This window comes from Olivibacter domesticus (assembly GCF_900109575.1).
Classification (GTDB): domain Bacteria; phylum Bacteroidota; class Bacteroidia; order Sphingobacteriales; family Sphingobacteriaceae; genus Olivibacter; species Olivibacter domesticus.
Genome location: NZ_FOAF01000001.1, coordinates 835,333 through 893,003 on the forward strand (window position 1 = coordinate 835,333; position 57,671 = coordinate 893,003).

Genomic DNA, 57,671 nt, shown 5'->3' on the forward strand with positions numbered 1-57,671 from the left:
TGTCAGTGATGCAATCTATAAAGTTGCAGAAAAGATCTTCTTACAGCCAGAAAACCGATATCTCCCCTTCAGTGAGGCAAATGACCTGTTCGATCAGGAATTTCCGAAGCTGCCTCACTTACTTGCAGATCTGATTGAAGAAAGTGTTTTTATCCAAAATATGTTCCGAGATTATAAAAGTCAAGAGGAGTATGATGGTTTATTCTTTGCATATGAAAGAATAGGTGATTATTATATGGCCAACGAACTTTTAAAGCCGTTTAAGAATATCGAAGATGTAATTCAGGCCTGTCAGGAAAAGCAAGTAATAGGACGTTTGGCGATGGAGTCCTACTGGCGAAACAATGGCATCCTCGAAGCACTGGCGGTACTTCTTCCTGAACAACACAATTTGGAGATCTTTGAGGCTTTTAACTGGTTATTTTCTAATAAGAAACGACGTGAAACGCATTTGGATGCGAATACACTCAATTCTATTCTGCTGGCTAGTTTTAAATGGCGTCGTCCAGAGTCGATTGAAAAAGAGAAAGTTGTAAAATGGCTTACAGGACCATTTTTTTTCTTTGAATATCACCAGGTTTTCAATACGTTCCTTGGAATCTCGACCTATCCAGGCAACCCTTTCAATGGTGACTATTTGCACGGCTTATTGTGGAACTATCCATTAGGTGAAAGGGATGCTCTTTGGCTTCAACATCTGTATTATTATACAGGACTTGACGATAATGGTGATCCGATGCCTATTGAACGCCTAATTGATTGGGCATGGCAAGAAAAAATATCATATGAAGTTGATCAAGAAACAGCAAGGCTGGCAGGTCAAACCTTAGCCTGGGTGCTTGCTTCTTCAGATAGGAATCTCCGTGACCGAACAACAAAGGCTATGGTTTGTCTACTTCAAGAACAACCACAAGCATTGATTTCCATATTAAAGGCGTTCGACAAAATTGATGATCTTTATATTGCAGAACGCCTGATGGCTGTAGCGATGGGTTGTGCGCTAAGAACTACTAAAAAGTCTTCATTATCCATAATTGCTAATTATGTGTATGACGAAATTTTTAACAAGCAAAATCCACCTGAACATATACTTTTGAGGGACTATGCCAGAAATATTGTTGAATATGCAGCCTACAGGAAAAGTGGCGATTCCTTTGATTTAAGAAAGGTACGTCCCCCATATAACAGCAAAATGCCCAATAAATTCCCAACCGAAACACAAATCAAAAAATTCCACAAGGCCGATCCTGTTAAAGGCACCGAGAAGGGTTATCAACGGGAATTCAACCAGATTCATTTTTCAGTCCTTAGCTGGGATTTTGGTCGATATATTGTTGATGCAGCTGTTGGTCATTTTGCACCTACAAGTTTTGTTATCGAAAATGAGATAAAAGCCTTTATCAAGAAGCTTTCGCCCTCATTGCGTAAAACTATTAAAGATTGGGAACGATTGACTGAACTAGAGAAAAGTCTTAAGGAGACGCCAACCAACCACCTGACAACAACCGGCAAAAAAATAAAAGCAGCTATAAAAATCTATTTAAAGACTAACAATTCAGCCTTAAAAGAAGGACTAAATGAGGAGCAATTTAAATATTTTAAGGAAACGGTAATACCGAACGTCAAGGCAAAAAATACTGGAACAACTGCAAATCTTCGTTCTTACCCTTCAGGTCCAATTAAAAGATGGATAGTGAGGCGTGCTCACGAGCTTGGTTACAAAGCTGATTTACATGGCTCCTATGATCGTCAAATCGATTCAAGAAGGCAATCAAGGTCATTCAAATTGGAACGAATTGGAAAAAAATACCAGTGGATTGCCTTCCATGAAATAATGGCCAAATTAACTGATAATTTTAAATTTGGCGATGGCTATGGTCAGGATAAAGAGTATAATTTTTATCAAGGACCTTGGGAAATGTATTTACGGGATATTGATCCGGTATTCATAACCAAAAATCCTGAGGAATCGGAAAATGAGGAAATCATATCATCACCACAACTGCCTAATGAATGGTGGCTTGATGTAAATTATCGCAATTGGGAAGAGGATGACCTTACCTGGTGCAGGAATGCAAATGATCTTCCAGATCCAGGCAAAATCATCCAATGTATGGATCATGCTGGAAATGAATGGCTATACCTTAGGCTTAATGTCAACTGGAAACCTCTTAAGTCTGTTGGCCAGGATAAATACAAATCCAGAAAGAAAGAAATCTGGTATCTGATACAGGGGTATCTAGTCACGCAGAAGGATAAAAAAAGAATCAGTAGTTGGCTATCGAAGAAATCCTTCAAAGGCCGCAATATACCCGAAAGCAGGTCACAGGTAAGTCTGTTTAACAGGGAACTTTATTGGTCCCCTATTTCTATTGCCTATAAGAAAGAATCCAGACTATGGATTGCCTGGGACGATAACGCTCCGGCAAAAAATAAGGTGATGGTTGCCACCGATCAAGCGCTTGGTGAAATAAGTGAGGATTCTTCCGGTGCCCATTTCTATTACGATATACCCTGTTCAACACTTTTCGAAGGGATGCACCTACAGTATGGTCAGAGGGATGGTGAGCTTATTGACAAAAACGGGAAGACCATAGTAAGCAACATAAATCCGCAAGGAACATTGATACGAAAAAATGAGCTCCTGGACTTCCTAGATAAAAATGACCTGGATATTGTCTGGATAATCCTGGGTGAAAAGCAGGTTTTTAATGCTTCTTTCTCCCGCCATGGAAACTATTTTGGAACAATAAGTGGTACCTACACTTACGAAAATGGTGGAGTTGAAGGAACATTTAAATTACTCGAAGATGAATAGTATGGAAATATTCTTTTATCAAGCGGGATGTGGCGATGCAGCAAGGATTCGGTACTTGGGGAATGATGGCAAATACCATAATATAATGATCGACTCGGGATATTCTCGTACTTATTCGGAAATTTTAACGGAGCAACTAAACGAAATAGAGCGAAAAAAGGAATGTATTGATGTTTGGATTATTTCCCATATACATGACGATCATATCGAAGGTGCGGTTGCATACATCAACAGTGTAAAGCGTGGTGAACGCAAAGACATCGTCGATACATGGTTTTACAACGCTCCTAGACAGCCAAAGCACAAAAACAGCAAAGGCAGAGACAACCTGATAAGCACACCAGCCAGCATTGATAATGGGGATAAATTAGCTGAATACCTCAATAGCATCGGAAAATTGAATACAACGGATATGACCACGGAATCGCCAAACATTAACCTGTATGGACTCTCATTAATAGTCCTCTCCCCAGATTCTCACAAATTGAGACGACTAAGAGAAAAATATCCACCTGGCTCCGGCAATAGACTGCAACGAATCGAAGATGAAATGACCAGTTTGGTTTCAGCAGCTAGGGGACATGATTATCATAAACCTCTGGAAGCCTTTGCACTAGACCAATGGATTGAAGACGATTCTGTCGAAAACGGAAGTAGCATCGCCTTTCTTATAAATTATAATGACAAAAACGTACTTTGGCTTGCTGATGCCCATCCCAGTTTGATCGTAGAAAGCTTAATAAAACTTGGATATAACAGAAAAAACAAACTGACCTGCGAATGGGTAAAGGTAACCCATCATGGCAGCAAGGGAAATAATAGCAATAAGTTATATGACATAGTAAACTGTTCCAATTATTTAATTAGTGCCAACGGAACTAACCGTCATTGCCTTCCTACCAAAGAGTGCTTGGCAAGGATTTTAAGAAATGAAAACAGACCCATGGAGACTGAATACAAATTGTACTTTACTTATGATGACACCATTCTGCGAAGAATTTTCGACGTTGACTCAACCATTGTATTTAAAAAATATAATTTCCACACTCTTTACCTAAATGGGCAGAAGTATCTAAAGACAACATTATAAAAATTTAACGTTATTAGGGGCTGTATAATATCTGGAATTTTTTTGCTGTTTAATAGGAGGCTGTCTTCTCTATAAAGAGGGCATTCATCGATGAACCACCCGTTTACCGTGCTGCCGCGCCACTCTATCGAACCAAAATACTGTCCATTTATTTCCATACGGAAATACAGCCGATCGGGCGAACCGTGTGATGGTTTACTGATCTTAACCGACTACCCATCGATTATGAATTCCAATTTGATCAATATAGGCATATGGACACAACATATCACGTACATAAAAGTTTATGAAAAATATACAACAGGCCTGCAGGCAAGCAATCTGCATCAGTGCTTTTAGCTTTATCTATGAATTATATACTAAAGGGAGGCCTTCCCCCCTTTAGTATAATAAGGTCTTTTATGAGGTCCGGCCAACAAATTTTTTTATAACCGGTTTTAGCTGATATGAGGGGACTGCCGATCCCTGACTTTTTTTCTCGCGGATTGCTTGTAGCTTTCGTTGAATCCCATCCTCAGTAAGGGATGTATCATAACAGCCATCCACCTGGAATAAATATCCAAAAGGCAAGGCTATATCGTAATTTTGTTGCCCTTTTGCGGCAGGAAATATTTCATGCCATGCGGCAGATTTGAGTACACCGATAGTTTTTGAAAAGGCATGCTGTAAAGTTGCCGGGCAACCGGAATCAAAAATAAGCGCATCGGATACCCGGGCATCTCTGACCTGTATAGTAACGATAGTAAATACTGATTTACAGGAAGAGTCTACATCGCGGGGGATAAATAGTTTTTTGGATATTTCTTTCAGTAATTTTTGTTCCTCGCTGCCTGTTTGTTGCTGTCCCAAAATTGAACAGCTGTAAAATACCATGCTAATAAAAAAAAGTAATACGCTCTTTTGCATATAATAATATTTAATTACAATGTGTTCCGGCACCGCCAGTCCTGTATTGACTGTTGGTATTTACTATTTGATTCGCTTTAGTAGGTGAGCTCCCCACCATTGACTGCCAGGATAGGGATTCGCGCAGTCCACCCCAGGCCAGAGCTTCAGCAGGGTCTGCAGTTATACCTGGGAAAGTTTCCATTAAGCCGTGCTGCATTTTACTGACGTAAAAGGCTGCCATCTCCATGTGTTGAAGGTAGTTCTGGTCCTTCAAAGGATTCCCCCTTACGTCCATATACGCGTGGACTACCTCATGCATAATGGTGGCCGCTATATATTCTTGGGCTGCGCCGGCCAGCACGTCGCTATTCAGTGCAATCTGAATGGTGTAGGAACCATCGGGGTTGCGCTGTGCTCTGGTATCGCCATCCAAATAATTCGGAAGGGGCTCATCATAAAACCGGACCAGGAACAGTTCACTGGTGCCGAACATGCCTGTGAGCACCTGGCTTATAAAATTGTTTAGCTGCCCGTTGTTAATCCTGCTTAGTACAGCAGAAAAACACGGATTAGAAAACTCATCGGTTACCTCTGAATCCGTTTGATCTCCGTTTTCATAATCTCCTTCCTGTGGAGAATCTATCGGTCCGCCGCCTCCGCCGCTGCCATTACCTCCCCCACCAACGGGATAAGAAGGCGGATTATAGGGTTCTTCCACTGGCACGTCAGGTCCGGGGTCCGGCTCTGTCGGCTCGGGATACACATCTACTGGTGGCAGGTTGTATCCGTCATCGTTATTGCCTGTCCACCCATCGGGAAGGCCTCCGTTATCGCCACCTCCGTCATCATTGCTCTCCTCGTTATCTATCCCGCCGGCCATCCTGGCGCCACTCGCCACTTTGGGAACCAGTCGGTATTTAACAGCTCCCTTCTCATAGCGCCACCCTTTCAGCAGCTCATTGCTAAGAGGTTCAAAATAATAAATATCCCCCGTAAAGTCACTGTTCTGGATATAATGGCGGATTCCGTGCGTCCCGCTTTCGGCCGTTATTTTGCCTGTCAGGTAAGTAGAATCGACCCGTACCTCAAGGATAGTGCTATGTACCTGCCCATCGGGCTGCAACTGGAATAGGATATCGCGGTAGCCAAACCGGATGGGATAGTTCTCTATCGCTACTTTTAAAATCCCGTTTTCGCCCTGGTTTGATAAAGAATAGCTTCTACCCCAGGAGGGCACGCCAATATAAGAACGGGCTCTTCTTTGGTTGCCCGCTGATTCCATTCGGTTTTCGAACCACTTTTTTGCCTGGTCGGCCGAAATTACCTGCTGTTGCCCGCCGGTCACCTCTTCGGGTTTTCTGATCTGGTCAGTTTTCCGGCAATAGGGGAATAGGCAAATACCTATCAGCAGTAGGAAAACAACTCGTTTGTTCATTGGTGAAAATTTGGATTAAGATAATTTGTAAACTTATGATTGGGTGTTGTACTTCAGAGCTGTTTTTGCACTAGGTGGTCATGTTTTGAGAACATTTTAGGGATAGATAATATTAAGATATAAATATAAACAGGCTTTTGGTAACAGGGGACATTAAAGGAAAATACCGGTATTTCCGGGGTGAAAACTGCGTAAACATGCGGTCGGGGTGTCTGCGGCGATGTAGGCCCAGCTGATTTTGTTCCTGTCTTATTGCCTATTATTACAGCTTTTCTGTTGCCGATAATTTAAACATATTTCTATCGGAAAAGGCTTTAACTATAACACTAAAGGAATTCCAAATATTAGCATCGTGGGGTACGGGCTCGACATTTTGATCCAGGGCGTTGTGGACTCGTGGGTTAATTTTTATATTTGGAAAAACTTAGACCCAATTTTCATGAAAACCACCGAAACCCTGGAAAAGCAGGTAGTTGAATTTCTTACATTACTCGCCATTCAGAAACGCGAGGAGATCAAAAATATCCAATCAATTATTGATCGGATTAGCCGAAAAGAAACCCAAGTTGGCAATAATGTTGATTCTACATTGTCGATCCTGAATATTATGCCTAAAGAACCTGAACGCAAATCAAAGAAAACGAAGCCAGTTTTGGGACCGATCAATAAATTCAATGAGCGGGATAAACTGGATAAAAAAATCGCCTATGCACTGACCAAGTTAGGAGCCGGTTTCAGACAGGATATTTTAGATGAAATACAACGGATGCAGCCCGATAGAGATCCCCATAAAGTAGAACACGCACTTGCTGTTAGACTTTCTTTTTTGTTAAAACATAATTTGATAGGCTATCGCAAAATCGGTAGGAGATATGAATATTGTCTAATCTGATTGAGCAATTCCGGGGTAAAACCAGTACTTGTGGGTGTTTTGGGGCATGTTTTTGGATAATGAGGGGACAACGAGTAGTATTCTGTGTTAGGTACTGTTGGTCTTGGGATACCCTTTGGTTTACTCAAAAACTAATTTGGTTTCCATATTGCTAATTTGGTATGCTTTGCTATTTGATCAAAGTCTGCGTCCAAATGAACCAACGTGAGTTTAAGCTCTATGGCATAATGAGCTATAAGACAGTCATTACTTTTACGGATAGTAGCGCCTTTTTTTCTCAACGTGCGAAATAATTGAGCAGCAGCGATGGCCGCAGGAACATGGGGTAATTGCAGAACAGTAAAATATGATAGGGATTCTTTTATCTTTTGATATTTTGAATCATCACGGATACCCTGTAGAATCTCTTGCAAGATTGTAGGCGTAAGAAATACTGGCTGATCCTCTTCTACGTTTTTTTTCAGCAGCTCCGCTGTCGCATTATTTTTCCTATTCAGGAAATCGATCCATACTGAGGTATCAAATAGTAACTGTTGGCTCATATTTTACGCATCTGCTTCAGGTCGCCGTTCCAGGTATCTTCCTCTCGAAGTGTCAGTATCTGTTTTCTTTTTAATGCAGCAATAAAACTTTTGAGAGCCTCATTCACAACATCCTTCTTGGTTTTTAGCTTGCTGATCTTCAGTGCCTCTGATACCAAGCGATCATCTAATTCAATATTGGTACGCATGTCAGTTATTATATGTGTAAAAATAATGAATTTTATACACATGGCAAAATGGTTCAGTAATAGATATAAGGTCCCACGTAAAAATTACGTATCAACAGGTGTTAACTGATTTATAAACAGGTTTTAATCCAGACAAAGCCTGAGACACAAATAGGGAACAAATAAGGAACAAAGGAAATCCCTATCAAACAATTTTCCTTTTAAATCGCTCATTATTTTTTACTATTTTCTCAACAATGTTTAAAACCATCATAAGGGGTTCAAAGAATTTCTCGCCCTCTGTACATAAGGTCTCAGTGAAAACTGAGACTTTTTTCGTTATATCGGGGATTAGAACAGAGGGGTCAGCCGGGTTCGAACAATTTCTCGGCAGGTTGAGTGCGGGCCAAGCGGGACGCCGACAATCCCTTCCGGGGTACATAAGGTCTCAGTGAAAACTGAGACTTTTTTTATTTATAGGGATGCGAACAGAAGGGCCGGCCGGGTTCCTCGTGTGAACGTTGCAAACTACCCGTTTAATGTCGCTTCTACCCCCCAAGTGTTTCGCTATAACGCGGTAACTTTGTGAAAGAGTTTCTAATTAAAAAACATAAATATGAACCCAAAAAAGGTATGGTCAAATTTAACAGTAAGTGATTTAGACCGAACAACGAAATTTTATACAGATCTGGGATTTAAATTTAACGGGAAGTCTAACGATCTGACAAGCTTTTTTATAAGTGAGGATAATTTTATAATGCACTTCTTTTTAAAAGATAAGCTGAAAGCAAATGTGGAGATTGAAATTTCCGATGCACATATTGCAAACGAAGTCGTGTTTACCCTTTCCGCTGAGAGTAAAGAGGAGGTGGACGAATGGGAGAAAGAAGTCCAAAGCGCAGGCGGAAAAATCGTTTCAAAACCTAAAGCGTTTGGACAGGGATATTATGGTTTAGTCTTTGCTGACCCCGACGGGCATAAATTTAACGTGTTTTATATGTGAATACCCGTCAGAGGATGACAGGCAATAATTGTAGCCGACGTAGAATTTCAGGTTCGAGCGCACGAATAAATACTGCCCAATTCAATCGTGCAACGGTGATAGGTAGAACAGATATAGAAACTGATAGCAACTATTATCGGTAAAAAAGCCGATACTATTCATTATCGGCTTTTTTACCGATAATATCCTTATGAAACTCCACTAAATGCCAATAATCAGGGCAATTAACATAGTTTCCTTTATAATGTTCGATTGCTGTATAGCATGCTTCTAAAAAACGCTTTGAATTTATAATCTTGGCCCAAGGCTTCCATTCAATTTCAAAAGGTGGTGGGTTACTGTCGAAATATTCTTTTAATTCTTCTGGAGTCATTTTATAATTAAAATTGAGCGCTAAGTTAGCATGTTTTTATGAAATGCTGTAGTGAAAAATGCTACAATGAGACTAAAAGCCGTTCATTATATAATAGCAGGTTAGATGTTAATTGGAGGTACAAAGATTATGAAGGGAGACAATTAAGCTATAAGCAAACGATTAAATTCTGTAAGATTCTCTATTCCTGCGTTTTTTTGATCATATGGGATGTCTATATGAAAATGTACCAAGAAATCCTTATTTTCGCCGGTATATGGAAACTGTTGTTAGCGGAATCCGGAGTACCGGAAAATTACACCTTGGAAATTATTATGGAGCAATTAAGAATTTCATAAAGATGCAGAATGAATATAACTGCTATTTCTTTATTGCTGATTTACATTCATTAACTACTCACCCTACCCCAGAGAACCTACACGACAATGTAAAGCAAGTTGTTGTAGAATATTTAGCTGCAGGCATAGATCCTGAGAAGGCTACCATTTATGTACAATCTGATGTGCCAGAAGTTATTGAGCTCTATCTATACTTAAATATGAATGCCTACCTAGGCGAATTGGAACGTGCAACTTCTTTTAAAGATAAAGTGAGAGCGAATCCTGACAATGTAAATGCAGGTTTATTAACCTATCCTGTTTTAATGGCTGCAGATATTCTGTTGCATAAAGCAACCAAAGTGCCTGTAGGAAAAGATCAGGAACAGCATCTGGAAATGACACGTACTTTTGGCAATCGCTTTAACCGTATGTACAAGCACGACTATTTTCCAGAGGCATATGCTTTTAGCTACAGCGACAACCTTATTAAAATACCTGGTTTAGATGGTAAAGGGAAAATGGGGAAATCAGAAGGAGATGCTAATTGCATTTATTTGTCTGACGAGCCTGTAGCGATCAGGAAAAAAGTGATGAGAGCTGTAACAGATAGTGGGCCGACGCAAGAGAATCAGCCAAAACCTACTGAAATACAAAACTTGTTTGATTTAATGAAAGTTGTCTCTTCCTCCGATACTATTCAACATTTTGATGATTTATATAATAGCTGCCAGATACGATATGGGGATCTAAAAAAACAGCTAGCAGAAGACATGGTAATTGCAACCGAGCCGGTACGGTCCCGCATTGAGGAAATTGCAGCTGATAAGGAATATATCAAGAAAATTGTTAATCTTGGAGCTGAAAAAGCGAGGGAGAGCGCACGAAAGACTCTACGAGACGTTCGTGAAATAATTGGATTTAAAAAGTTTTAATTTGAATATTAAGATACAAATTTAAGATAGTTTAGAAATCGATCTTATGCTTGTGTCTTGCTACTTGATACTTAAAGAATATGCATATAGCAATTGTAGGTAATATTGGTGCTGGAAAAACAACACTTACTAGTTTGTTAGCAAAACACTTAGGATGGGAGCCTCAATACGAGGCAGTAGAAGACAACCCGTATTTGGAAGATTTTTATAGCGATATGAAACGCTGGTCGTTCAATTTGCAAATATTTTTTCTAAATAGTCGTTTTCGCCATATAATAGAACTACAAAAGCGAAATGCAGACATCATTCAGGATCGTACTATTTACGAAGACGCGTACATTTTTGCTGAGAATTTGCACGATATGGGTTTAATGACAAGCCGTGATTTCGAGAATTATAGTAATATCTTTGAAAGTATCTTATCGTTTATTAAACCGCCTGATTTATTGATTTATCTGAAAGCTTCTGTTCCTACTTTGGTAGATAATATTCAATTACGTGGTAGAGATTATGAAGCAGGCATTCGATTAGATTACTTATCGAAACTCAATGATAAATATCAAAAGTGGATAAGTAATTACAAAGACGGCAAGCTACTGATTTTAGATAAAGATAAATTAGATTTTGCCAATAAGCCAGAGGATTTAGGCTTTGTAATAGAAGAAATCGAAAAGAACTTAAATGGATTGTTTTAGGTAGTTGTGAGTTGCCAGTTGTGAGCTACGAGTATGTACTCACACACATAACCCATAACTCATAACTTTATATAAATGAACATCATTGGAATTATACCAGCTCGTTACGCTTCTACCCGTTTTCCGGGAAAGCCACTTATAGATATTAGTGGTAAGAGCATGATCAGACGTGTTTACGAGCAGGCGCAGCAAGCATCCTCCTTAAATTATGTGATCGTCGCCACGGATGATGAGCGCATTTTCGAACACGTTATAGGATTTGGTGGAGAAGCCATGATGACGTCGAGTACGCACCAAAGTGGTACTGATCGCTGTGCTGAGGTAGTTTCCAATAGAGCGGGCTTTGATATTGCTATTAATATTCAAGGTGATGAACCTTATATAGATCCCAAGCAGATAGATTTGTTGACGAGTTGTTTTAAAGACGCTAATACTCAAATTGCCACTTTAGTAAAGGCCATCAAATCAAAGGAAGAGCTGTTTAACAATAATAGTCCGAAAGTAATCCTCAATACGAATAAAGAAGCTATTTACTTTAGCAGAGCCACGTTGCCTTTTCAAAGGGGAACTGCTCCTGAAGATTGGTTATTGCACCACACGTATTATAAGCATATTGGTATTTATGGCTATAGATCGGCGGTGTTAAAAGAATTAACTAATTTACCGATCTCATCGCTGGAGAGAGCCGAATCGTTGGAACAGCTTAGATGGCTAGAGAATGGCTATCGCATTAAAACTGCAGAAACATATGTTGAAACCGTAGCAATTGATGAGCCTTCTGATCTTAGTAAAGTAACAGGTTTTAATAAATAGCTATATGACTTAATTATCTGGGGAACCATTTTATTTCTGGCGAACCCGTGTCTTTAGCAATTGCTCTCGCTAACACAAATAGATAGTCGCTTAAACGGTTAATATAAATAACTATATTTTCAGGAACAGCTGAAGTTGCTCCAAGTTGCACAATTAGCCGCTCCGCTCTTCTGCATATGCAACGAGCAATATGAATATGGGACACAATTGCATTACCTCCAGGTAATATAAAGTTCTTAAGAGGCTCTAGGCTTTCTTCCATTCGATCGATTGCCTTTTCAAGGAAAAGGATATCATCGTTCGTTAGGTCATATAAGTTCATTTTCGATCTTTCCGGGTCGGCTGCCAGTAAAGCTCCTATTGCGAAAAGCAGTTGTTGAATCTCTAGGAGTTCATCTGCTCCTTGTTTAGTTAGGTTGTAGCTTCGAAGAAGGCCTATATATGCATTTAGTTCATCGGTAGTTCCATAACATTCCACCCTTAAATCGTGTTTGGATACTCTTGTGCCGCCAATTAAAGATGTTTGTCCGAAATCTCCTGTTTTAGTATATATTTTCATAATCAAGTATCAAGACTATATTAGTTGCGAGTTGTCAGTTATGAGTTGTGAGTATCAAGATATTCATCACTCATAACTTATAATTCATAATCTTCTCCTCGTTTTGATTTGCCTAAATCACTGATCACTACATATAATCACTCAACAAACCAACTACTTAACAACTCCGACTTACGCTATATGCTTTCAAAATCACTTCCTTTTTCTTTAAGTGCTGCTAATCTAGGAGACACATTTTTAATTTCTGGGTTTGGGTAATCATCTTCTATCAGACCATCGCGCATACGAACAATTCGATGAGCGTGCTGTGCAATATCCTCTTCATGGGTAACTAATATGATTGTATTGCCTTTTGAGTGAATTTCTTCCAATAAACCCATAATTTCCACTGAAGTTTTTGTGTCTAAGTTTCCGGTAGGTTCATCTGCCAAAATTATAGATGGATCATTTATTAGCGCCCTGGCTATCGCTACGCGTTGACGTTGGCCACCTGATAACTCGTTCGGTTTGTGATCCATTCGATTGCCCAAATTGACACTTTCGAGCGCCTTTTGGGCCTTTTCGAAACGTTGGTCTTTATTTAATCCAGCATAAATAAGTGGGAGAGCAACATTATCCAAAGAAGTGGATCTTGGCAAGAGGTTGAATGTCTGAAAGACAAAACCTATTTCTTTGTTTCGGACCTCTGCTAACTCATCGTCTGTCATGTCGCTAACTCGAATGCCATTTAACACATATTCACCCCTTGTAGGCGTGTCCAAACAGCCAAGAATATTCATGAGCGTAGATTTTCCTGATCCAGATGGCCCCATAAGAGCAACAAATTCGCCTTTATTAATCTGTAAAGTTACTGATTTTAGCGCGTGTATAGTTTCTGATCCAATAACATATTTTCTACCTATTTCTTTGATATCTATCAGGGATGAAGACATAAATTGATTTTTTATATATGAAGTAGGACTACTGTATTGAATAATTGTTACACTTTTATTGATGAATTTAAGCGATTGGTGAAGAGATTATAGACCTGCTCACGTAACGAGTCAACATCACTTGTATGAAGATTATTGGTTTCAATAGGTTTTAAAATCTCTATTACACATTTGCCAGGTCTGCTGCCGTTACGACCGTCGTCCCAAAGTAGCCTCCATAGATCATGAATTACTACCGGCATAATAGGGATTTTGTTTTCAATAGCAAGTCTGAATGGGCCATTTTTAAATTCCTGTAATTTCGGGGGATAAAGATCTTCTATCCCTCCTTCAGGAAAAATCACTATATTTTTGTGTTCTTTCAAGCGTTGTTGCGCTAGTTTAAAAGCTTTATAGGAAGATATTCTACTATTTCTGTTAACAGAAATGTCTACTGATTTAAAAAATCTTCGTGTGATGGGATTATTAAGAAGTTCCTCCTTCCCCATAAAACAATAGTCATTCTTGCATAGGATTGCAATAACAGAGATATCCAAAATAGATGTGTGATTAGCGCAAATGATATAAGTTCTACTCCAGTCGACCTGTTCTTCAAATTTAAATTTAAAGGAAAAGCCACCAAAAAAAGCACTTGAAACGGACAGTATGCGCCTAATTTTAAGGATAAGGGAAAAATTTCGTTGTGGATTATGTGAAACTATCCATAAGAGAGGGTACAACAAAATAAAAAAGAAAGCTACCCAACATACATAAATACATAAATGTATCTTTCTTGCTATTCTACTTAATTTCATTACAATGGATTCACTCGAGCCTAGGAGGCTTTTGACTCTTCGTCGTTTCCTGTTGATGCTGGTTTTTTATTAAAGAACTGCTTATTTTTTTTATCAAAGCCTTTTTTCCTTTTCTTCTTTTTCTTATGTATAGGTATAACTTGGGGGCCTTCACCTAAAAACTCAGGCAGTGAACATTCATCCACTTTACGGTCCATTAGTTTTTCTATCGCCAAAAATTTTCGGAAATCCCGATTATTAACAAAGGTAATAGCTGTGCCTGTTTTTTCTGCCCTTGCAGTTCGTCCAATACGGTGTATATAATCTTCCGGGTCTGAAGGAACATCGTAATTTACTACTAGATCAATACCTTCGATATCGATTCCTCTTGATAAGACGTCTGTTCCTACTAAAATGTTCAATTTTCTATTTTTGAAATCGAGTAGAATGGCTTCCCGTTCATCTTGTTGCAGATCGGAATGAAAGGCCTTTACTTTTAAGCTGCTTTGATATAGTTCTTTATCTAAAGATTTCACATTCTCTTTTGTGGCGGAAAAAATTATAATACTTTGATATTCATTTTCGGCCAATATATGTTTTACAAGAGCAGTTTTTTGTTCATCAAAAGTACGATAGTATTGTTGTCTGATTTTTTCGGCAGGTTGAGAGATAGCTATGTTTACATGTTTTGGATCCTTTAACAAAATTTTTGCGAAAGAGCGTATTTTTGGCGGCATAGTGGCCGAAAACAGTAAGGTTTGACGTTGCTCTGGTAACTCTCTAGTGATACGTTGAATATCATCTTTAAAACCCATATCAAGCATTCTATCAGCTTCATCCAATACAAAAAAATGTATTTTATTAAGTTTTACTATGCCTGATGCAATATGAGCAATGAGCCGACCAGGTGTTGCAATAACGATATCTACTCCTTCTCTAAGAGATCGTCGCTGCTGTTCGTATTCCACCCCATCTCCCCCGCCATATACCGCAATGGACGAAATACCTGTAAAATATGCCAAGCCCTCTATCTGTTGATCTATTTGCACAGCAAGCTCCCGCGTGGGTGCTAAAATCAAAGCACTTATGGAAGGCTTCTCTTCTAACCTACAAATAGCATCCATTAAGGGCAAAAGATAAGAAGCAGTTTTACCTGTGCCAGTCTGCGCACATGCTATTAGATCATTTTTTTGTGAAATTAACGGGATAGTTTGTTCTTGGATAGGTGTAGGGTTTTTAAATCCCATACTGTTTAAACCTTCGAAAAGTCGCTCGTCAAAATTGAAATCGCTAAAATTCAAGATAATAATTATTTTTTTGATGGTAAATTTAGGCAAAAATGTTCTTATATCCAATTCTTTAATATGCAACTGAGAATAGTTGAAAAAACCACTTTGCAGAATTAAGCATATAGGTTGATAAATTTGAGTACAATATTTGGAAAAATAATTTGCTTCCTTGCTGAAAATTTAAGCGACAAAGTCGTTGAATCAATATTATGAGCAGATGATCTAATTGTTACTGATACCTTGATACTTATATTATATCTGCTACTAATTCATATTTAAATTCATTATATAACGAAAAAGACCAAAAAAAATTCTACTTTTGTACCCCGTACAAGAACATGCTGTTATAGTTAAAACGTACTATACTGTATATAATTTCCATTTTAAATATCATGACCAAATACATCTTTGTTACGGGCGGTGTTACTTCTTCACTAGGTAAAGGTATCATATCGGCTTCATTAGCAAAATTACTTCAAGCTAGAGGGTACAGAGTTACCATCCAAAAATTTGATCCATACATAAATATCGATCCGGGAACATTAAACCCCTATGAGCACGGCGAGTGTTATGTAACCGAAGATGGTGCCGAGACAGACTTGGATCTTGGTCATTATGAGCGTTTTCTAAATACGCCTACTTCTCAAGCGAATAATGTTACTACTGGCCGTATTTATCAGCAAGTTATTGAACGGGAAAGAGCGGGCGATTATTTAGGGAAAACGGTACAAGTGGTGCCACATATCACTGATGAAATCAAACGAAGAATGCGTTTACTTGGTGAAACTGGTGATTATGATATCGTCATCACGGAACTAGGTGGTACCGTTGGAGATATTGAGTCTTTGCCCTTTATTGAGGCTGTTCGTCAGCTTCGTTGGGAACTTGGAAACAACGATTCTTTGGTAATTCACTTAACATTAGTTCCCTATTTAGCTGCGGCAGGTGAATTAAAAACTAAACCAACACAACACTCTGTAAAAATGCTATTGGAGTATGGCATACAACCAGATATATTAGTTTGTCGGACAGAACATCGTATTGGACACGACATTCGTAAGAAGATTGCGCTATTCTGTAATGTAAATATAAATGCGGTAATTGAATCGGCAGACGCTCCTTCAATTTACGATGTACCGTTGTTAATGTTAAAGGAACAGCTGGACAAAACTGTTTTGGCAAAACTTAAGCTATCAAATAAAAACGAACCAGATCTAGAAAATTGGAAAGCATTTTTAGGACGCGTAAAAAATCCAACTTCTGAAGTTAAAATAGGCTTAGTAGGTAAATACGTAGAGCTACCAGATGCATATAAATCAATTAACGAATCTTTTATTCATGCCGGTGCACAAAATGAATGTAAGGTTTCTGTTAGAAGCATTGCTGCAGAAAGCATAGATGACAATAATGTAGAAGAAAAACTAAAAGGGCTTGACGGTGTTTTAGTTGCTCCTGGATTTGGTGAGCGTGGTTTGAACGGTAAAATAGCTGCTATAAAATACGTAAGAGAAAATAACATTCCTTTTTTTGGGATCTGTTTGGGAATGCAGGTAGCAGTTGTTGAATTTGCTAGAAATGTGCTTGGTTTAAAGGGAGCCAATAGTTATGAGATGGATAAGAAAACAAAACATCCCGTAATTAATCTGATGGAAAATCAGAAAAACATTAAGAATATGGGTGGCACTATGCGTTTAGGAGCTTATTCTTGCGAGTTGAAGAAAGGAACAAAAGCTGCTGCTATATACGGTAAGGCAAAGATTAGTGAACGGCATAGGCATCGTTATGAATTTAATAATGAATATTTAAAGCAATATGAAGCAGCCGGAATGATTGCATCTGGTATCAACCCAGATAATCATTTAGTAGAAATTATTGAACTCAAGGACCATCCTTTTTTTGTTGCCGGACAATTTCACCCAGAATTAAAATCAACAGTGGCAAATCCTCACCCACTTTTTGTTAACTTTGTTGCCGCTTCATTAATAAAAGCGGGAAAAAAGAAAGAAGTAAAATAGCATAATAAGGAGCCCATATATAATTTAAATATATAATTTAGACTGAAACAGTAGTATTAAGATGGATAGAAATACCTTTACTGGCCTGTTCTTGATCATGATAATCTTGGCAGGATCGGTATTTTTTATGAAACCCTCAGAAGAGGAAATCAAAAAAGAACAGCAATTACAAGATTCCCTTGCTCAGCGTAAAACGCCTGATCAAAAAAAACTGACCGATAGTTTATTTGCTGCCCAACAAGGCTTAGAAGCTTCTTCAATTGATTCAACACAAATGACAGGACCATTTGGTGGGGCAAAAGTTGGTGCAGAGGAGCTTATTGTGCTTGAAAATGAATTTATAAAAGCATCTATCAGTACCAAAGGTGGTAGAATTAAGTCGGTAGAAGTAAAAGGAGAAAAAGATTATAAGGGAAATCCCCTATTTCTCTTTAATGGAGATAAAAATAAGTTTGGTCTGCAGTTTTCAACAGCAGGCGTTAATATAAATACAAATGATTTATATTTTCTTCCACAAAGCAAGGAAAATATAACTGTAAGTAAAACTGACTCTGCTTCTCTTACCCTGCGCTTAAATTATGCTGAAAATAAGTATATAGATTATATTTATAGCTTGAAGGGAGATAGCTATCAGGTAGGATTTACTGTAATTACCAAAGGTATGCAGGATGTTGTAGCCCCTGCTGAAAGTAAATTAGTATTAAATTGGCAAGCAGATCTGCCTCAGAAAGAAAAGGATATGAAGGACGAACGCAATCGTTCTACTGCATATTTTAGATTGTCTGATGGTGGCGATGTCGATGAGTTGAGTACTACCAAAGATGATAATAAAGAACTCGGCAAAACGGATTGGATATCCTTTAAGCAGCATTATTTTTCGAATGTATTGATTGCAAAAAACAGTTTCAATGGCGGATCTCTTAAGGTAACGACTTTAAATAGTGATGAAATTGTGAAGTCTTTTGCTGCCAATATGGAATTGGCTTTCAATAGACAGGATGTAAACTCCTACCCTATGGCCTTCTATTTTGGACCGAATAAATACAGTATTCTAAAGGATCAAGGTCTCGATCTGGAAAAGCAGATCAATATGGGATGGGGGCCGATGAAATGGATTAACAGGTTTATTACACTTCCTGTATTCAATTTATTAGAAGGGTTTAACTGGAATTATGGCCTGATCATTTTAGTACTCACTATTTTGCTTAAGCTCGTACTTTCTCCGCTTACGTATAAATCGTATGTTTCGATGGCCAAAATGCGTGTGCTAAAGCCTGAAATGGATGAAATTAAGGCGAAGGTAGGCGAAGACAACCAAACACTTTTGCAACAGGAATATTTAAAATTATATAAACAAGCGGGTGTAAACCCAATGGGCGGATGTATTCCGATGGTTCTTCAGATGCCTTTTATGATTGCCTTTTTCTTCTTCTTTCCTAATTTATTTGAATTAAGAGGAGAAAGCTTTCTATGGATGAAGGATCTTTCTACTTATGATTCGATCATAAATTTCCCCATGATACCTGTTATTAACATTAACCATATTAGTTTAATGTGTATCTTAATGACCTGTGCAACATTAATTTCTACGTGGTATAACAATATGGTTTCTGGCGCTACAGGCCAAATGAAGTACATTGGATATTTTATGCCATTGATTTTCTTTTTTGTTCTGAACAGCTATCCTGCGGGTTTGAATTATTATTATTTCTTATCTACCTGTTTTACTTTTGTAATACAATTTTTTATCAGACAGTCTATCAATGATGAAAAGATACACGGTATGATACAGGCAAATAAGAAAAAGCCAGAAACTAGCAAAAAGAAATCTTCATTCCAGAAAAGAATGGAAGATTATATGCGCCAGCAACAAAAAACAAACAAGAAATAGAGGAATATCGTCAAGGGAATTTAGTCTTGAAAAAAGGGCGCATTGAATGTGCCCTTTCTTTATTTGGATGAATACATATATTATATACAGTCCGCTGACATATCCTAAATAGGTGATACCTTGGTGTCAGTAGCTTATTTTTTAAACAATTTTTGTATAAAAGTAAGCTTAATTCCTATAAACCATTCTCCTCCTCTCTTCTCAAGTGGGTAAACGCTAATGTAGTTTCCTTGTCCGATCGCTCCTCTCCCATTTTTTAAGTCAAAAGCATGTCTATGATAAGGGCATATTAACTTTCCACTTGCACACCATCCTTCACTTAGGTCGGCGCCAGCATGCGGGCATTTGCTACTGGTGGCAAAATAATTGTTTTCATGGTTTATGAGGCAAATATTTTTACCAGCTAGTTTGATCTTGTTAATCGCATTTTCCGCCGGTATTAAATGATCTTCAATTCTATACCAATTAATCATCGTTTGTACATATTTATTTTATAAATTTAAGAAAACATTTATCATAAAATTTGTCGATGTATTTACGATAGATCATTTGTAAACGACTAACCCAAGTATCAAAAATGAAAGTAAATGAAAAATTACTCAACAGAATAAGAGAAGCATTAGTAGATGTAGATCATCTGCAAGAAAAAACGATGTTTGGTGGTATTTGTTTTATGGTAAATGATAAAATGTGTGTTTGTATAAGAGATGACCGAATGATGTGTAGAGTCGGTCCGGAAAACTATGAAGCGTGTCTAGAGAAAAATGGTTGTGAGCCAATGATTCATGGGAAAAAACAAATGAAAGGTTATGTATTTGTATATGAAGAGGGATACAAGGACCGCCGTGATTTTGAGACATGGATTCGGCTTGCCTTAAATTATAATCAACAACTTATATAGAATCTATTGGAAGAGGTAAGATATAAGAAGATTGTATATGAAGACTACTTTACCTAATTTTGCACTATGCAAAGTGCTGCTGCTAGCTATTCAAAATTGATCAAAGACGAAGCCAAGCGTCTTGGATTCTCATTTTGTGGTATTGCGGAGGCGACCTTTTTAGAAGACGAAGCACCTAGATTGGAGACCTGGTTAAAAGGACAAATGCATGGTGAAATGCATTACATGGAAAATCATTTTGACAAACGTTTAGATCCACGGCTTTTAGTAGACGGCGCTAAATCAGTTATTTCTTTAGGATTTAATTATTATAATTCTGATTTACAATCTGATAAAGAGTCTCCAAAAATTTCGAAGTATGCTTACGGAATGGATTACCATACGGTTATTAAAGACAGATTAAAGTTGTTATTGGCGTATATACAAACGGAGATTGGAGAGGTAGGCGGGCGGGCTTTTGTTGATTCTGCTCCGGTACTAGAGCGAGCTTGGGCAAAAAAATCTGGTTTGGGGTGGGTAGGGAAAAACGGCAACTTAATTAATAAAAAGCATGGGTCTTTCTTCTTTTTATGTGAACTGATTATTGATCTACCTTTAGCATATGATATCCCACCAACAAAAGATTACTGTGGGACATGTACTAAATGTATAGACGCTTGCCCCACAGAAGCCATCGTAGCCCCTCAAATTGTAAATGGCAGTAAATGTATTTCATACCTTACAATCGAATTAAAAAATGAAATACCACAGGAGTTTGCCGGAAAAATGGATAACTGGATGTTTGGCTGTGATGTATGTCAAGACGTCTGTCCATGGAACCGTTTCTCTGAACCCCACAAAGAAGAAGCTTTTCACCCTCATCCAGACTTACTAGATATGAAACAGCGAGACTGGGAAGAGATAACGGAAGAAACTTTTCAGCGCGTATTTAAAAAGTCAGCTGTCAAAAGAGCCAAGTTTGCGGGGCTCACCCGTAATATCAAATTTCTTAAGAATAGTTGAGTAGTTAACTTGTTGAATTGTTAAATAGTTTGCAGCTGAATCTTGCTACTAATAACTTGTAGCGAATAACTTAATACCCACAACTCGCAACTTACAATTAATCAAGAAGTGCTTTACAAATTTTTTTCACCAAAGCGGGGCCTTCATAAATGAAACCCGTATATAATTGCACTAAAGAAGCTCCTGCGGCAAGTTTTTCTTGTGCATCAGTGGCACTGTGTATCCCTCCTACACCAATAATTGGGAAGGCCTTATTTGATTTTTCTGCTAAATAACGAATTACTTCTGTAGAGCGTTTAGTTAACGGTTTCCCACTTAGGCCTCCAGATTCATTTACCAGCGCCTCATCTGAATGAAGACTATCCCTTGAAATAGTGGTGTTTGTAGCTATAATACCTGCGATCCCAGTCGCGGCAACTATTTCAATAATGTCGTCTAACTGGCTATCAGTTAAGTCGGGCGCTATTTTTAAAAGAATTGGACGAGAAATACCATTTTTTAAATTTCGTTGTTGAAGCGTATTCAAAATATGCTTTAAGGGTTCCTTTTCTTGCAAATCACGCAAGCCAGGAGTATTCGGAGAGCTAACATTGACAACAAAATAATCCACTACATCAAACAAAGCATCAAAACAGATAATATAATCGTTTACAGCATCTTCGTTTGGTGTCATCTTATTTTTTCCAATATTACCTCCAATGATAATATTCTCTCTCTTTTTTAAATATTTGAGGCGCATAGCTGCGACATCAACGCCTTGATTGTTAAATCCCATTCTGTTAATAAGCGCCTTATCTGCTGTTAAGCGGAACATTCTGGGTTTATCATTACCAGGTTGAGGCCTGGGCGTAACGGTACCTATTTCTATGAATCCAAACCCAAGGTCGGCTAGTTCATCTACATATTCTGCATTTTTATCAAATCCAGCAGCCAGACCTACAGGATTTTTAAATGTCAAGCCAAAAACATTTCTTTCCAGACGTTTATTCTCCAAGGTGAATGCCGCTTTTACAAGTCTGCTTCCTCCCCATATTTTATTCACTGCTTTTAGTCCGCCAGTAACATTATGATGAGCAACTTCAGGGCTCATTAAGAAAAAGAGTGGTTTAACCAGTTTATACATGATGCTGCAAAGATGAAGAAAATTAGCTAATGAAACAATTAGCCGATTAGTCAATATATAAATTTTCGTACATTTGCGCCCACAATGATTGCTATTAATAATTTAACGTTTGAGATAGGTGCACGCGCCTTGTACGATGAAGCCAATTGGCATATAAAACCAGGCGATAAGGTAGGGTTAATTGGTGCTAATGGCACTGGAAAAACTACTTTACTACGGATGATAGTAGGTGAATATACTCCCACTTCTGGAACCATCTCAATGGCGAAGGATATAAAAATCGGTTACCTTAACCAGGATCTTTTATCTTACGAATCAGAAAAGAGTATTCTGCACGTTGCAATGGAGGCTTTTGAACGCCAGAACCAGCTTCATACGGAAATTGAGAATCTCCTAAAAAAGATGGAGACAGACTATAGTGAAGAATTAATCAACAAGTTAAGTGATAAACAAAGTGAGTTTGAAGCGCTTGACGGTTATAGTATTGAATATAGGGCTCATGAAATTCTAGCCGGATTGGGGTTTGATGATGAGCAACAAACACGTAAATTATCAGAATTCTCCGGAGGATGGCGTATGCGTGTTATGCTTGCCCGTATTTTGCTTCAAGCGCCGGATATTTTGTTGCTAGATGAGCCAACCAACCACTTGGATTTACCTTCTATCAAATGGCTAGAGACCTACCTTCAAGCCTTTGAAGGCGCTATCGTGATTGTTTCGCATGATAGATATTTTTTAGATAGAGTCATTAATAAAACTGTAGAGTCAAGGAAAGGTAAATTGACACTCTATGCGGGTAACTATTCATTTTATCTTGAAGAAAAAGCACTTCGTAACGAAATACAAGCCGGTCAGTTTAAAAACCAGCAGGCTAAAATAAAACAAGAAGAGCGTTTAATTGAACGTTTTCGCGCGAAGGCAAGTAAAGCTAAAATGGCTCAGTCGCGCATAAAAGCGTTGGAACGAATGGATCGCGTTGATGATGTTGATGATGATAATCCTACGGTTAATTTTAGTTTTAAATTCAGTAAACAGTCTGGCAGGCATGTGGTACGGATGGAACATATTACCAAGTCGTATCCAGGTGTACCTATCTTGAGCAATGCAAATGGTGTAATAGAGAAAGGTGACAAAATTGCATTAATCGGTGCCAATGGTAAAGGTAAATCAACCTTACTACGCATTATTGCGAATGCCGATAAGGATTTTACTGGAAAAACTGAAACAGGGCATAATGTGAGCACCACTTTTTTTGCGCAGCATCAGCTAGAAGCGTTACATTTGGAAAATGAAATCCTGCAAGAACTACAAGCCTTCGCTCCAAAACATACCGAAACGGAGCTAAGATCGATCTTGGGTTGCTTTCTTTTTACCGGTGATGATGCTTTTAAGAAAATACGTGTTTTATCGGGTGGTGAGAAATCACGCGTTGCATTGGCGAAAGCCTTAACTGCAGATGCTAATTTTCTTATACTCGATGAGCCTACAAACCACTTGGATATTCAGTCGGTAAACATTTTGATTCAAGCCCTTCAACAATTCGAAGGAACACTCATTACAGTTTCTCACGACCGTTATTTTTTAGATAGTGTTGCCAATAAAATATGGTACATAGAAAATCAGGAAATTAAAGAGTACCCTGGTACTTACCAAGAATATGAGGAATGGCAGTCAAAAAGACCTGTAGTCAAAGAGAAACAAACAGTTCAAGTTCAGCCGAAAAAGGAAGAAAGCAAAAAGGTAGTACCGGCAGTCAATGAAGTAGCTGATAGAAATAAGCAGTTGCAGAAATTGAATAAAGAACTCGAAAGCCTCGAACAAAAGGTAACGAAGCTTGAAGAAGAACTGGCTGCAATCGAAAAGGTACTTGCTGATCAAGTTATTTATAATAATCCAAGCAAACTTAAGGAAACGAACGACCAATATAATCGGAAAAAAGGTGAGTTAGCTGAGCACCAAACAAAATGGGAAATCCTTGCTGAGGAGATATTAGTATTAGGCAACTAAAGCCTAATACTCGGTCTAATAGGTGCAAATTTTATTAACTGTAAAGAAAAATAAATATAGGTATTTTATATATAGTCGAATGAAACGAGTATATTGACCCTATAATTTAATGCTTTACCAATAGAATTTGTAGATGAAAGCCTTTATAAATTTTACCATTGTAATCTGTTGTTTAAATTTACATGTCTTTGCCCAGAAAAAAGAGAAGAAGGAAAAACGTAGGATAAACATTGAACGGTCTCCCGAACAAGAACTGTCTTATTCTGATCGTGATTACTTGCCTTGTATAAAGAGCGTTCAATTCCATCCCAACGGGGAAGAACAAGCTATTCCGATTCTTTCATTAAATAGTGGTGACCAACTCTTCCTCTCTTTTGATGATTTAAGAGCCGATAACCGTACTTTTTATTATACCATTGAACACTGTACTTTTGATTGGAAAAGCAGCAATTTATCTACTTTAGAGTATATTGAAGGAGTAACCGAAGATCGTATCTTCGACTATAAGAGTTCGGTGAATACTTTACAAAGCTACACCCATTATCAGTTATCCTTTCCAAATGAGGGAAGTATGCTTCCTAAGCTCTCTGGGAATTATTTACTGAAGGTGTACGAAGATGCAGATAAATCGAGGTTAATCTTAACAAGGAAATTTTATGTTTATCGTCAAGAAGTCGGACTTGATATAAACATACTTCCATCCTTTGATGTTTCAAAGAGAAAACAAAATCAAAAACTCAATGTTGAGGTAAATTTAGAACAATTAAACATCAACAATCCGTATCAAGATATCAAGGTAGTGGTAAAACAAAACCGCAGAGATGATATGCAAGAGGTTTTATCAAAACCTATGTTTGTTAAGGAAAATCAGCTCATTTACAATAATAATAAGACCCTTGATTTTGATGGAGGAAATGAGTTTCATAATTTAGACATAAGGAGCTTTAGGCTTCTTTCGGGACAGATTCAAAATTCTATCAAAGATAGTTTAAGGACACTAATATTAATTCCTGATCAAGATTTATCAGCGGAGACCTATAGCTTCTCCTTTGATGAAGATGGAAAGTATTTTATCAGAAATAATGATTTTGATGATAGTGAAATAGAAGGCGACTACGCCCGTATAGAATTCACATTGAAGACAGCCCCACCTTCCAAAGGTGAAAGATTATTTATCGTAGGTTTGTTTAATAATTTCGAAACAAATAGTGAAAATGAAATGATCTATGATTTGGAGAAGAAAGCTTGGAAAGGTTTTCTTAAATTAAAACAAGGATTATACCATTATACTTATAAATCTATAGATGAAAATGGAAAGGTGCTGGTGAATAAATATAATGGACATCATTTTGAAACGGGAAATACCTATGATGTATTTACATACTATAGAAAACCAGCCACAAGGTGGGATGAATTAGTAGGATATGGAACAGTGAAGACCGCCAACAATGAGCGTCGGTAATCATCAATATTTCCTTATCTTTGCCGCATGAACAAAAAGTTTGCGAAGGAATCATTTACCATTATGAATGAGTTGGTGCTTCCAAATGACACGAATACACTTAATAATTTAATGGGAGGCAGGTTACTTCACTGGATGGATATAGCTGCTGCAATATCTGCTCAGAAACACTGTAATCGAATTGTGGTAACTGCTTCGGTAGATAATGTTTCCTTCAAGCATCCTGTAAAACTTGGTGATGTTATCAGTATTGAAGCACAGGTAACAAGAGCTTTCAACACTTCCGTTGAAGTAAAATTAGTAGTTTATGCCCAAAATATCCCTTCTGGAAGCCGTGTTAAATCAAACGAAGCTTTTTATACGTTCGTAGCAATCGATCAGAACGCGAGAACGATCGTTGTACCTGAATTGGTTCCGGAGACTGAACAAGAGAAAGAATTATATGTTGATGCATTAAGACGCAGACAACTGCGCCTTGTTTTAGCAGGCAAAATGAAACCCGAAGAGGCAACAGAATTATATAATTTCTTTAATCAAATAGGCGCTTAATTAGTTGTGGGTTGTGAGTTGTCAGTTGCGAGTTATTAGTAGCAAAACGTAAGTAGCAAGATTCAACTGTTTAACTATTCAACAATTTAACTAATAGCTAGGGCAAATCGCTAACTACCTAGTTCCACTATCCTATCAAATTCTTCGCGCGTTAAAGGCATTACAGATAAACGACCTTGCTTAACGAGGGCTACGTTCTGTAATTGCTTATCTGCCTTGATTACTTCGAGTGTAACGGGCTTAGCCAAAGTTTCCAATGGCGCTAGATCAACAACAACCCATCTTTCGTCGTTCGTAGTTGGATCTTGATAAGATTCCTTAACAACTTTTGCTATCCCCACTACTTCTTTACCTTCGTTACTGTGATAAAAAAGTACCAAATCACCTTTTTTCATCGCTTGTAAATTGTTTCGAGCTTGATAATTTCTAACACCATCCCAGAAAGTCTCTTTTTCTTTCAAGAATTTTTCCCAACTATATTTAAATGGCTCCGATTTTACAAGGAAGTAGTTCATAGCTTATACGAATATTAATTGGGCGAAGTTAATAAATTTTGCAATACCATTGCTCTCGAATAATTTCTTATACACATATGTAATAATGATAGATAACTTAAATAGCGTCTGTAGATCAGAAGTTACTATTACCGAAAACTAATAAAAAAGGGCGGGAAATTTCCCGCCCTTTTTTATTAGTTAAATTTATTTTTGTTCTTAGTGGCCTTCGTGACCATCTACGCCATGTGCATGGCCGTGAGATAATTCATCAGCAGTTGCTTCCCGAACATTAAGTATTTCGATATCAAAATGTAAATTTTGACCAGCCATCGGATGATTTAAATCTACAACGACCGCTTCTGGGCTTACCTCTACTACCCGTGCTCTGAATTGATTTCCTTGGTTATCTTGTAACGGAAGAACTTCGCCTATTGGAGGAATGCCCGACTCTTTGAACATATCTGCAGGGAGCTGGGTGACTGCATTTTCATCTTTTTCGCCATAGGCATCAGCAGCTACCAGTTCAAAATCTATTGTATCACCCTGCTTTAACCCATTTATGTTTTCCTCAAACTTTGGCAGCATCATACCTACTCCATATAAAAAAACTAGCGGGTTAGCTTGGTCTGCTTCTTCAACAAACTCTCTTTCTCCATTGCTAATGGTGTGCAATTTGTACGTTAGCGCTACTACGCTATTTGGTGTAATTGTCATCTATCTAAATTTATGGAACCTTATTTTTGGTTTCCTGTTCAAAAATTAATTTTTTAAAATGCTCTAAATTATCAACTGGCAAACTACAGGTATTGTTTTTACAAACATAAATTAAATCATTCCCTGTTATTCTACCGCTTAATAATGGTAAATTCTCCATTTTTCCTCCCAATAGTACCTTGTTAGGAAGATAATACTGATCGATTGTTTTTCTCAACAAACTACTATTTTCACCAGTTATAGCTATCTCATAAAAACCGTATACTTCCTCAAGCAAACGGATACTCCAATTGGAATAGGCAGAGCCATAGCTTTTAATCTGTGGAAAAACATTGGCCAGTATTTGGGCCGAAACGTGTATGTAACTAGGTTTATCAAAAAGTAAGCCTAATTTATGTAATTGATGTATCATGACAGAGTTTGAAGCAGGAATTACGTTATCCATAATTTCAAATTTCCGTGTAATAAAAGATGCTACTTCTTTTGAAGTATAGTAAAATGCTGCCGCTTTATCGTCGTAAAAATTATTTAACACATAATCAGCTAAATTTATTGCCTTATCTAGCCATTTTTTTTCAAAAGTTACTTCGTAGAGGCTTATAAAAGCTTCTATTGTAAATGCATAGTCGTCCAGAAAAGCTTCAATGGGTTCTAAATGGCTGTTTGGTTGATGAAGTAACACTCCATTTGGAGAAAAAAGGTTTTCTTCAATAAAGATTGCATTTTTTTGTGCTATAGTAAGATAAGTTTGATCTCCGAAAACACGATAAGCATCTACAAATGCTTTTAACATCATGGCATTCCAAGCCGTTAAAATTTTATTATCTAATCCTGGTCGAACTCTTCTTGAGCGATAGCTCAATAATTTACCTTTTATTTCTTCTAGATATTTTTCCCATTCTTTGGCATCAAATCCCGCTTTTTCTGCCAATTTGTCTGCATCGATTGCTGTTTTTAAAATATTAGTACCCTCCTCTTCCCAGTTTCCACTGGAAGTCAGTGAAAAATAGTTGATAAATAACGCTGCATCCTCCTGAAGCACTTCTTTTATTTCCTCAATTTGAAAAGTATAAAATTTTCCTTCCACCCCTTCGCTATCGGCATCTAAAGCGCAGTAAAAAGCGCCGTCTACCGATGTCATTTCTCGAGAAACCCATTCCAATGTTCCCAGAACGACTCGTTTATATACAGGATCCGCTTTGTGGTTATATGCTTCGGCATACAAACTTACCAATTGGGCATTATCATAAAGCATCTTTTCAAAATGTGGCACATGCCAATACGCGTCAACAGCGTATCGAGCGAAACCTCCGCCAATATGGTCATAAATTCCTCCCGAAGCCATACTTTTTAGCGTAAAGTGGGTATGATCTAAAATAGCTTGGTCTTTTGCAAGGTGGCCATAACGCAAAAAGAACAACCAGTTATTAGGTAAGGGAAACTTTGGTGATCGTTGATAGCCGCCTAATTTTTTATCGAACGTATTTTGCCAGGGCTTTACTATGTCTAATAAATCTTGTTTGGTATAGACGTCCGGTATGCGACTAATTGGAAATTTTTCACTTTCTTTTATCCCATGTGTTAATTTTTCAGCATAAGTTAACGCTACATTAGGTTCGTTTTTCCACAGCGCCTGAATTTGATTTAACACATTGACCCAATCATTAGGTCTAAAATAAGTGCCACCATAAATTGGTCTGCCATCCGGTAAGCAAATACAGTTTAACGGCCATCCCCCACTATTTGTCATGAGCTGAACCGCTGTCATATATATCTGGTCTATATCGGGCCTTTCCTCCCTATCAACTTTAATAGAAATGAAATGATGGTTCATGACCTGCGCAACCTCCTCGTTTTCAAAACTTTCTCGTTCCATTACATGACACCAATGGCAGGCAGAATAACCAATACTTACGATGATCAGTTTATTTTCTTCTTTTGCTTTCGCCAACGCTTCGCCGCTCCAAGGGTACCACAGAACGGGATTATTTTGATGCTGTTTTAAATAGGGTGATGTTTCGTGCTGTAAATGATTAGCCATAACTTTGTAAAGGTACAGTTTTAATATTAAAGCCGTAAAAGAGTTGTGAGTTGTGAGCTTTGAGTTGCGAGAGCTATTCCACTATTTTTTATTTAATATTTAATTTATATTTTCATCCATGCTTATTACTCACATTGAAATTTTTAGATTTAGCATAAAGATGGAACCATTTGCCATTGCTACTGGCATCATGGACTATGCTCAAAACACGCTTGTTAGGGTACATACAGATGCTGGGCTTGCAGGATATGGCGAATGTTCTGCTTTTCCAATGATTGTTGGAGAAACTCAAAACACCTGTTTAATCTTAGCACAGGATTTTGCTAAACTTTGGAAAGGTAAAAATGCCTTAGATCTAGCGGCAAGAATGAGTGAACTAGATGCTTTTATCGCTGGAAATACAACAATAAAAAGTGCTTTTGACATGGCCCTCTACGACTTAGCTGCTAAAAATGAAAACAAGCCTCTTTATGAGTATCTTCAGGGTGAAATAAGGGCCATTGAAACAGACATCACAGTAGGTATTGATACTGCAGATACAATGGCCAATAAAGCATTAGCATTTAAAAAAAATGGAGCATCAATACTAAAAGTAAAGTTAGGAAAAGCCCCCCAAGAAGATATTGGGCGAATAAAAAAAATTCGTGACGTGATTGGTTTAGATATACCCATTAGAATTGACGCTAACCAAGGTTGGGATTACGATGGTGCTGTAACCGTTTTACAAGCGTTGGCTGACATGAATATTCAATTCTGTGAACAACCTATGCGCACGTATAACGACTATCTTTTGCCATCCTTAAGAGAAAAAATTTCCATAAACATTATGGCCGATGAAAGTTGCTATAGCCACTTCGACGCCCAGCGTTTGATTAGCGGTAATGCTTGCGATTCCATTAATATAAAACTAGCTAAGTCTGGTGGTATAAGGGAGGCGCTGAAAATACATGAAGTGGCTTTTCGTAATAATATTCCCTGCATGATTGGAGGAATGTTAGAAAGCAGGCTAGCCCTGTCGGCTAACGTTCATTTTGCTTATGCTTGTAAAGGGATTAAATATTTTGATATGGATACCTGTATGATTGGACATGTGGAAGATCCTATTCAGGGCGGAGTAATTTTTAATGGGTATCATATAAGTTTAACAGATGCTGTTGGGATAGGTGCAGAAGTAGAAGAAACTTTTTTAAAGAATTGTGAATGCTGGGTTGTTTAAATCTTCCTCTCAATAACATTTTATTTATGTTATTGAGAGGAAGAAGTGTAGATGAGCTGTTCGGTGACTAATTCTAGTCAAACACAATGGTTTGTTCACCCGACATTTTATTAATGTGGCACTCACAGCGGCCTCCAGAGACAACCATCTCCGTTGTTTTGAGCTTATTTGTGGTTGGATGTGTAGCGCTTATTAGCAAGGTATCGCCTTCGATATTGAGGGCACTTTTGTCGCCATCGTTAGCAACCAAATAATATGGGTTCTCTGGCTGAGGGCTTTCTGAGGCGGCACTTGGCAATTCTTTATTACTTCCTTTGATTTTTACGGAAAAATTCTTGACAAGTAAGGTATCACCGGTATTATCTTTAAAAATTACCCCCACCGTCCGGAATTCCATTGTACAGGCTTTTGGTGGGCAGTCTGCCTCTGTTGTTTCATTCTTTTTCTTTGTTGCACAAGCCGCTGCCAACAAAGATGCTGATAGGCATAACATAAGTAGTTTAGTCATATTCGTTTATTTAAATTATTATCATTAGCACTTTATGTACTAGCGATTTGTTTTTAAAATTTCCTTACAATTAATATAATAACATTAAATATATGAAACCATCATGATTTATTCAAACATACAGTGAAATGAACTAAGCGTAGCGCTCTCGTGAACGCCGTTGAAAAACATACAAAAAATGAAAAATTAATCTGATAGCTTCATCACTAGTATTATGCAGGGGATTCATCTCGTGAAATCCAACTTAGCATTGACATTTTTACAAAAAAATGCTCCCCAATCATGGTTCAATTAGTAAATTGCGCAAAATCATTTAATAGCATGACATATTCTGAAAAACTAGCTGCCATACGGAGTTTGATGGAAGAGCAGCAGATTGACGCTTATATTATTCCCTCTGCAGATCCGCATATTAGTGAATACTTGCCTGATAGATATAAATGTATAGCTTATGCTTCTGGTTTTACCGGATCTGCGGGGACGCTGGTAATCACTCAAGATTTTGCCGGACTGTGGACAGATTCCCGTTATTTTGTTCAAGCAAATGAACAATTAGCTAACAGCGGCTTTGAATTGGTTAAGTTAAAAAATCAAGGGGTCGCAGAGTATATTGATTGGTTGCAAGAAAAATTAGTGCGAGGGAATAAAGTTGCTTTTGACGGGAAGTTAGCTTCTGTCAGTATCGCTAAACAATTGATAGATGAACTTCAACCTTCAAAAATTTTAATAGATGGGACAATAGATTTGATTGAAAGCATTTGGCAAGACCGGCCCATATTGCCAACAGAAAGTGCTTATTTATTAGAGGAAAGTATTGTTGGCGAAAATACAACTAGTAAACTAACGCGCTTAAGGAAATATCTTGAAAAGATTAAGGTCAATTATCACTTAATATCTTCCTTGGATGATATCGCATGGCTTTTTAATATAAGAGGTAGTGATGTGAAATGTAATCCCGTTGTATTAAGTTTTGCTTTACTAACACCTGAAAGTACTATTTTATTTATAGATCAAAATAAACTTAGTGAACAATATAAAACATTGCTGCGCGAGCAAGGTGTAGAATTGCTGGATTACCATGGCTTGGAAAAGACATTGGACAATCTGCCTGCAAATGAAAGTACGATTTTACTTGATCCGAAGCGGACATGTTATGCCATTTATAGCCAAATTCCCCAATACGTTAAAATTGTAGAACAATTAAATCCTACGACTAAATTTAAGTCGTTAAAAAATGCTATTGAGGCTGAACATGTGCGTCAAACCATGATTAAAGACGGTATAGCGCTGACAAGATTTTTCAAATGGCTTGAAGAGAATGTGGTGGCCGGAGCCTTAACTGAAATAAATATTGCCGAAAAGCTATTGTCGTTTAGGCAGGAACAGGTGGGCTTTGTAAACGAAAGCTTCGATACAATAGCAGGATATAAAGAACATGGCGCCCTACCCCATTACAAGGCTACAGAAGGAAGCAATGCCACCTTACAACCTAATGGTTTGTTGTTGATTGATTCTGGTGGGCAATATCAAACGGGAACGACAGATATAACGCGTGTTGTATCGTTGGGAGACCTTAGTGATGCGGAGAAAGTAGATTATACATTGGTTTTGAAGGGAATGATTGAAGGAAGCACAACCGTTTATCCTAAAAATATCAGGGGTTATCAGATTGATGCCATAACAAGAAGACCTTTATGGGAACGCTTGCGTAACTATGGGCATGGAACTGGTCACGGTGTTGGTTTTTTCTTGAATGTACACGAAGGACCGCAGGTTTTTAATGCTTCTAATGTGGACATCACAATTGAAGAAGGTATGATTACCTCAATTGAACCCGGGCTTTACAGAGAGGGACGTTATGGTATACGAATAGAAAACTTAGTGTTAAGTGTACTCGACCAGGAAACCGAATTTGGTGAATTTATGGCGTTTGAAACGCTTACTTTATGTTATATAGACACCAATTTGGTTGACAAATCATTGTTGGATCAAAAACATATTGATTGGTTAAATCAATACAACAATATGGTTTATGAGCGTTTGTCAGTTCACTTAGATGGGGATGAAAAACAGTGGTTATCTAATAAAACTAAGGTGATTTAGTTGGATATAATAGAAAGAAGAAATTTAACACAATAAAATGCCACACATAGCACCCTCTAAGCAGGATAGCCCTGCAACAGCGTTCGAAAGATTATTGAATATTCTGAATACCTTACGCCTGGAATGTCCTTGGGATAGAAAACAAACAATGGAGAGCTTACGCCATCTAACGATCGAAGAAACCTATGAGCTCGCCGATGCTATTCTTGATAAAGATCTAAATGAAGTAAAAAAGGAACTGGGTGATATTATGATGCACTTGGTTTTTTATGCACGAATTGCAGAAGAAAATGATGATTTTACTATTGTTGATGTACTGAATAGTGTATGTGATAAATTAATAAGCAGACATCCTCATATTTATGGAGATGTAGAGGTGGCGAATGAAGAGGATGTAAAACGTAATTGGGAACAGTTAAAATTAAAAGAAGGCAATAAATCAGTATTAGCAGGCGTACCTGGGAGTTTACCAGCTTTAGTAAAAGCTTACAGAATCCAAGATAAAGCCAGAGGGGTAGGTTTTGACTGGGAAGATAAATCTCAGGTATGGGAAAAAGTAGAAGAAGAGCTACGGGAATTTAAAGAGGAGTTAAACATTTCGGAAAATAAACCGATAGACAAGGAGAAGGCAGAAAACGAGTTTGGCGACCTACTTTTCTCTCTAATAAATTATGCACGATTCTTAGATATTAATCCAGAAAACGCTTTGGAAAAAACTAACAAAAAATTCATTCATCGTTTTACACATTTAGAGAATCGTGCCAAAGAGTTAGGAAAGAATCTTCATGACATGACATTAGAAGAAATGGATGTCTATTGGAATGAAGCCAAAGGTGTTTAACCACCTATGTAATAACTACTTAAATCTGATAGCTTTGATAGGGCTAATTCTACTAACTAAGCCTGACGGAATTAATAGGGCTAATAAGCATAGAGCGGCAGTACCTAAATTGAGTAATAGAATTTCTATTGGTCCTATTTTAATAGGAATATAAGAAATGTAATAAGCACTTTCATCTAACTTGAAAAAATGAGTATAATGTTGGAAAGCACATATGCCAATGCCTAATAAATTACCCAATATTAATCCTATTCCTATAAGTTGAAGGGCATTGTAAAGAAAAACTTTTCTTATTGCCGTATTATTGAGGCCCAAAGCTTTTAAAATACCAATCATATTAGTACGTTCCAAAATCATAATCAACAAAGCTGAAATCATGTTTATGATAGCCACTAAAACCATTAAAACCAATATTATCTGGGAATTAATATCTAACAGTGCTAACCATTCAAATATTTCAGGATATTGTTCTGAAATGGTGACAGATACAAGCTGTATAGGCAAAAAATCTAATACGGTTTGATTCGTGATATCTAATTTGTCAAAATCATCTGTTATAATCTCATACCCTCCTACTTCATTTTTCTCCCATTTATTTAGTCGTCTAATTAAAGATATATCGCTGATAACATATGTTTTATCTATTTCTTCTACACCAAGATTATAGATCCCCACTATGGTAAACTTACGTTTACGCAAAGGTTCTTGCACGAAATACATTAGAAAATCATCACCTAATTTAAGATCCAGTCTATTTGCCGTGTATTTAGAAATTAAAATTTGTTGCTGAGCGGGAATACTATCTGAAAAATCTATAGTTTTTCCTTCAACAAGAATGCTTTCAAGCAATTTTTGATTATAGTTGCTGTCTATCCCCTTCAATACTACTCCCTCAATCTCATTATTTGCATTAATAATACCTGGTTTAGTTCCAAAGGCGTTTAATTGTTTAACTCCTGGGACTTTGGTGAGAAGTTCCAAGCTATCGTCGTTCAAACTAAAGGGAGAGCTCTCATATGAGCTATTTAAATTATGTTTATAAACGGTAATATCCCCATTAAACCCTCTCTCCTTGTTAATAATTTCCCCTTTAAACCCTTTCAGCACGGCTATAGCTAAAATCATTACTGCTAAACCAAGCATAATACCTGCAACGGCAACCTTTATAATGAGTTTTGAATAGTTACGGTTACCGCCCTTGGTAATTCGTTTTGCTAAGTATAAGGGAAAATTCAAGTCTGAAAATATATTTTGTACCTTAGCAAAGGTAAAGATTGGAGTGTTTAACTAAAAACATAAAAGAAAATAATGCGTATTATATTTATGGGAACCCCTGATTTTGCTGTTGCATCGTTGCAGGCATTACTGGAAGCAGGTGAAAATGTGGTAGCAGTGGTGACAGTGGCAGACAAACCTGCAGGCAGAGGACAAAAAATTCAGGAATCAGCAGTCAAAAAATTTGCTGTATCTAATAATATCCCGGTACTACAACCCGTAAAACTTAAGGATGAGCATTTTTTGGCGGCTTTAAAGAGTTTTAACGCAGACTTGCAAGTAGTGGTTGCTTTTAGAATGTTACCAGAAGTTGTTTGGAATATGCCGCCAAAAGGAACAATCAATTTACACGCCTCTTTATTACCTCAATATAGAGGAGCCGCCCCTATTAATCATGCTATCATAAATGGTGAAAAGGAAAGTGGCGTGACCACTTTTTTATTGCAACATCAGATCGATACCGGTAATATTTTATTTAAGGAAACCGTTTCAATAGCAGCTACTGACACTGCTGGAGATTTGCACGATAAATTAATGGCAGTTGGTGCGCAGTTATTAATAAAAACAGTGGGGGCTATTAAAAACGGTAAACATCAGGAGATTCCGCAAGAAGAAATAATTAACAACGTGGAATTGAAACACGCTCCTAAAATATTTAAAGAAGATTGTAAGATTATATGGGACAAACCTTTGCAGGAGGTATACAACTTAATTAGAGGGTTAAGTCCCTATCCTACCGCTTTTACTGATTTTCAAGGAAAAATACTTAAGATATTTAAATGTACCCCCTTGAAAGATACCACAAATGAGCAGCCAGGGAGTTTCATCTCAGATGGAAAACATTATTTGCGTTTTGCTGCCAAAGGTGGTTATATTGATGTAACAGAGGTGCAACTCGAGGGAAAAAGGAGAATGTCTGTAGAAGAGTTTCTTAGGGGCGTAAGAATATAAGGTAAAAGTTAGGAGATTTATTTTATAAATCTCCTAAATCAACTTTCAATTTCTCTCAACTGACTATTCTTCATCCAAATCGATGGTTAATTGCCATTTACTTAGCTTTTCCTGCAGATTTTTTGACAGATGGTTGAAATATCTTTTCTTCTTATAACCCATAACCCAATGGATGCCGTGGATAGCATTCGTTAAAAACATTTCGTCTGCCTCATGCAAAATTTCTGGACTGATTTGAGCTTCCACCACTTCAATTCCATATTCTTTAGCCATTTCAATAACAACTCGGCGCATGACGCCTGCGATACATCCTTCACTCAAAGCGGGAGTATACAAGGTTTTATTGTACCATACAAAAATATTAGAACTTAGTGATTCACATAAAAGACCTTCATTATTCAGAATCAAAATATCATCACATCCAAGCTTTTTTCGCTCGATGCCTGCAAGTACGTAGATTAAGGAGTTATTGCTTTTCAGATGAGATAGGTCATTGACAGGCTTTTTATGCTCTTTATAAACATCAATGATGACACCAGATTTATTTAAACGATAACCGATATTGTCTAGCGAGGTTGCTTCTAATAGATAATTTGGCTTGTTTGTTTCAGGACTGTAGAGGCCTCCTCCTCCCCTATGCACATTTATACGAATTCTAGCCTCCGTTCCAAGTTTATTCTTTTTAACGAGCTCTGAGGCCTTCTCTCTGATAAAATAAGCATCGAATTTATGTGATCCTTCTAAGTGTAAAGTATTCATGCTCGCTTGAAGCCTGTCTACATGATATTGCAAAAACCTGATATCATTATCCATCCAACGCATCGTTTCGAAAATGCCATCACCGTAACGTAAGCTTCGATTCGTATGGTGGATCATGGGCTGATTTTCTAACATCAGGCTTCCATTATTGTTTATATATTGTTCGTTCATTTATATTCTTAACGGAGAAAAGAAAAAATTAGTTCTTAAATTATCATTATTTTGAGCGTTCATACTGCACATACGATCGCCATTTTTCTAAACAAAGAGCAAAATCCTCTGGTAAATCTGATTCGAAGTTTACATACTCTTTGCTTCTAGGGTGTATGAATCCTAAACTTTTTGCGTGAAGTGCTTGTCTAGGAAGTATATTAAAACAATTATCTACAAATTGCTTGTATTTACTAAAGACTGTCCCTTTAAGTATCCTATCCCCACCGTAAAGAGCATCATTGAATAAAGGATGGCCAATGGATTGCATGTGTGCTCTAATCTGGTGAGTTCTACCAGTCTCCAACTGACACTCAATTAACGTGACATACCCTAAGCGCTCTAAAATTCGGTAATGCGTAACGGACCATTTACCTTTCTCTTCACTGTCATAAACAGACATCACTCTACGGTCTTTTAAACTGCGTCCTATGTAGCCCGTAACGGTGCCGTCGCTCTGCAAATCACCCCAAACTAAAGCAGTATATTTACGATGAATACTGTGATCGAAAAATTGCTTAGCTAAGTGCGTAATAGTCCATTCGTTCTTTGCAATAACAAGTAAACCGCTTGTGTCTTTATCTATGCGGTGTACAAGGCCCGGTCGTCCGTCATTTCCAGGTAATTGTGGCAATTGATTGAAATGATAAACTAATGCGTTTACCAAAGTTCCCGTATAATTATTAAAACCTGGGTGAACAACCATCCCTGTGACTTTATTTACAATCAGTAGATCATCATCCTCATAAGGTATATTTAGTGGTATATTTTCTGGATAAATCTCTGTATCACGGGGAGGATGCGGAAGTACTACGGTAATAATATCGCCCGGTTTCACTTTATAGCTAGCCCGTATTTGTTTATCGTTTACCAACACATTACCGGCTTCAATGGCATTCTGTATTCGGTTTCTTGAAGCATTTTCTACCCGATGCATTAAAAATTTATCAATGCGTAATAATGCTTGTCCCTTATCTACTACTACTCGTAAATGTTCGTATAAATCTTGTTCTCCGTTTTCGTCAATATCGAAATCTTCTGCCATGCTGCAAAAGTAAATAATATTTGGTTTGTAATTATTGGAAGATTGAGAAAATAAGTTATCTGAGTTTCAAATAACAGTACTAAGTGTAATATTACTTTTTTAAGAAAATTTAATTTCTTAAACCTGAGTAATAAGAGCCTGTTTAAAATTCATGATTTTGTTTATGCTTTTTTTTGACTACAACTTTGTTATGTTTTCTTGAGGTAGAGACTGGCTACCTTTTCAAGAACATGCCTCGCCTTGCTCAAAAAAGCTATAAACTTTTTTACAATATAAATTTAAACGTGCTCTAATAGATTTCTTCGTTAATTTGTGTGATATTTTTTTGTTATTTTGGTTAAATATTTATCTCTTTCTTAGATGACGAGGCATATGGAATTAATTAGAATAGCGGTCGTTGATGATCATCAAATTGTTATTCAAGGACTTAAATCGCTATTAGTAAACCATGAGGAAATTGAAATAGTTGGTAGTTTTACCTCCGGCTTAACATTTATGATTTTTCTGAAAGATCATTTTGTAGATGTTGTTCTTTTAGATATAATGCTACCTGACGCAAATGGAATGGAGCTTTGCAAAGAAATTAAACTGATCTCTCCTAATACACGGGTTTTAGCACTAAGTAACCACACGGAACGTAGTATCATCTTGCAAATGTTACAAAATGGTGCAAATGGTTACCTCCTCAAAAATATATCTGTAGAAGAATTAGTTAAGTCAATTTATGAAGCATTGAGTGGTGGGCTAGCTTTTAGTAAGGAAGTAAAAGAAATTATAGCCAAACCCAGTCAAAATGAATTAAGAGGTGTACCACAACTTACTAAACGAGAAAAGCAAATTTTACAATTAATTGCCGAAGGAAAGACAACGATAGTTATGGCCGATCAGCTGTATTTAAGTCCGTTAACTGTGGAAACTCACCGTAGAAATTTACTTCAAAAATTTGAGGCAAAAAACGTAGCTGAGCTGATTAGGGTCGCTGCGGAACAAAAGTTATTATGAAGAAGAGCGCCGGAATATTGCTCATTAGATCTACAGAAAAAGAGCTAGAGTTCTTTTTAGTTCATCCTGGTGGGCCATTTTTCCAAAAGAAAAATGAGGGATGGTGGACAATCCCTAAAGGCGAGATACTATTAGATGAAGATCCATTGAATGCGGCGGTAAGAGAATTTGAGGAGGAGACAGGTCATAAACTTCACGGAGCATTTCACCCTGTTCCACCAATTAAACAGAAAGGTGGAAAAGAAGTGCTTTGCTGGGTAATTGAGAAAGATATAGATCCAAGTACAATAAGAAGTAATAATTTTGAAATAGAATGGCCTCCTAAATCTGGTATACGTAGACAGTTCCCAGAAATTGATAAAGCGGGATGGTTCAATTATTCGGAAGCAAAAGTTCTTATCAACATCAAACAAGTGCCATTTTTAGATGAAGCTCTTCAGATACATAATCGTTCCGCCGAATTTTGAATTAACGCTGACTCATTCAAAAGGCCTTTTCTACGGCGTTCGGACCTCTTTAGTTACCTATAGCAAAACGATATAGAATAAACAGCCGCTCATAAAAGCAGCTGTTTATTGCTATCAATAATGCTCTGTTTTTATTGCTGTTGCTGGTACCACTCCAGGAATTCGGCTTCATCAAAGGATTCGGAGTGGACAAATAATTTCTGCTTGATCTGTTGTTGTAATAGTTTGGCCATTTCTGCCCTCGTCTCCATATATGCAGGATCATGTGCAAGGTTGTCATATTCGAGCGCCTCTTTATCGCGCAAGTCGTACAGCTCAAACTCTTCGGGGTAGCCGCCAAGTGCATCGAAATAATGGCTGTATTTCCAATCGGTAGTACGCACGCAACGTATCCGGTTTGCTGCCCTTACTACGCTAGCTTTATCAGCAGCGCTGGCTTTCGTATCATCAAATGTAAATAAGATGGCATCCTGGACTGGTTTGTCATCGTCCAACAAAGGAAGGAGACTAGTGCCCCTTAGGCCTTTGGGCGGGGTAGCTCCTGTAATGCCAGCGATTGTAGGCATGATATCGATCAGCGAAGCTAGATTCCGAGTGCTTTTATACTTATCCCCTTTAGGAAACAGAACCGGATTCGAGAAGATCATCGGTACCCTTAGCGCTTCTTCATAGGCAACAAATGCCTTTTGACGCATGCCACCGTGGGCCATACCCATTTCGCCGTGATCAGCTAGACGAATCACCAGTGCCTGGTCGGCCAACCTGCTTCCGTTCACCTCCTTGTATAGTTCATCGATAAAAAAACCGATCTCAGTATCGATCAGGCGCAGTAGGTTGCCGTAAAAGTTGAGGTAATTTGTTTGCTTTTCAGGTGTGTTCAGCATGCCAAGTCCCAAAGCTGCTGTAGTTTTTATCTGAGCCTGCGCAGAAGGTTTGCCGTTAGCAACAAGATCTTCGTTTACCGTTTTGGGGAGGGGTATTGACCCCTTAAGAAAATTGTCAGTGTAGCCATATTTGAATCCCTTCGGATAACAAAGCACATCATGTGGATTAACCAGTGAAAGAATAAGACAATAGGGCCTTACTTTTCCCTGGGTGCGTAGTTCCCTAACATTCTTCAAGAAGTCGATGGCTTGTTGTATATAAGTCCCGTCGTGGTTGGCAAAACCACCACCGAAATTCTCAGGTGCGGTATCTTCACCGGCATCTGGGTCTTTCCAACCTCGGAAGCCGTACAGTGCAATATCGGATGGATCAGGACTGCCACCATCGACACCCTTACTCACATGCCATTTGCCACGATAATGCACCTCATAGTCGTTAGCTATTAACATACGCGCCAGGTTAGGAAGCGTACTATCCAGGGTAACTTCGCCTTGAGAGTATTTTCCGCCGTTGGTGAGGGTTTGCGTCACATGATGCTGTGCTGGATAAAGGCCAGTCAGCAATGTGGACCTGCTGGGTGAACACATACAGGTGTTGCAAAAGGCACGATCAAAGCTGAAGCCGTTTTGTTTCAGAAAAGTAAGGGTCTTAAGATTGTCCTGCTCCCAGTTCTCCGGAAAATGCTGTGTGGCTCTTTCCTGATCGGTAATGATCATGATGATGTCCGGCTTACCGGAGAAATTGGTGAGGCGTTCGCTGAAATTCATAATTTGCTGGTTTAAATGAATATTAAAATGAAACACACCAAGATACGAAGGATTAACGGACGTGGCAATTCTGTTTCATTCCTTCCAGGCGTCCCTTGCTTGCTGCCTACAATGTATCGCCGCTTTTCCGTTTCCTGATTCTTATCGTCTAATAATCGCGTCGACTATTTGTATACACGGGTCCGTTCACAGTTGGAAGAATATCCTCACAATTACAACACCTGGATGATGCAGCGATATTCTGAAAGTATGTTTTTGGAGGAACTCCCGAAAATCTTCGAAAATCCTTTATAAAATGATTGTCATCGTAATATCCATTATTAATAGCAATCTGTAAAAGATCCTTTGAGCGAAAGGAATGTAAATCTAAATATGCGTTTAGAAAGCGCCTAATTAAAAGATAGTTTTTAGGAGAAATACCTAAATGTTTTTTAAAATTCCTTTCCAACCATTTGTAATTCAACCGAACCGTATATGTTTCCAATAAGTCCTTAACAGTTAGGACACCTTGCCTATTAATATAATCCAATATGTCGATCAGCACCTTTGGATAGGAATAGCAATCAATTTTTTCAGAAAGGAAACTGGTTATTACCTGTATTCTCTTTTCAATAGAGAATGAGCTGTAATAAGCTTCATTAAACATTTCGAAACCATATCCTGCTATTTCTGAGAAGTCAAAAACCTGTGCTTTCTCAAAATAATCGTCGCCAATGCCAAATAATTTGAAGAAGGTCATCGGGTAAAAACGAATAATTAAGAAATTTTCAAATGGAATTGAAGATTCACAATAAATATTTTTCAATATACCTCCGCAAACCCATGTGTTTCCAACCCATTTTATCTGCCCATCTATGCTTATTTTTGCTTTTTCATTTTTCGTTTGCATGAATGCAACTACAGGATAACCATCGTTAAAAAACAATTGTCTTCCATCACAATAATTTGCGTTAAATACATAATATCCTTCCACAAATTCCTTTAAGTCATCAGAAGGTGTGAATTTGATAACACTGTCGTCATCTGGATTGGCTATATGTTTAAAGAAATTAATGGGCACAACTACAAATATACTAAATTCATTTGCTATGGATTTAAATGTCTAAGTTATACTATTTGCTATAGTACTCAGCTTGTAATTTTGTAAAGAGCAAAAACATAAGATTTATGATAATAACAAATGAAAAAGAGCTGGAAGGAATGAGGAGCATTAGCGAAGCGGTCGCGCTAACCCTAAAGAAAATGCATGAATATGTTCGTCCAGGAATGAGTACAAAAGAACTGGATGATTACGGTGGTCAATTGCTTAATGAATTCGGTGCAAAATCTGCACCATATCTTGTTTATAAATTCCCTGGACATACCTGCATTAGTCTCAACAATGAAATATGTCATGGTATACCGTCGGATAAAAGAATTATTCAGGAAGGAGATTTGTTGAATATAGACGTTTCTGCTGAATTAAATGGCTATTGGTCCGACAATGGCAGTTCAATTATTGTTAGTCAAGATATTCACAAAAAACAAGATTTGGTCGATAGTTCCCGAGCAATACTCAAAAAAGCTATTAATACAATAAAAGGGGGAGTAAAAATCAATGAGATCGGTAGTCTGATTGAAAAGGAAGCTAAAAGAAATGGTTATAAAGTAATTAAAAATTTGGGTGGACATGGAGTAGGTGGAGGTCTACACGAACAACCTGATGGAATTCTTAATTATAGAGACAAGTTTGATCAAAGGAGGTTCAGGAAAAATGCCGTTGTGGCAATAGAGACGTTTATAACAACTGATTCCTCATTGGCACTAGAAACTGCTGATGGTTTTACCATGATAGGCGACAAAGGTGGTTTTGCTGTTCAACATGAACATACGATAGTTGTCACGGATGGACAACCTATTATTCTAACTGAACAAAATGGTATCTGGGACTAAGTGTTTTCGACTAAAAAAACGAGAGGCCTACGGCGTTCGAACCGGCCAACCCTTCTGTTCTCATCCCCGCTTAAATGACAAAAGCCCCACTTATTGTGAGGCTTTGTGATCCCGCTGGGATTCGAACCCAGGACCCATACATTAAAAGTGTATTGCTCTACCAGCTGAGCTACGGAATCCTATCATTAAAATTCTAAAAATATATCTTTAGAATTAAATCCGGTTAACTTATTTTATTCAGAATTATATTTTATTTCCTGAATTGTTAACGGGTGCAAAGGTATGTTTTTAATCTATTCATGCCAAATTTTAAGATAAAAAAAATAATGTTTTTTTATTGAAACCTATAAATCAGTCTTTTATTTTTCTTACTTATACCTTGCTACATTTCTATGTCGCATCTCCCCTTATAGAATGCCGTATTTCAGCCTTTTTATTTCGTACTTGAATGCGCAATTTTGTAAGTATGGTTCTCCATAAACATATCTTATTATGAAAGCAGATAATATTATATTCGATTTTGATGAGTCAACTAAAAGACTCGACGAAGCTCTAAACCGGTTTTCAGAGGAACAATTTAATATTGTTCCTTTTGATGAAAGTTGGACGCCGGGTCAAGTAGCAGAACATTTATCTATGTCTGAAGCGGGGATTCCGCAGCTATTGCTAGGCTCAGTAAGAGAAACTGAAAGAGCTATTGATGAAAAGGAAACAGAACTAGGTGCCATCTTTTTAGACTTTTCTACGAAATTAAAGGCACCTGAATTTATAATACCAACAAATGAACCAAAGAAAAAACAAGAATTGATCAACAAACTTATTGATAATCGAAAGACTATCAGTGAATTAATTAAAGAGCTGGATCTTTCCAAGACATGCACGAGTTTTCCCTTTCCCGAGGTTGGAGAACTTACACGTTTGGAATGGGTATACTTCATGATTGTTCATTCAAAAAGGCATGTGAATCAGTTGAATAATATTTTTCAATGTATGAAAGCGTTTAACTAACTGCGTTGAATTAAGTGGGCAATATTTTCTTTGTAAGATGCGCTAACAGGTATTTCTTGGTGCCCAATACAGACAAAATCACGTTTCACAGTAGTAATTTTTTTTGCCGCAACCAAAAAAGACTTATGTGTTCTTATAAATTGTGATGGTGGAAGTTTTTCTTCTATTGCTTTGATACTCATACGAGTCAGAATAGGTCGTTCGTTTGTAGAGAGATGTATTTTTATATAGTCTTTTAATCCTTCAATATAATTGATGTCGGCTATAATAATCTTTACAAGTGTATATTCAACGTTTACAAAGAAATCGGGATATTCTTCCGTTTCAATTGATTTATTTTTCAATTGAAATAATTCATTAGCGCGACTGCATGCCTTCATGAACCGCTCAAAACTGAAGGGTTTTAAAAGATAGTCAACAACCTGTAAATTAAATCCTTCTAAAGCATATTCATTATAAGCTGTAACCAATATAACTAAAGGTGGTTTATCCAATGATTGCAGAAATTGCAGTCCACTTAGACGTGGCATCTGTACATCCAAAAATATTAAATCAATGGATTCTTGCTGAACAATATCCCAGGCTTCGAGCGCATTTTTGCAACTTTTAACTAGGTACAAATAAGACAGTTGGCTAATACTATCTTCCAACAGATCACGAACAAGCGATTCATCATCTACAATTAGGCAGCGCATCATACCAGATCTAAAATTAATATTATACGAAATAAATTGTCTTTATCTTTAATTTCCAAATTATAATGTTTGCTATATAGCAATTCAAGACGGGTTTTTACATTTGTTAATCCTATTCCTGAATCTTTGTCTTTATTTATATCTAACTCCGCATCGTATTGATTAGAAACTTCAAAAGTTAATACATCGTCTTTCACGATTAACATGATATTAATCTGGGGAGCGTCTATCCAACCGACTCCATGTTTAAATGCATTTTCGACGAAAGGAATGAGTAACATGGGTTCTATTTGGTGCTTCTTGATCTCTTCATTTCTGTGTATTGTATATTTAATATTCACTGCATCACCAAAGCGTAATTTTTGTAAAGCTATATAACTATTTAAATATTCAATTTCTTGTTGTAAAAACACTTTTCTGTTTTGGGAGTCATAAAGCATATATCGCATCAAATCTGAAAGCATAAGTAAGGAAGCTTCTAGTTTATCCGATTTTTTTCTCGCTAGTGAGACCAGATTAGTTAGCACATTGAAGAGAAAATGCGGATTAATTTGCGAGCGTAGAAATTTAAGTTCTGAAGCCAATTTTTCTGCTCGCTGCTCTTTTAACGATTTTTCCTGATTTATTTTATTAACAACTTTACGATAAATAAAACTTGCAATAAAAATTCCAATAGAAGGAGGATAAATAAATTTGTATAAGGACACATTTTTGGCCACCGTGGGGAACCAATTAATTAACATGGCGTGTTTCATCTGAAACGATAGCACCAAAAGGGCGATGACCGTTATAAAATAAAACCACCACCATTTAAGATTTAAAAATTTAGGATAGAGGTAATAAGCATTCGTATAAAAGATAAATACATGCACTACGCCCGTTAAAGTAAAGAAAAGCCCGGGTACAGGACCTATGTTAAAATCGGGTGGACTGGAAATATAATATGGTAAAAATAAAACAATGCCCCATATGACGATATGGATACCAATAAAGATTGTCTTTAAGCTAAAAATAGACTTTCGTTGTGCCAAATTTGATACCATCTCTTCGTTTATCACGTATAAAGCTATTAAATTATAGCTAATTCTTACAAGAGAGTAGACCAAATGATAAACTTAGACGACTAAACGATTAAGGATAGATGCGAAATAATCATCCGGTTTTTATTCTCTCCGAAAAGTTAAGCCGAGAAGTACTTTGGCAATTTGTTCGGAAATAGCATTATTGCACAGCTTGTCGAGCCAAAAGTACTCACCTGCCGGATTTATTTCCAGAAAGTAGAACTTATTTTCAGGTGTAAGGATAAGATCGATAGCGCCATAGTTCAACTTGTACATATCCATAAAAGAAAGCAATTGTTTCTCAACGTAAGAAGGCAAGTTATAGGGTTGCCATTCATTTACAAGACTAAGGCCTTCTTTGCGCCAATCTATTTGCGCATTAGGTTTCTTTTGAGAGTCGATACTAAAACTAAAAATCTTATCTCCTATTATTGTTACGCGTAATTCAAGTTTCTTTTCAAGTTTTTGCTGAAATACCATTGGACAAAATTGAAGGTTGTCAAACTCCTCAATATCCGTTGTGTCTATTTCATTAGTGAATACCACGTTTTCGTTACCGTCTTGATATATGGAGAAAGAGCTTTGCATTTTAGTAACAACAGCCCCATTGGCTTGCTTTATAAAAGCTTCTACTTCTTTTGGTGAATTACTGATGCAGGTGGATGGTATTGCTAAACCGCAGTTCACGGCAATCTTAAGCTGCTCTTCCTTACTATCTAATCTGCGATAAGTGCTAAAACGCTCCATTTGAAAGCATGGCAATGCTTCTATCATGCCATGTAATGTCCGTTTAATCTCTCCGGTTGTGGCCGCAAGGTATTGCTGATCTATTATTTTTTCAATGCCGTCTCCAATATGGTGACTTCTCCTGTACCATACGGCATATAGATTATCCAAATAGTGCTTTTCTCCATTATCCAGTATAATGCTCCACCTGTTATTTGTGAAAAGTGTGGTTAAATTTGTTTTCGTTGGATAGCTGTCTACATTAAAACGGATGACTTCACCTCCAAATGTTTGTATATAATTCGAAACATGTTTTATGCATTCATTATCTTTTGTATGCGTGATGATCAGTATTTTCTTGTTAGTCATTTTGATTTTATACGTTTTGTCAACATTTCTGCGATAGCCTCTCCTATTGGGTAATTTAGATACTTTTGTAACATTCCCCACTCACCTTGGGGATTAACCTCCAAAAATATATAGTGACCATCAGTATTTTTTATCATATCAATAGCTCCGAAATGCAGCCCGAGGCTAGTCATCATTTTATGTATTTTAATTGTTATTGATGATGGCAGTTCGTAATGCTCCCATTTAAAAGATTTTCCTGTGGCAATTCGCCAATCTATCTTCTCATCGTCACTTGAAATTTTTCCAGTAAAGACCAACCCATCCACATAGGCAATTCTAAGTTCATATGCTTTCCTTATATATTCTTGAAAAATCATTGGACAATAGGCTAGCGTATCCAGTTGATTTAAATCTGATTCAACCAACTTTGTAGTCGGGAAGAATGGGGTGTCTCCTTTCATGCTTTTAGATAAGGCCCCATGCAACTTCATAACAACTTCAGCATTGCAAGATTTATAAAAATCACGGATGATGGTAGCGGAATTACTTACTAATGTTCTAGGGATATTTAGGCCAAAAGAATATGCTTTGTGTAATTGATGCATCTTATCTCCTCCCGCCGTATGATCAGCTTGCATATCATTCATCCAAGGAATATGTTTAAGAGTATTTAAGAATATTTGGAGATACGTTTGATATTCTTTTACAAAAGTGGCCTTATAATCTGGATCAAGATTTTGTGGTGTTTTAAAACTCCATAATTTTCGATACCAAACCGCATGTATATCGGATGATTTTATGGTGTTTGAAAATCCTTTTAGCTCGTAGTTTTCAAATTTGCGGTTCTTTGAATAATTCATTTCATAGCCGATGGCAAATTCATCTGTGTTAAGTCTAAAAGATGGGAACCCCAGTTTAGTTAGATGTGCTTGAACAATGTCTATAGTATAAAAATCGTTGGAATGTGTAAGACAAAGGATCATATTGGCAATTATGATAGCAAGAGGTTAATATTAACCTCTTGCTTATACTAAAACTTAAAGTGATAAGGCTTATAATAGCTCTTCATCACTGTCAGAAGGAAATTTTAACGTTACAGCTACATCTTCTCCCTTGAGGTTGGATGTAGATGATTGTTGCGTACCATCTTGGTTTTTAGCATTTCTCTGATTTGTTTGGCCTTCTAAGAATTTGGCAAAGAAGGGCTGCTTCATTTGATTTTTAGTTTCCATAACTGTTAGTAATTTAAGAATTAATAAATAGTAATACGCATTACTTTTATAACACGAGTTTAATTAGTTGAGCGCTACAATAATTATGGATTATTTTAAAAAAAAATTAAAATCCCTTCTATTTCGTTCTAATGAGAGATTTTTTCTGGTTCACATCCTAGCTTAAATCCAAATTTCTGTGGGCACCATTTTTCGTGCAGAGCGGTCTAATTTATAACCTGTAAAGACTTCCAGCGAGTTCAAATGCAGGCTTAAGCCAGGTTGGGAAATAAACAATTCCTGCGCTGCGGCAGAAAGCGTTCCTGTTTCATAAATTGCTTTAAAAGTTCGCAACCATTCCAAATCCAACCTTACTTCTATTATTTTTATGATACAAACATACAATTTAAGTTATTTTGATAATATAAAATTCTGATAGAACTTTGTACTATTAATTATCAAGACAATATAATATGAAGATATTTATTATTAACGGCGGACAGGTTTTTGCGCATTCAGGTGGAACGTTCAACAATACGCTGACTGGATGGACAAAAAGTTTCTTCAAGAAAAACGGATTTAAATTACGTATCACCAACATCAATGATGATTTTGATGCGATGGTAGAAGTGGAGAATTTTAAATGGGCTGATGTTATTATTTATCATACGCCTATTTGGTGGTTCCAGGTACCGAATCGTTTGAAAAAATATATAGATGAAGTTTTCTCCGCCGGTCATCAAAACGGCATTTACAGGAGTGATGGGAGAAGCCGCAACAATCCCGACATCAATTACGGAACAGGTGGATTAATGCAAGGTAAAAAATATATGGTTACCTCCACATGGAATGCACCCGATACAGCTTTCACATTGCCGGGAGAATTTTTCGATCAGACCGCTGTAGACGATGGCATATTAGTTGGTTTCCATAAGATGAATCAGTTTGTCGGCATGGATAGAATTGATGGATTTCATTTTCACGATTTAGAAAAGAACGCAACACCAGAACGCGTCGATAACTATCATCGCGATTATTTGCAACATCTACAAGAGGCTTTCATTTTAGAAAAACATTTATCATGAATATTTATTTAACGGCAATTATTAAGACAAAGCCTGAACATTTTACTGAAGTATTAACCGTATTGCAAAATATGGTACAGGAAACCCGGAAAGAAGAGGCTTGTATTCAGTACGATTTACATCAGGAAAAGGAAGACGAGAACATATTTATTTTCCATGAAATCTGGAAAGATCAAGCTGGCTTGGATAGCCATAATCAACAGTCTTACATTCTTGCATTCGGTCAATTAGCAAAAGAAAAACTACAAGAAACACCACAAATTTATCTCACTAATAAAATATAAAATGGAATATAGCACATTAGGTAACTCCGACTTAAAATTATCAGCTATCGCTTATGGAGCATTTGCCATAGGGGGCAATATGTGGGGCGGGAACGAACAAAAGGACAGTATCGATGCGGTAAAAGCTTCTATTGATAATGGGGTTACAACCCTTGATACGGCCCCGTTCTACGGTTTTGGATTGAGTGAAGAAATGATCGGGAAAGCCATTAAAGGATATGACCGAAGCAAGATTCAACTACTTACCAAATTCGGTTTGGTATGGGACGGCAGCAACAACGGAAAAGGCGAATTTTATTTTGATTCAGAAAACGCGGGTAAGAAGGTATCCGTGTATAAATACGCTTCAAAAGCCAATGTAATTAAAGAAGCAGAAGAAAGTTTGAGACGTTTAGGAACGGATTACATCGATCTTTTGCAAATTCATTGGCCCGATAACACAACGCCGATTGCTGAAACAATGGAGGCGTTGGGATTGTTGATTCAACAGGGAAAAATTCGTGCGGCAGGTGTAAGTAATTACAGTGTAGCACAAGTAATGGAAGCAAGAAAAACATTGGATATTTCGAGCAATCAAGTAAGTTACAGCATGCTCAATCGCAATATAGAATCAGATTTGGTGCCCTATGCAAAAAAAAATAACGTAGGAGTTATTGCATACAGCCCAATGGAAAGAGGCTTGCTTACGGGAAAATATTTTAAAGACGGAAAGTTGAAAGAAAATGATCATAGAAATAGTTATTTCCAACAGTTCAATCTGGAAAAAGTAAACATATTTTTAGACACAATTGCTCCGATAGCCGATGCGAAAAAAGCTACTCTTTCTCAATTAGTATTGCGTTGGACAAACCTGCAACCCGCCGTTACGGTGGTTTTAGCGGGAACCAGGAATGCGGCACAAGCGGTAGCCAACGCGCAAGCGATGGATATAAATATCACACAAGAAGAAATGCAAATGATAGCTAACGCGCTTTCAAAAATTTAAGCAAACAACGATCACATTAACCAACTCGGCAATTTTATCAACTAGAACACAAGGGCTGGATAATACCCGTAATCACTCATACCCCATACTCTCAGGCACTCGAGAAGCCTACGGCGTTCGAACCAACCCTACCCTTCTGTTCGCATCCTAGCTTAAATAACAAAAGCCCCAACTTATGTTGAGGCTTTGTGATCCCGCTGGGATTCGAACCCAGGACCCATACATTAAAAGTGTATTGCTCTACCAGCTGAGCTACGGAATCAAATTCATTTTTTCCGTTGAAAGAGCTGCAAAGATAGAATTCTTCATAGTATCATGCAAACATAAAACCAACTTTATTGCTGTATTTGAATTAAGTTCCTAATAAACAGAGGAAAAAAATGCAGCGGTTAAGATAAGTACATAGATTAGTTCAAAAAAGTATACAAATGGAATCCATTTGTCCGTAAGAGATACAAAATGTAACAGCTAGGTGAGAAAATAGAGATCTGCCTCGGCAAAGGATTACATAACCTCAGTAATTAATAAACCAAAGAAATCCAGTCTTTAAAACTATTCCTGAACCTTACCTTTAAAGTCGGTAATAATATTGCCATGATATCGATGAACTCCATTTAAAGTGCCAAACCAAATATTCCCATTGTCCGTTTCCAGAATTCCAAAAATCATTCCTTCATTTGTTCTTATTAGTTCGGGTAACGCCGCGTTATTAAATAATGATTTTTCGTTATAACGGGAAAGAGTCCAAGTACTTTGGTTAATATTACTTGGTAAGTCATTCTTGAAATTTTTCGTTTTAACGTTATTAGAACTAGTCCAGAGGTTTCCCGTTTTATCTTCGTAAATATAGCCAACAAAATTCTCTGAATAATTTATAAATATACTTCCGTTATAACGCAAAAGTCCGTCATTTCCACCGAGCCAAATATTGCCTTTTTTATCTTCGATGATAGTATGCACATTTCTAAAAGGTTTGCCATCATGAGCTAAAATAGTAAATGTTTTTCCATCATAAAGACAGGCACCACCCCTTGTACAAAACCAGAATTTCCCTGTTTTATCTTCGATGATAGAATTAACACCGTTATGGGGCAGCCCGTCTTTAGTCGTAAAACTTCGAAAAGACTGCCCATCGTAACGGCTTGCTCCATCTTCCGTGCTGAACCAAATGCTACCGGCTCTATCTTCATATATTTCACTAACCCGATCGTTAACAAGTCCATCTTTAGTTGTAAAATTACGAAAGGATGTTCCATCATAATAATAAACACCCGAGCCAACAGAAGAAAACCAAAAATTTCCTTTTTTATCTTCCAATACCGAAAAAAATCTGGCGGAACTCACTTTACTTGTAATATTGGTAAAAGACTTTCCGTCGTATCGAAAAATACCATCCCATGAAGCAATCCAAATATTGCCTTTTCTATCTTGCTTAATAGTACGAACAATCGTGGTGGGTCCGTGGGGAGTACTTGCATCTTTTGTTTCAGGCCTAATATTTTCTTTTTGGGGACTTGTTTTGTTTTGTCCTGTACAGGAGGTGTAAAAAATAAAAATCAGAAACAGGATATAGCTTAGTGTGTAACTCTTCATTTTTCTTTTTATTATCTTATAATCATTTCTTCCTAAATATCAGCTCCAGATTAACCGGGATCTCTTCGTCAACGAGATTGTCTTTCAGGCGGCCTAAGATGTTCCAAGGTGTGGGTTCATGATTGATGTTCCAACTTGTGCGGGTAATGTTCATGTTTGCCGTTGCTGTAATTGAACTGCCATTCTGCTTCATAATAGTTATAAATTCGATAGCTTTAGTCACACCTTTGATGGTCAGCTCACCCAAAACCCTATAGGTAGCAGGCTTCTGTTCCGGAAGTATCTGTTTAACAAGCATGGTGGCTGTAGGATATCTTGATACAGCAAAGAAGTTCTCGCTTCTCAGCTCATCGTCAACCTTTTTTCTCCCGGTGGCTGTAGGTTCGTCGGTACTTCTCATACTGTTCATATTTATACTGAAGGTGCCCCGGGTTGGTCGGTCATTAATAAAGCTGCTAAGTGCGCCCGAATTAAATAGTATAAAACCATTATGGCGGTTTTTGGGAGCCTGCCAAAACAATTTACTTTTTTTAATATCAAGCTGATAAACGACATTTTGGGCGCCATTTTGCTGAGCTTGTACTGGAAAATAAATTACTCCAGCCAATATGATAAGCAGGCGGTAAAAAACATTTCTTCTATTTTTCATCTGTATATAATTATTTGTTCATCCTAACGCGTAGTCTGCAAAATCATGATGGTTTCATATTATTCAAAGTTGATTTGGCGAATCTACTTTGATATTTTTCGGGTTGAGAAATTTGGATTGTAAATAAAAATGTAAACTTTGTAAATAAATTGTCAATATTATGTTCGATAGTAGAAATTTCCTCTCAGGTAAGGGTAAGTACTTGTACGGATTGATATTACTTTTGTTTATCGCTGTAATCTGCGTGGCTTTCAGTATGAATGGAAGTGACGACTTTGATATAGCCAAGAGGGAAGTTTTGCTCCGCAGGATCGGGCATGAATTACTATTACAGTCGGGTGACCGCACGTCAAGGGTGCTCCCGGTAGAAAAGATAGCCGAAAATGAGTACCAGATCAGGTTTGAGAATCATCTTACTTTTCAACCGGACTCTCTGGTGAACACTACGAGGCATTTGTTAGCCAAAGACCCGTTCATACGTGATTATATTGTTAACGTTCTAAACTGTGCCAACGCCAGCGTAGTTTATGGATACTCCATATCTGGTAATAAAAAAGATGACATTATAGCATGCATGGGAAGAGAGCAACCCAGAGCTTGTTACATGATCAACATTAAATTCAAGCCGATAGGAATAAATACAGCAAAGAATGGATATCTTCTGGGCAGCCTGCCATTTTTAGCATTTGTTGGTTTTATTTTTTTGAGATCTGTTAAGCCACGGAAAACTTTGCCGAAAGGTCAGCGTACCAAGATATTCACTTTGGGTTCAGTCTTGTTTAATGCGCAGAAACAGCAGTTGGCAATAAATAAAAAAAATATAGATCTCACCAGAACTGAAACGCGTCTGCTACTCATTTTCGCGTTGTCTCCTAACGAGACTATAGAGAGAAGCCGGTTGCAAAAAGAGATATGGGAAGATGAAGGTGTCATTGTTGGGCGCAGCCTTGATATGTTCATATCAAAACTTAGAAAAAAAATAGAATTTGATTCAAACATCAACATTGTTGTTGTACGAGGCAAAGGATATAAGCTTGAAATTAGCTCTTAAGAAAAATTTTCCTGTCCCGAACTGCTCTTGAAACGCAAAAAGCCGTTCTTACTTTATGTAAAACGGCTTTTTGATGTAGTGACCCCGGAGAGGCTCGAACTCTCGACCCACTGATTAAGAGTCAGTTGCTCTACCAACTGAGCTACGAAGTCATCATGAACTCTGTAAGAGTGTCCAAAGTTAGTTTTTTTACTAAAAAAAACGAATATTTTATTAAAAAAGTCGAGTCAAAAATTACGCCTCCGATTCAGCTATTCCTTTAAGAAAGGCTAAGAACTATCTTACCGATGTGCGTACTACTCTCCATTAAATGATGTGCCTGTGTCGCTTGTTCAGCTGGAAAAACTTTATAAATAATAGGCTTAAATTGGCCATTCAATATAGTTGGCCAAACATGCTCGTACACCGACTTCGTTAGTATCGTCTTAAATGTCTTGTCCCTGCTACGTAGGGTACTGCCTGTTATCGAAATACGTTTTTGCATCATTTTCATAATGTTCAGTTTAACGGTATTTCCTTGCATCGCATTTATATAAACCAGTCTTCCTTCGGCCGCTAGTACATTCATGTTTTTCTCAAAGTAATCGCCCCCCACCATATCTAGAATGATATCTATTTCGTAGTTGCTTAATGCTTTTTCAAAATCACTTTCTTTATAATTTATACAAATATCAGCACCAAGAGCTAAACAAGCCTTACATTTCTCATCAGTACCCGCTGTTGTAAAAACTTTTGCACCAAATGCTTTTGCCAACTGGATAGCAGTAGTCCCAATGCCACTTGTGCCTCCGTGAACTAAGAGATTTTCTTGCGATTTTAAATTGCCTCTTTGAAAAACATTACTCCACACTGTAAAAACTGTTTCAGGCAAGCTTGCGGCTTCTGTAAAGTTCAAGTTATTAGGTATAGGTAAGCAATGTCCAGATGGCACTGCCACATATTCGGCATATCCCCCACCCGAAACAAGTGCACATACTTTGTCGCCGATATGCCATTGTGTGACGCCTTCCCCTACTGCCTCTACAATACCAGCTATTTCTAGACCTGGAATATCTACTGACGCACCTTTTGGAGCAGGGTAATTTCCCTCACGTTGGAAGACATCTGGGCGATTCACCCCCGCTGCTTTTACTCGGACTAGTACTTCATCGTTTAACACAACTGGGATAGCTCTTTCCTGTATTTGAAGTACTTCTGGTGCTCCAAAAGAGGTAATAACAACTGCTTTCATAAAAATATTATCTTTTAAATACGGCTTCACCGCCTACATAGGTAGCGTTAACTTTTACATTTCTTATCTCATTGAGTGGCGATTGCATTATATCGTTTTCTAAAACCACAAAGTCTGCCAACTTATTTCTTTCTATACTACCTCTGGCGTCTTCCTGAAAGCAAGCATAGGCCGCCCAGATGGTCATGCCTTTGAGCGCCTCTTCCCTGCTCAATGCATTTTCAATCTGAAATCCACCTACTGGTTGATTATTCTTATCGGTACGCGCCACGGCGGCGTGAAATCCGTATAAAGGGTTAATGTCTTCTACCGGAAAATCACTACCTAATGCTACTTTACCTGCTTTTTTTAATAATTGTTTATATGCATAGGCATATTTAAGTCTTTGTGAACCTAAACGCTCTAGTGCCCAGTTCATATCCGATGTTGCATGGGTAGGCTGTATGGATGGTATGAGGCTGGATAGGGAGAATTTTTCGAAATCACCTGGAGAAATTACCTGAGCATGTTCGATACGCCACCGTTTATTCGGCTTACCTTTTAAATACTTATTAAATGTATTCAAAATTAAGCGGTTTGCTGAGTCCCCAATAGCATGTACATTTAATTGAAAATCACTGTTAGCTATTTTTTTTATTGCCGAGTCGAGTTCTTGCGGAGACCGTAGTAAAAAACCGTTTGTAGGCGCATCGCTATAAGATTGTAGCAAACAGGCACCCCTAGAACCTAAAGCTCCATCTCCGACTATTTTAAATGAACGGATATCCAAACTTTCGCTTTTAAAAATGCCTTTTTTTAATATTTGATCCAACGTTGATGGGTTTAACATGATCATGGCATATTCGCGAATGGTAAGTACTTTTCTGCGATATAAATCATGAAGTAATTCAATTTGCTCTTTTTCTAAACCGGCGTCTGCCAAGGTCGTCAACCCAACTGAAAAGCACGCTTTCTCAGCTTCTTTTAACATTGTGACCATTTTTTCAGGTGTAGGTGATGGTATTTTTTCTTGCACTAAATTCATAGCATTATCCACTAAAATACCTGTAAGCTTTCCATTCTTTTGTTCAACCAACCCACCCGCTAAATACTTATCGGCTTTGACATCGGCAATGGTTAGTGCTTTATCATTAGCCAGTGCCGCATGTCCGTCAATACGTTCTAAAAAAACAGGAACGTTCGGGAACGTTTCATTTAACCGACTATTATCTGGAAATTCTTTGTTCTTCCATTTATTCTGATCCCATCCATGGCCAATTATCCAAGCATCATCTGGATATTTACTTCTGAAAGCTATTACACGTGCTACCAGTTCATCCATAGATGCTACATCTACTAAATTTACCTGATGCATTCCTGCAGCTAATCCAAAAAAGTGGCAATGAGCATCATAAAACCCTGGATATATCGCTCTGTTTTCAGCATTAACAATCTTCCCACCTGAATACTTCTTGAGAATATCATCATTTTTACCTACTGCTATGAACTTTCCATCTTTTATCGCAAAGGCCTCCTCAGTACTAAAATCAGCATTTACAGTATAAACTTTTGCATGATGAACTATTAGATCAACTTGTAATTTATTATTACAGGCACTCATGTATATTGTTATGAGTAATAAAAGCGCAGTAGAAATTAATCGATTCATAGTACCAAGGTTAAAAGATATGATGGAAATTTACAAAAAAGCATTAAACAAAAAGCCTTTCAGAGAGAATTCTTTCTGAAAGGCTTTTTGTTTAATGCATCTTACTTCTTGAGGAGTTCCTTAACAGCCGTTTCCAGCTGTGGATCTTTTCCATTTAAAAAATCTTGATAGGGTAACGGTACTTTGATGTCTGGTTCGACTTGTAGATTTTCAGTAGGTCTATTTTCTTTACCTATAGTACCGATCATGGGGATACCAAATATAAGCGTAGGATCTATTTGGGTTTCCCACCATACGGCTGTCCCTGTACCGGGAACAGGCATTCCTATGAGTTTGCCTAACCCATTTTGTTTATAAACATAAGGGAATATAAAAGCATCACTATAATTACCTTCACTCATTACAACAG

57 protein-coding genes and 3 tRNA genes (2 of these 60 only partly in view) are annotated in these 57,671 nt (G+C 37.5%); 26 read left to right on the forward strand and 34 right to left on the reverse strand.

Annotated features, from left to right (window positions below):
- On the forward strand, positions 1 to 2,818 hold the 3' portion of the coding sequence (avs2, locus tag BMY50_RS03515) for an AVAST type 2 anti-phage system protein Avs2 (RefSeq protein WP_093318426.1). The gene continues 1,919 nt to the left of window position 1, outside the view; only the last 2,818 of its 4,737 coding nucleotides appear in the window; its start codon lies off the left edge, out of view; it ends in the stop codon at positions 2,816 to 2,818.
- A complete protein-coding gene (locus tag BMY50_RS03520) occupies positions 2,811 to 3,908 on the forward strand; it encodes an MBL fold metallo-hydrolase (protein WP_093318427.1) in 1,098 nt (365 codons plus the stop codon). Before avs2 ends, BMY50_RS03520 begins: the two co-directional genes overlap by 8 nt.
- 399 nt (positions 3,909 to 4,307) lie before the next feature.
- Here BMY50_RS03520 and BMY50_RS03525 read toward each other — a convergent pair whose 3' ends face one another.
- Positions 4,308 to 4,814, reverse strand: a complete 507-nt coding sequence (locus tag BMY50_RS03525) for a hypothetical protein (protein WP_093318431.1) — start codon at positions 4,812 to 4,814, stop codon at positions 4,308 to 4,310.
- 10 nt (positions 4,815 to 4,824) lie between these two features.
- Positions 4,825 to 6,231 (reverse strand): hypothetical protein, encoded by a 1,407-nt coding sequence (locus BMY50_RS03530; RefSeq protein ID WP_093318432.1) that lies wholly within the window; start codon positions 6,229 to 6,231, stop codon positions 4,825 to 4,827.
- A 439-nt stretch (positions 6,232 to 6,670) separates the two neighbouring features.
- Here BMY50_RS03530 and BMY50_RS03535 point away from each other — a divergent pair, with 439 nt between their 5' ends.
- Positions 6,671 to 7,123 (forward strand): hypothetical protein, encoded by a 453-nt coding sequence (locus tag BMY50_RS03535; RefSeq protein WP_093318433.1) that lies wholly within the window; start codon positions 6,671 to 6,673, stop codon positions 7,121 to 7,123.
- A gap of 131 nt (positions 7,124 to 7,254) precedes the next feature.
- Here the strand turns inward: BMY50_RS03535 and vapC are convergent, their stop codons facing one another.
- Together vapC and BMY50_RS03545 are read right to left on the reverse strand one after the other, a co-directional pair.
- Positions 7,255 to 7,665, reverse strand: a complete 411-nt coding sequence (gene vapC, locus BMY50_RS03540) for a type II toxin-antitoxin system VapC family toxin (RefSeq protein WP_093318434.1) — start codon at positions 7,663 to 7,665, stop codon at positions 7,255 to 7,257.
- Positions 7,662 to 7,853, reverse strand: a complete 192-nt coding sequence (locus BMY50_RS03545; protein WP_093318435.1) for a type II toxin-antitoxin system VapB family antitoxin — start codon at positions 7,851 to 7,853, stop codon at positions 7,662 to 7,664. The genes vapC and BMY50_RS03545 overlap by 4 nt, the downstream gene beginning before the upstream one ends.
- 595 nt (positions 7,854 to 8,448) lie before the next feature.
- On the opposite strand from BMY50_RS03545, the gene BMY50_RS03555 reads away from it, so the two are divergent.
- Entirely contained in the window at positions 8,449 to 8,835 is a 387-nt protein-coding gene (locus BMY50_RS03555) for a VOC family protein (protein ID WP_093318442.1), read from the forward strand.
- 154 nt (positions 8,836 to 8,989) lie between these two features.
- On the opposite strand, the gene BMY50_RS03560 is transcribed toward BMY50_RS03555, so the two are convergent.
- Complete coding sequence (locus tag BMY50_RS03560) at positions 8,990 to 9,208, reverse strand: DUF6965 family protein (RefSeq protein ID WP_093318443.1); 219 nt, start codon at positions 9,206 to 9,208, stop codon at positions 8,990 to 8,992.
- Between the two features lie 256 nt (positions 9,209 to 9,464).
- Here BMY50_RS03560 and trpS point away from each other — a divergent pair, with 256 nt between their 5' ends.
- The 3 genes from trpS (at position 9,465) to kdsB (ending at position 11,968) form a co-directional block, all read left to right on the forward strand.
- A complete protein-coding gene (gene trpS, locus BMY50_RS03565; protein ID WP_093323528.1) occupies positions 9,465 to 10,460 on the forward strand; it encodes a tryptophan--tRNA ligase in 996 nt (331 codons plus the stop codon).
- A gap of 80 nt (positions 10,461 to 10,540) precedes the next feature.
- Positions 10,541 to 11,155, forward strand: coding sequence for a deoxynucleoside kinase (locus tag BMY50_RS03570; protein WP_093318444.1), 615 nt, complete (start codon positions 10,541 to 10,543; stop codon positions 11,153 to 11,155).
- 75 nt (positions 11,156 to 11,230) lie between these two features.
- Positions 11,231 to 11,968 carry a 3-deoxy-manno-octulosonate cytidylyltransferase gene (gene kdsB, locus BMY50_RS03575; RefSeq protein ID WP_093318445.1) on the forward strand — a complete coding sequence of 246 codons (738 nt, stop codon included), beginning with the start codon at positions 11,231 to 11,233 and terminating at the stop codon, positions 11,966 to 11,968.
- Positions 11,969 to 11,981: 13 nt separating this feature from the next.
- On the opposite strand, the gene BMY50_RS03580 is transcribed toward kdsB, so the two are convergent.
- The 4 genes from BMY50_RS03580 to BMY50_RS03595 all read right to left on the reverse strand — a co-directional run bounded on the left by BMY50_RS03580 (position 11,982) and on the right by BMY50_RS03595 (position 15,533).
- Positions 11,982 to 12,527 carry a cob(I)yrinic acid a,c-diamide adenosyltransferase gene (locus BMY50_RS03580; protein WP_093318462.1) on the reverse strand — a complete coding sequence of 182 codons (546 nt, stop codon included), beginning with the start codon at positions 12,525 to 12,527 and terminating at the stop codon, positions 11,982 to 11,984.
- A gap of 176 nt (positions 12,528 to 12,703) precedes the next feature.
- A complete protein-coding gene (locus BMY50_RS03585; protein ID WP_093318463.1) occupies positions 12,704 to 13,459 on the reverse strand; it encodes an ABC transporter ATP-binding protein in 756 nt (251 codons plus the stop codon).
- 47 nt (positions 13,460 to 13,506) lie between these two features.
- Positions 13,507 to 14,253: a lysophospholipid acyltransferase family protein gene (locus tag BMY50_RS03590; protein WP_093318464.1), complete on the reverse strand. Its 747-nt coding sequence runs from the start codon at positions 14,251 to 14,253 to the stop codon at positions 13,507 to 13,509.
- Positions 14,254 to 14,273: 20 nt separating this feature from the next.
- Positions 14,274 to 15,533: a DEAD/DEAH box helicase gene (locus BMY50_RS03595; protein WP_202907730.1), complete on the reverse strand. Its 1,260-nt coding sequence runs from the start codon at positions 15,531 to 15,533 to the stop codon at positions 14,274 to 14,276.
- 380 nt (positions 15,534 to 15,913) lie between these two features.
- Here BMY50_RS03595 and BMY50_RS03600 point away from each other — a divergent pair, with 380 nt between their 5' ends.
- The gene (locus tag BMY50_RS03600) at positions 15,914 to 17,536 is read left to right on the forward strand and encodes a CTP synthase (RefSeq protein WP_093318465.1); all 1,623 of its coding nucleotides are present in this window, start codon (positions 15,914 to 15,916) and stop codon (positions 17,534 to 17,536) included.
- A 61-nt stretch (positions 17,537 to 17,597) separates the two neighbouring features.
- Positions 17,598 to 19,427, forward strand: coding sequence for a membrane protein insertase YidC (yidC, locus tag BMY50_RS03605; protein ID WP_093318466.1), 1,830 nt, complete (start codon positions 17,598 to 17,600; stop codon positions 19,425 to 19,427).
- A 134-nt stretch (positions 19,428 to 19,561) separates the two neighbouring features.
- Here yidC and BMY50_RS03610 read toward each other — a convergent pair whose 3' ends face one another.
- Positions 19,562 to 19,900, reverse strand: coding sequence for a Rieske (2Fe-2S) protein (locus tag BMY50_RS03610; RefSeq protein ID WP_093318468.1), 339 nt, complete (start codon positions 19,898 to 19,900; stop codon positions 19,562 to 19,564).
- 104 nt (positions 19,901 to 20,004) lie between these two features.
- Between BMY50_RS03610 and BMY50_RS03615 the strand changes: the two genes are divergently transcribed.
- Positions 20,005 to 20,328 carry a TfoX/Sxy family protein gene (locus BMY50_RS03615; protein WP_093318470.1) on the forward strand — a complete coding sequence of 108 codons (324 nt, stop codon included), beginning with the start codon at positions 20,005 to 20,007 and terminating at the stop codon, positions 20,326 to 20,328.
- 66 nt (positions 20,329 to 20,394) lie between these two features.
- Positions 20,395 to 21,330 (forward strand): tRNA epoxyqueuosine(34) reductase QueG, encoded by a 936-nt coding sequence (queG, locus tag BMY50_RS03620; RefSeq protein ID WP_093318472.1) that lies wholly within the window; start codon positions 20,395 to 20,397, stop codon positions 21,328 to 21,330.
- 97 nt (positions 21,331 to 21,427) lie between these two features.
- On the opposite strand, the gene BMY50_RS03625 is transcribed toward queG, so the two are convergent.
- Positions 21,428 to 22,453, reverse strand: coding sequence for a quinone-dependent dihydroorotate dehydrogenase (locus BMY50_RS03625; RefSeq protein WP_093318474.1), 1,026 nt, complete (start codon positions 22,451 to 22,453; stop codon positions 21,428 to 21,430).
- An 84-nt stretch (positions 22,454 to 22,537) separates the two neighbouring features.
- Here BMY50_RS03625 and BMY50_RS03630 point away from each other — a divergent pair, with 84 nt between their 5' ends.
- From BMY50_RS03630 to BMY50_RS03640, 3 genes are all read left to right on the forward strand, one after another.
- Positions 22,538 to 24,460: an ABC-F family ATP-binding cassette domain-containing protein gene (locus BMY50_RS03630; RefSeq protein ID WP_093318476.1), complete on the forward strand. Its 1,923-nt coding sequence runs from the start codon at positions 22,538 to 22,540 to the stop codon at positions 24,458 to 24,460.
- Positions 24,461 to 24,593: 133 nt separating this feature from the next.
- Positions 24,594 to 25,922, forward strand: coding sequence for a type IX secretion system plug protein (locus BMY50_RS03635; protein ID WP_093318477.1), 1,329 nt, complete (start codon positions 24,594 to 24,596; stop codon positions 25,920 to 25,922).
- Between the two features lie 27 nt (positions 25,923 to 25,949).
- Positions 25,950 to 26,471 (forward strand): acyl-CoA thioesterase, encoded by a 522-nt coding sequence (locus tag BMY50_RS03640; protein WP_093318479.1) that lies wholly within the window; start codon positions 25,950 to 25,952, stop codon positions 26,469 to 26,471.
- Positions 26,472 to 26,581: 110 nt separating this feature from the next.
- On the opposite strand, the gene BMY50_RS03645 is transcribed toward BMY50_RS03640, so the two are convergent.
- The 3 genes from BMY50_RS03645 to BMY50_RS03655 all read right to left on the reverse strand — a co-directional run bounded on the left by BMY50_RS03645 (position 26,582) and on the right by BMY50_RS03655 (position 29,723).
- The gene (locus tag BMY50_RS03645; protein WP_093318481.1) at positions 26,582 to 26,986 is read right to left on the reverse strand and encodes an EVE domain-containing protein; all 405 of its coding nucleotides are present in this window, start codon (positions 26,984 to 26,986) and stop codon (positions 26,582 to 26,584) included.
- 198 nt (positions 26,987 to 27,184) lie between these two features.
- Complete coding sequence (locus BMY50_RS03650; protein ID WP_093318492.1) at positions 27,185 to 27,682, reverse strand: FKBP-type peptidyl-prolyl cis-trans isomerase; 498 nt, start codon at positions 27,680 to 27,682, stop codon at positions 27,185 to 27,187.
- Between the two features lie 10 nt (positions 27,683 to 27,692).
- Positions 27,693 to 29,723 (reverse strand): thioredoxin domain-containing protein, encoded by a 2,031-nt coding sequence (locus tag BMY50_RS03655; RefSeq protein ID WP_093318494.1) that lies wholly within the window; start codon positions 29,721 to 29,723, stop codon positions 27,693 to 27,695.
- A gap of 118 nt (positions 29,724 to 29,841) precedes the next feature.
- Between BMY50_RS03655 and BMY50_RS03660 the strand changes: the two genes are divergently transcribed.
- Positions 29,842 to 30,939: a mandelate racemase/muconate lactonizing enzyme family protein gene (locus BMY50_RS03660; protein WP_093318496.1), complete on the forward strand. Its 1,098-nt coding sequence runs from the start codon at positions 29,842 to 29,844 to the stop codon at positions 30,937 to 30,939.
- A 73-nt stretch (positions 30,940 to 31,012) separates the two neighbouring features.
- Here BMY50_RS03660 and BMY50_RS03665 read toward each other — a convergent pair whose 3' ends face one another.
- Complete coding sequence (locus BMY50_RS03665) at positions 31,013 to 31,447, reverse strand: hypothetical protein (RefSeq protein WP_139202197.1); 435 nt, start codon at positions 31,445 to 31,447, stop codon at positions 31,013 to 31,015.
- A 321-nt stretch (positions 31,448 to 31,768) separates the two neighbouring features.
- Between BMY50_RS03665 and BMY50_RS03670 the strand changes: the two genes are divergently transcribed.
- Both BMY50_RS03670 and mazG read left to right on the forward strand, forming a co-directional pair.
- Complete coding sequence (locus tag BMY50_RS03670; protein WP_093323533.1) at positions 31,769 to 33,550, forward strand: aminopeptidase P family protein; 1,782 nt, start codon at positions 31,769 to 31,771, stop codon at positions 33,548 to 33,550.
- Between the two features lie 37 nt (positions 33,551 to 33,587).
- Entirely contained in the window at positions 33,588 to 34,391 is an 804-nt protein-coding gene (gene mazG / locus BMY50_RS03675; protein WP_093318500.1) for a nucleoside triphosphate pyrophosphohydrolase, read from the forward strand.
- Positions 34,392 to 34,406: 15 nt separating this feature from the next.
- Here mazG and BMY50_RS03680 read toward each other — a convergent pair whose 3' ends face one another.
- Positions 34,407 to 35,627 carry an ABC transporter permease gene (locus BMY50_RS03680; RefSeq protein ID WP_093318502.1) on the reverse strand — a complete coding sequence of 407 codons (1,221 nt, stop codon included), beginning with the start codon at positions 35,625 to 35,627 and terminating at the stop codon, positions 34,407 to 34,409.
- Positions 35,628 to 35,699: 72 nt separating this feature from the next.
- Between BMY50_RS03680 and fmt the strand changes: the two genes are divergently transcribed.
- Complete coding sequence (gene fmt, locus BMY50_RS03685) at positions 35,700 to 36,617, forward strand: methionyl-tRNA formyltransferase (protein ID WP_093318504.1); 918 nt, start codon at positions 35,700 to 35,702, stop codon at positions 36,615 to 36,617.
- 63 nt (positions 36,618 to 36,680) lie between these two features.
- On the opposite strand, the gene BMY50_RS03690 is transcribed toward fmt, so the two are convergent.
- Positions 36,681 to 37,547, reverse strand: coding sequence for an aminotransferase class IV (locus BMY50_RS03690; RefSeq protein ID WP_093318506.1), 867 nt, complete (start codon positions 37,545 to 37,547; stop codon positions 36,681 to 36,683).
- Between the two features lie 46 nt (positions 37,548 to 37,593).
- On the reverse strand, positions 37,594 to 38,631 hold the full coding sequence (locus BMY50_RS03695) for an RluA family pseudouridine synthase (protein ID WP_093318512.1): 1,038 nt from the start codon (positions 38,629 to 38,631) through the stop codon (positions 37,594 to 37,596).
- 372 nt (positions 38,632 to 39,003) lie between these two features.
- Here BMY50_RS03695 and BMY50_RS03700 point away from each other — a divergent pair, with 372 nt between their 5' ends.
- Both BMY50_RS03700 and BMY50_RS03705 read left to right on the forward strand, forming a co-directional pair.
- Entirely contained in the window at positions 39,004 to 39,633 is a 630-nt protein-coding gene (locus tag BMY50_RS03700) for a response regulator (protein WP_238383653.1), read from the forward strand.
- Positions 39,630 to 40,100 (forward strand): NUDIX hydrolase, encoded by a 471-nt coding sequence (locus BMY50_RS03705; RefSeq protein ID WP_093318516.1) that lies wholly within the window; start codon positions 39,630 to 39,632, stop codon positions 40,098 to 40,100. The genes BMY50_RS03700 and BMY50_RS03705 overlap by 4 nt, the downstream gene beginning before the upstream one ends.
- A 131-nt stretch (positions 40,101 to 40,231) precedes the next feature.
- Here BMY50_RS03705 and BMY50_RS03710 read toward each other — a convergent pair whose 3' ends face one another.
- Together BMY50_RS03710 and BMY50_RS03715 are read right to left on the reverse strand one after the other, a co-directional pair.
- The gene (locus BMY50_RS03710; protein WP_093318518.1) at positions 40,232 to 41,752 is read right to left on the reverse strand and encodes a sulfatase-like hydrolase/transferase; all 1,521 of its coding nucleotides are present in this window, start codon (positions 41,750 to 41,752) and stop codon (positions 40,232 to 40,234) included.
- 148 nt (positions 41,753 to 41,900) lie between these two features.
- A complete protein-coding gene (locus BMY50_RS03715; protein WP_093318520.1) occupies positions 41,901 to 42,812 on the reverse strand; it encodes a helix-turn-helix domain-containing protein in 912 nt (303 codons plus the stop codon).
- Between the two features lie 107 nt (positions 42,813 to 42,919).
- On the opposite strand from BMY50_RS03715, the gene map reads away from it, so the two are divergent.
- Positions 42,920 to 43,684 carry a type I methionyl aminopeptidase gene (map, locus tag BMY50_RS03720; protein WP_093318522.1) on the forward strand — a complete coding sequence of 255 codons (765 nt, stop codon included), beginning with the start codon at positions 42,920 to 42,922 and terminating at the stop codon, positions 43,682 to 43,684.
- 106 nt (positions 43,685 to 43,790) lie between these two features.
- On the opposite strand, the gene BMY50_RS03725 is transcribed toward map, so the two are convergent.
- Positions 43,791 to 43,863 (reverse strand) — tRNA-Lys (locus BMY50_RS03725).
- A 313-nt stretch (positions 43,864 to 44,176) separates the two neighbouring features.
- Between BMY50_RS03725 and BMY50_RS03730 the strand changes: the two genes are divergently transcribed.
- Entirely contained in the window at positions 44,177 to 44,692 is a 516-nt protein-coding gene (locus BMY50_RS03730) for a DinB family protein (RefSeq protein ID WP_093318524.1), read from the forward strand.
- Here BMY50_RS03730 and BMY50_RS03735 read toward each other — a convergent pair.
- The 6 genes from BMY50_RS03735 to BMY50_RS03760 all read right to left on the reverse strand — a co-directional run bounded on the left by BMY50_RS03735 (position 44,689) and on the right by BMY50_RS03760 (position 49,141).
- Positions 44,689 to 45,390 (reverse strand): LytR/AlgR family response regulator transcription factor, encoded by a 702-nt coding sequence (locus BMY50_RS03735; RefSeq protein WP_093318526.1) that lies wholly within the window; start codon positions 45,388 to 45,390, stop codon positions 44,689 to 44,691. The two genes, BMY50_RS03730 and BMY50_RS03735, sit on opposite strands and share 4 nt — an antisense overlap.
- Positions 45,387 to 46,430: a sensor histidine kinase gene (locus BMY50_RS03740; protein ID WP_093318534.1), complete on the reverse strand. Its 1,044-nt coding sequence runs from the start codon at positions 46,428 to 46,430 to the stop codon at positions 45,387 to 45,389. Before BMY50_RS03740 ends, BMY50_RS03735 begins: the two co-directional genes overlap by 4 nt.
- Positions 46,431 to 46,550: 120 nt before the next feature.
- Entirely contained in the window at positions 46,551 to 47,543 is a 993-nt protein-coding gene (locus BMY50_RS03745; protein ID WP_093318536.1) for an MvdC/MvdD family ATP grasp protein, read from the reverse strand.
- Positions 47,540 to 48,508 carry an MvdC/MvdD family ATP grasp protein gene (locus tag BMY50_RS03750; protein WP_093318538.1) on the reverse strand — a complete coding sequence of 323 codons (969 nt, stop codon included), beginning with the start codon at positions 48,506 to 48,508 and terminating at the stop codon, positions 47,540 to 47,542. The genes BMY50_RS03745 and BMY50_RS03750 overlap by 4 nt, the downstream gene beginning before the upstream one ends.
- A gap of 69 nt (positions 48,509 to 48,577) precedes the next feature.
- Complete coding sequence (locus tag BMY50_RS03755) at positions 48,578 to 48,757, reverse strand: microviridin/marinostatin family tricyclic proteinase inhibitor (RefSeq protein WP_093318540.1); 180 nt, start codon at positions 48,755 to 48,757, stop codon at positions 48,578 to 48,580.
- A 162-nt stretch (positions 48,758 to 48,919) separates the two neighbouring features.
- Positions 48,920 to 49,141 carry a helix-turn-helix domain-containing protein gene (locus tag BMY50_RS03760; protein WP_238383654.1) on the reverse strand — a complete coding sequence of 74 codons (222 nt, stop codon included), beginning with the start codon at positions 49,139 to 49,141 and terminating at the stop codon, positions 48,920 to 48,922.
- A gap of 68 nt (positions 49,142 to 49,209) precedes the next feature.
- Here BMY50_RS03760 and BMY50_RS03765 point away from each other — a divergent pair, with 68 nt between their 5' ends.
- From BMY50_RS03765 to BMY50_RS03775, 3 genes are read left to right on the forward strand one after another with little or no spacing between them, the layout of a single operon-like run.
- On the forward strand, positions 49,210 to 49,821 hold the full coding sequence (locus tag BMY50_RS03765; protein ID WP_093318542.1) for an NAD(P)H-dependent oxidoreductase: 612 nt from the start codon (positions 49,210 to 49,212) through the stop codon (positions 49,819 to 49,821).
- Complete coding sequence (locus BMY50_RS03770; RefSeq protein WP_093318544.1) at positions 49,818 to 50,105, forward strand: putative quinol monooxygenase; 288 nt, start codon at positions 49,818 to 49,820, stop codon at positions 50,103 to 50,105. The genes BMY50_RS03765 and BMY50_RS03770 overlap by 4 nt, the downstream gene beginning before the upstream one ends.
- 1 nt (position 50,106) lies before the next feature.
- Positions 50,107 to 51,090, forward strand: coding sequence for an aldo/keto reductase (locus tag BMY50_RS03775; protein WP_093318546.1), 984 nt, complete (start codon positions 50,107 to 50,109; stop codon positions 51,088 to 51,090).
- Positions 51,091 to 51,279: 189 nt separating this feature from the next.
- Here the strand turns inward: BMY50_RS03775 and BMY50_RS03780 are convergent.
- The 3 genes from BMY50_RS03780 to BMY50_RS03790 all read right to left on the reverse strand — a co-directional run bounded on the left by BMY50_RS03780 (position 51,280) and on the right by BMY50_RS03790 (position 53,332).
- Positions 51,280 to 51,352 (reverse strand) — tRNA-Lys (locus BMY50_RS03780).
- 290 nt (positions 51,353 to 51,642) lie between these two features.
- Positions 51,643 to 52,683 carry a ligand-binding sensor domain-containing protein gene (locus BMY50_RS03785; protein ID WP_093318549.1) on the reverse strand — a complete coding sequence of 347 codons (1,041 nt, stop codon included), beginning with the start codon at positions 52,681 to 52,683 and terminating at the stop codon, positions 51,643 to 51,645.
- A 22-nt stretch (positions 52,684 to 52,705) separates the two neighbouring features.
- On the reverse strand, positions 52,706 to 53,332 hold the full coding sequence (locus BMY50_RS03790) for a YceI family protein (protein ID WP_093318551.1): 627 nt from the start codon (positions 53,330 to 53,332) through the stop codon (positions 52,706 to 52,708).
- Positions 53,333 to 53,492: 160 nt separating this feature from the next.
- Between BMY50_RS03790 and BMY50_RS03795 the strand changes: the two genes are divergently transcribed.
- Complete coding sequence (locus BMY50_RS03795) at positions 53,493 to 54,383, forward strand: winged helix-turn-helix domain-containing protein (RefSeq protein WP_093318554.1); 891 nt, start codon at positions 53,493 to 53,495, stop codon at positions 54,381 to 54,383.
- A 79-nt stretch (positions 54,384 to 54,462) separates the two neighbouring features.
- On the opposite strand, the gene BMY50_RS03800 is transcribed toward BMY50_RS03795, so the two are convergent.
- The 4 genes from BMY50_RS03800 to BMY50_RS03815 all read right to left on the reverse strand — a co-directional run.
- Positions 54,463 to 54,535, reverse strand: a tRNA-Lys gene (locus tag BMY50_RS03800).
- Between the two features lie 107 nt (positions 54,536 to 54,642).
- Positions 54,643 to 55,614 (reverse strand): NAD(P)H-quinone oxidoreductase, encoded by a 972-nt coding sequence (locus BMY50_RS03805; protein WP_093318556.1) that lies wholly within the window; start codon positions 55,612 to 55,614, stop codon positions 54,643 to 54,645.
- Positions 55,615 to 55,621: 7 nt separating this feature from the next.
- Entirely contained in the window at positions 55,622 to 57,262 is a 1,641-nt protein-coding gene (locus BMY50_RS03810) for an amidohydrolase (protein WP_093318559.1), read from the reverse strand.
- Between the two features lie 101 nt (positions 57,263 to 57,363).
- Positions 57,364 to 57,671 carry the 3' portion of a S41 family peptidase gene (locus BMY50_RS03815; RefSeq protein WP_093318561.1) on the reverse strand. It continues 2,968 nt past the right edge of the window, so only the last 308 of its 3,276 coding nucleotides appear in the window; its start codon lies beyond the right edge, outside the window; it ends in the stop codon at positions 57,364 to 57,366.

Coding starts and splice junctions, on each gene's coding strand:
- BMY50_RS03520 (WP_093318427.1), top strand. CDS start 2,811: ATGAATAGTATGGAAATATTCTTTTATCAAGCGGGATGTGGCGATGCA.
- BMY50_RS03525 (WP_093318431.1), bottom strand. CDS start 4,814: ATGCAAAAGAGCGTATTACTTTTTTTTATTAGCATGGTATTTTACAGC.
- BMY50_RS03530 (WP_093318432.1), bottom strand. CDS start 6,231: ATGAACAAACGAGTTGTTTTCCTACTGCTGATAGGTATTTGCCTATTC.
- BMY50_RS03535 (WP_093318433.1), top strand. CDS start 6,671: ATGAAAACCACCGAAACCCTGGAAAAGCAGGTAGTTGAATTTCTTACA.
- vapC (WP_093318434.1), bottom strand. CDS start 7,665: ATGAGCCAACAGTTACTATTTGATACCTCAGTATGGATCGATTTCCTG.
- BMY50_RS03545 (WP_093318435.1), bottom strand. CDS start 7,853: ATGCGTACCAATATTGAATTAGATGATCGCTTGGTATCAGAGGCACTG.
- BMY50_RS03555 (WP_093318442.1), top strand. CDS start 8,449: ATGAACCCAAAAAAGGTATGGTCAAATTTAACAGTAAGTGATTTAGAC.
- BMY50_RS03560 (WP_093318443.1), bottom strand. CDS start 9,208: ATGACTCCAGAAGAATTAAAAGAATATTTCGACAGTAACCCACCACCT.
- trpS (WP_093323528.1), top strand. CDS start 9,465: ATGGAAACTGTTGTTAGCGGAATCCGGAGTACCGGAAAATTACACCTT.
- BMY50_RS03570 (WP_093318444.1), top strand. CDS start 10,541: ATGCATATAGCAATTGTAGGTAATATTGGTGCTGGAAAAACAACACTT.
- kdsB (WP_093318445.1), top strand. CDS start 11,231: ATGAACATCATTGGAATTATACCAGCTCGTTACGCTTCTACCCGTTTT.
- BMY50_RS03580 (WP_093318462.1), bottom strand. CDS start 12,527: ATGAAAATATATACTAAAACAGGAGATTTCGGACAAACATCTTTAATT.
- BMY50_RS03585 (WP_093318463.1), bottom strand. CDS start 13,459: ATGTCTTCATCCCTGATAGATATCAAAGAAATAGGTAGAAAATATGTT.
- BMY50_RS03590 (WP_093318464.1), bottom strand. CDS start 14,253: ATGAAATTAAGTAGAATAGCAAGAAAGATACATTTATGTATTTATGTA.
- BMY50_RS03600 (WP_093318465.1), top strand. CDS start 15,914: ATGACCAAATACATCTTTGTTACGGGCGGTGTTACTTCTTCACTAGGT.
- yidC (WP_093318466.1), top strand. CDS start 17,598: ATGGATAGAAATACCTTTACTGGCCTGTTCTTGATCATGATAATCTTG.
- BMY50_RS03610 (WP_093318468.1), bottom strand. CDS start 19,900: ATGATTAATTGGTATAGAATTGAAGATCATTTAATACCGGCGGAAAAT.
- BMY50_RS03615 (WP_093318470.1), top strand. CDS start 20,005: ATGAAAGTAAATGAAAAATTACTCAACAGAATAAGAGAAGCATTAGTA.
- queG (WP_093318472.1), top strand. CDS start 20,395: ATGCAAAGTGCTGCTGCTAGCTATTCAAAATTGATCAAAGACGAAGCC.
- BMY50_RS03625 (WP_093318474.1), bottom strand. CDS start 22,453: ATGTATAAACTGGTTAAACCACTCTTTTTCTTAATGAGCCCTGAAGTT.
- BMY50_RS03630 (WP_093318476.1), top strand. CDS start 22,538: ATGATTGCTATTAATAATTTAACGTTTGAGATAGGTGCACGCGCCTTG.
- BMY50_RS03635 (WP_093318477.1), top strand. CDS start 24,594: ATGAAAGCCTTTATAAATTTTACCATTGTAATCTGTTGTTTAAATTTA.
- BMY50_RS03640 (WP_093318479.1), top strand. CDS start 25,950: ATGAACAAAAAGTTTGCGAAGGAATCATTTACCATTATGAATGAGTTG.
- BMY50_RS03645 (WP_093318481.1), bottom strand. CDS start 26,986: ATGAACTACTTCCTTGTAAAATCGGAGCCATTTAAATATAGTTGGGAA.
- BMY50_RS03650 (WP_093318492.1), bottom strand. CDS start 27,682: ATGACAATTACACCAAATAGCGTAGTAGCGCTAACGTACAAATTGCAC.
- BMY50_RS03655 (WP_093318494.1), bottom strand. CDS start 29,723: ATGGCTAATCATTTACAGCACGAAACATCACCCTATTTAAAACAGCAT.
- BMY50_RS03660 (WP_093318496.1), top strand. CDS start 29,842: ATGCTTATTACTCACATTGAAATTTTTAGATTTAGCATAAAGATGGAA.
- BMY50_RS03665 (WP_139202197.1), bottom strand. CDS start 31,447: ATGACTAAACTACTTATGTTATGCCTATCAGCATCTTTGTTGGCAGCG.
- BMY50_RS03670 (WP_093323533.1), top strand. CDS start 31,769: ATGACATATTCTGAAAAACTAGCTGCCATACGGAGTTTGATGGAAGAG.
- mazG (WP_093318500.1), top strand. CDS start 33,588: ATGCCACACATAGCACCCTCTAAGCAGGATAGCCCTGCAACAGCGTTC.
- fmt (WP_093318504.1), top strand. CDS start 35,700: ATGCGTATTATATTTATGGGAACCCCTGATTTTGCTGTTGCATCGTTG.
- BMY50_RS03690 (WP_093318506.1), bottom strand. CDS start 37,547: ATGAACGAACAATATATAAACAATAATGGAAGCCTGATGTTAGAAAAT.
- BMY50_RS03695 (WP_093318512.1), bottom strand. CDS start 38,631: ATGGCAGAAGATTTCGATATTGACGAAAACGGAGAACAAGATTTATAC.
- BMY50_RS03700 (WP_238383653.1), top strand. CDS start 39,004: ATGGAATTAATTAGAATAGCGGTCGTTGATGATCATCAAATTGTTATT.
- BMY50_RS03705 (WP_093318516.1), top strand. CDS start 39,630: ATGAAGAAGAGCGCCGGAATATTGCTCATTAGATCTACAGAAAAAGAG.
- BMY50_RS03710 (WP_093318518.1), bottom strand. CDS start 41,752: ATGAATTTCAGCGAACGCCTCACCAATTTCTCCGGTAAGCCGGACATC.
- map (WP_093318522.1), top strand. CDS start 42,920: ATGATAATAACAAATGAAAAAGAGCTGGAAGGAATGAGGAGCATTAGC.
- BMY50_RS03730 (WP_093318524.1), top strand. CDS start 44,177: ATGAAAGCAGATAATATTATATTCGATTTTGATGAGTCAACTAAAAGA.
- BMY50_RS03735 (WP_093318526.1), bottom strand. CDS start 45,390: ATGATGCGCTGCCTAATTGTAGATGATGAATCGCTTGTTCGTGATCTG.
- BMY50_RS03740 (WP_093318534.1), bottom strand. CDS start 46,430: ATGGTATCAAATTTGGCACAACGAAAGTCTATTTTTAGCTTAAAGACA.
- BMY50_RS03745 (WP_093318536.1), bottom strand. CDS start 47,543: ATGACTAACAAGAAAATACTGATCATCACGCATACAAAAGATAATGAA.
- BMY50_RS03750 (WP_093318538.1), bottom strand. CDS start 48,508: ATGATCCTTTGTCTTACACATTCCAACGATTTTTATACTATAGACATT.
- BMY50_RS03755 (WP_093318540.1), bottom strand. CDS start 48,757: ATGGAAACTAAAAATCAAATGAAGCAGCCCTTCTTTGCCAAATTCTTA.
- BMY50_RS03765 (WP_093318542.1), top strand. CDS start 49,210: ATGAAGATATTTATTATTAACGGCGGACAGGTTTTTGCGCATTCAGGT.
- BMY50_RS03770 (WP_093318544.1), top strand. CDS start 49,818: ATGAATATTTATTTAACGGCAATTATTAAGACAAAGCCTGAACATTTT.
- BMY50_RS03775 (WP_093318546.1), top strand. CDS start 50,107: ATGGAATATAGCACATTAGGTAACTCCGACTTAAAATTATCAGCTATC.
- BMY50_RS03785 (WP_093318549.1), bottom strand. CDS start 52,683: ATGAAGAGTTACACACTAAGCTATATCCTGTTTCTGATTTTTATTTTT.
- BMY50_RS03790 (WP_093318551.1), bottom strand. CDS start 53,332: ATGAAAAATAGAAGAAATGTTTTTTACCGCCTGCTTATCATATTGGCT.
- BMY50_RS03795 (WP_093318554.1), top strand. CDS start 53,493: ATGTTCGATAGTAGAAATTTCCTCTCAGGTAAGGGTAAGTACTTGTAC.
- BMY50_RS03805 (WP_093318556.1), bottom strand. CDS start 55,614: ATGAAAGCAGTTGTTATTACCTCTTTTGGAGCACCAGAAGTACTTCAA.
- BMY50_RS03810 (WP_093318559.1), bottom strand. CDS start 57,262: ATGAATCGATTAATTTCTACTGCGCTTTTATTACTCATAACAATATAC.